Source organism: Microbacterium sp. LjRoot205 (assembly GCF_056175745.1).
Window position 1 is genome coordinate 114685 of sequence record NZ_JBGFFH010000009.1, and the last position, 57128, is coordinate 171812.

The 57128-nt window shown below is 68.5% G+C and carries 55 protein-coding genes (2 of these 55 only partly in view); 22 read left to right on the top strand and 33 right to left on the bottom strand.

Features of this window, described 5'->3' with window-relative positions:
* The 4 genes in view from AC04ME_RS16155 to AC04ME_RS16170 are tightly spaced (at most 26 nt apart) and all read right to left on the bottom strand, a layout consistent with a single transcriptional unit that may run on beyond the window.
* Positions 1–603 carry the 5' portion of a GNAT family N-acetyltransferase gene (locus AC04ME_RS16155; protein WP_042541895.1) on the bottom strand. Its footprint begins 15 nt before the window's first position, so the window shows 603 of its 618 coding nt (coding positions 1–603); its start codon is at positions 601–603; the stop codon falls past the left edge of the window.
* 4 nt (positions 604–607) lie between these two features.
* Positions 608–1318 carry a uracil-DNA glycosylase gene (locus tag AC04ME_RS16160; RefSeq protein ID WP_042541896.1) on the bottom strand — a complete coding sequence of 237 codons (711 nt, stop codon included), beginning with the start codon at positions 1316–1318 and terminating at the stop codon, positions 608–610.
* Positions 1319–1321: 3 nt separating this feature from the next.
* Complete coding sequence (locus AC04ME_RS16165; RefSeq protein WP_475435999.1) at positions 1322–2104, bottom strand: SDR family oxidoreductase; 783 nt, start codon at positions 2102–2104, stop codon at positions 1322–1324.
* A gap of 26 nt (positions 2105–2130) precedes the next feature.
* Positions 2131–3084 carry a DMT family transporter gene (locus AC04ME_RS16170; protein WP_475436001.1) on the bottom strand — a complete coding sequence of 318 codons (954 nt, stop codon included), beginning with the start codon at positions 3082–3084 and terminating at the stop codon, positions 2131–2133.
* A 33-nt stretch (positions 3085–3117) separates the two neighbouring features.
* Here AC04ME_RS16170 and AC04ME_RS16175 point away from each other — a divergent pair, with 33 nt between their 5' ends.
* The 4 genes from AC04ME_RS16175 to metX all read left to right on the top strand — a co-directional run bounded on the left by AC04ME_RS16175 (position 3118) and on the right by metX (position 7523).
* Positions 3118–3708, top strand: coding sequence for a TetR/AcrR family transcriptional regulator (locus AC04ME_RS16175; protein ID WP_475436003.1), 591 nt, complete (start codon positions 3118–3120; stop codon positions 3706–3708).
* Positions 3709–3850: 142 nt separating this feature from the next.
* On the top strand, positions 3851–5173 hold the full coding sequence (locus tag AC04ME_RS16180; RefSeq protein WP_042541900.1) for a bifunctional o-acetylhomoserine/o-acetylserine sulfhydrylase: 1323 nt from the start codon (positions 3851–3853) through the stop codon (positions 5171–5173).
* 94 nt (positions 5174–5267) lie between these two features.
* Complete coding sequence (locus tag AC04ME_RS16185) at positions 5268–6230, top strand: endonuclease/exonuclease/phosphatase family protein (RefSeq protein WP_475436005.1); 963 nt, start codon at positions 5268–5270, stop codon at positions 6228–6230.
* A gap of 84 nt (positions 6231–6314) precedes the next feature.
* A complete protein-coding gene (gene metX / locus AC04ME_RS16190; protein ID WP_042541901.1) occupies positions 6315–7523 on the top strand; it encodes a homoserine O-acetyltransferase MetX in 1209 nt (402 codons plus the stop codon).
* Here the strand turns inward: metX and AC04ME_RS16195 are convergent.
* The 5 genes from AC04ME_RS16195 to AC04ME_RS16215 are packed head-to-tail and all read right to left on the bottom strand — an operon-like array spanning position 7520 to position 11795.
* Positions 7520–8128: an NUDIX hydrolase gene (locus AC04ME_RS16195; RefSeq protein ID WP_042541902.1), complete on the bottom strand. Its 609-nt coding sequence runs from the start codon at positions 8126–8128 to the stop codon at positions 7520–7522. The genes metX and AC04ME_RS16195 overlap by 4 nt on opposite strands.
* Before the next feature lie 28 nt (positions 8129–8156).
* On the bottom strand, positions 8157–9377 hold the full coding sequence (locus tag AC04ME_RS16200) for an MFS transporter (protein ID WP_042541903.1): 1221 nt from the start codon (positions 9375–9377) through the stop codon (positions 8157–8159).
* 9 nt (positions 9378–9386) lie between these two features.
* Positions 9387–9719 (bottom strand): thiamine-binding protein, encoded by a 333-nt coding sequence (locus tag AC04ME_RS16205; RefSeq protein ID WP_042541904.1) that lies wholly within the window; start codon positions 9717–9719, stop codon positions 9387–9389.
* 4 nt (positions 9720–9723) lie between these two features.
* Complete coding sequence (locus tag AC04ME_RS16210; protein ID WP_228385682.1) at positions 9724–10962, bottom strand: hypothetical protein; 1239 nt, start codon at positions 10960–10962, stop codon at positions 9724–9726.
* Positions 10959–11795, bottom strand: a complete 837-nt coding sequence (locus tag AC04ME_RS16215) for an NAD(P)H-hydrate dehydratase (RefSeq protein WP_475436009.1) — start codon at positions 11793–11795, stop codon at positions 10959–10961. Before AC04ME_RS16215 ends, AC04ME_RS16210 begins: the two co-directional genes overlap by 4 nt.
* Positions 11796–11851: 56 nt before the next feature.
* Between AC04ME_RS16215 and AC04ME_RS16220 the strand changes: the two genes are divergently transcribed.
* Positions 11852–12919 carry an NADH:flavin oxidoreductase/NADH oxidase gene (locus AC04ME_RS16220; protein ID WP_367820943.1) on the top strand — a complete coding sequence of 356 codons (1068 nt, stop codon included), beginning with the start codon at positions 11852–11854 and terminating at the stop codon, positions 12917–12919.
* A gap of 63 nt (positions 12920–12982) precedes the next feature.
* Here the strand turns inward: AC04ME_RS16220 and AC04ME_RS16225 are convergent, their stop codons facing one another.
* From AC04ME_RS16225 to guaB1, 3 genes are all read right to left on the bottom strand, one after another.
* Positions 12983–14044, bottom strand: coding sequence for a hemolysin family protein (locus tag AC04ME_RS16225; protein ID WP_042541907.1), 1062 nt, complete (start codon positions 14042–14044; stop codon positions 12983–12985).
* Positions 14041–15357, bottom strand: a complete 1317-nt coding sequence (locus AC04ME_RS16230; RefSeq protein WP_475436011.1) for a hemolysin family protein — start codon at positions 15355–15357, stop codon at positions 14041–14043. The genes AC04ME_RS16225 and AC04ME_RS16230 overlap by 4 nt, the downstream gene beginning before the upstream one ends.
* Before the next feature lie 114 nt (positions 15358–15471).
* Positions 15472–16926: a GMP reductase gene (guaB1, locus tag AC04ME_RS16235; protein WP_475436013.1), complete on the bottom strand. Its 1455-nt coding sequence runs from the start codon at positions 16924–16926 to the stop codon at positions 15472–15474.
* A 159-nt stretch (positions 16927–17085) separates the two neighbouring features.
* Here guaB1 and AC04ME_RS16240 point away from each other — a divergent pair, with 159 nt between their 5' ends.
* Positions 17086–20769 (top strand): multifunctional oxoglutarate decarboxylase/oxoglutarate dehydrogenase thiamine pyrophosphate-binding subunit/dihydrolipoyllysine-residue succinyltransferase subunit, encoded by a 3684-nt coding sequence (locus AC04ME_RS16240; RefSeq protein WP_079112599.1) that lies wholly within the window; start codon positions 17086–17088, stop codon positions 20767–20769.
* A gap of 27 nt (positions 20770–20796) precedes the next feature.
* Here the strand turns inward: AC04ME_RS16240 and AC04ME_RS16245 are convergent, their stop codons facing one another.
* The 3 genes from AC04ME_RS16245 to AC04ME_RS16255 are packed head-to-tail and all read right to left on the bottom strand — an operon-like array spanning position 20797 to position 23013.
* On the bottom strand, positions 20797–22068 hold the full coding sequence (locus AC04ME_RS16245) for a GNAT family N-acetyltransferase (protein ID WP_475436015.1): 1272 nt from the start codon (positions 22066–22068) through the stop codon (positions 20797–20799).
* A gap of 40 nt (positions 22069–22108) precedes the next feature.
* A complete protein-coding gene (locus AC04ME_RS16250; RefSeq protein WP_042541911.1) occupies positions 22109–22354 on the bottom strand; it encodes a zf-HC2 domain-containing protein in 246 nt (81 codons plus the stop codon).
* Entirely contained in the window at positions 22351–23013 is a 663-nt protein-coding gene (locus AC04ME_RS16255; RefSeq protein ID WP_042541912.1) for a sigma-70 family RNA polymerase sigma factor, read from the bottom strand. Before AC04ME_RS16255 ends, AC04ME_RS16250 begins: the two co-directional genes overlap by 4 nt.
* A 69-nt stretch (positions 23014–23082) precedes the next feature.
* Between AC04ME_RS16255 and aroA the strand changes: the two genes are divergently transcribed.
* From aroA to bcp, 3 genes are read left to right on the top strand one after another with little or no spacing between them, the layout of a single operon-like run.
* The gene (gene aroA, locus AC04ME_RS16260) at positions 23083–24408 is read left to right on the top strand and encodes a 3-phosphoshikimate 1-carboxyvinyltransferase (protein WP_475436018.1); all 1326 of its coding nucleotides are present in this window, start codon (positions 23083–23085) and stop codon (positions 24406–24408) included.
* Complete coding sequence (gene rsgA, locus AC04ME_RS16265) at positions 24405–25478, top strand: ribosome small subunit-dependent GTPase A (RefSeq protein WP_042541914.1); 1074 nt, start codon at positions 24405–24407, stop codon at positions 25476–25478. Before aroA ends, rsgA begins: the two co-directional genes overlap by 4 nt.
* 9 nt (positions 25479–25487) lie before the next feature.
* Positions 25488–25961 (top strand): thioredoxin-dependent thiol peroxidase, encoded by a 474-nt coding sequence (bcp, locus tag AC04ME_RS16270; protein WP_475436020.1) that lies wholly within the window; start codon positions 25488–25490, stop codon positions 25959–25961.
* A 3-nt stretch (positions 25962–25964) separates the two neighbouring features.
* On the opposite strand, the gene AC04ME_RS16275 is transcribed toward bcp, so the two are convergent.
* Complete coding sequence (locus AC04ME_RS16275; protein ID WP_042541916.1) at positions 25965–26348, bottom strand: hypothetical protein; 384 nt, start codon at positions 26346–26348, stop codon at positions 25965–25967.
* Between the two features lie 235 nt (positions 26349–26583).
* Here AC04ME_RS16275 and AC04ME_RS16280 point away from each other — a divergent pair, with 235 nt between their 5' ends.
* Positions 26584–26832, top strand: coding sequence for a WhiB family transcriptional regulator (locus AC04ME_RS16280; protein ID WP_028503730.1), 249 nt, complete (start codon positions 26584–26586; stop codon positions 26830–26832).
* Between the two features lie 75 nt (positions 26833–26907).
* Here the strand turns inward: AC04ME_RS16280 and AC04ME_RS16285 are convergent, their stop codons facing one another.
* Both AC04ME_RS16285 and AC04ME_RS16290 read right to left on the bottom strand, forming a co-directional pair.
* Positions 26908–28392, bottom strand: coding sequence for a sensor histidine kinase (locus AC04ME_RS16285; protein WP_042541917.1), 1485 nt, complete (start codon positions 28390–28392; stop codon positions 26908–26910).
* A 24-nt stretch (positions 28393–28416) separates the two neighbouring features.
* Entirely contained in the window at positions 28417–28803 is a 387-nt protein-coding gene (locus tag AC04ME_RS16290; protein WP_181164351.1) for an Rv3235 family protein, read from the bottom strand.
* A 127-nt stretch (positions 28804–28930) separates the two neighbouring features.
* On the opposite strand from AC04ME_RS16290, the gene AC04ME_RS16295 reads away from it, so the two are divergent.
* Positions 28931–29542: a hypothetical protein gene (locus tag AC04ME_RS16295; RefSeq protein ID WP_475436024.1), complete on the top strand. Its 612-nt coding sequence runs from the start codon at positions 28931–28933 to the stop codon at positions 29540–29542.
* Here AC04ME_RS16295 and AC04ME_RS16300 read toward each other — a convergent pair.
* Positions 29530–29808 (bottom strand): helix-turn-helix domain-containing protein, encoded by a 279-nt coding sequence (locus tag AC04ME_RS16300; protein ID WP_042541919.1) that lies wholly within the window; start codon positions 29806–29808, stop codon positions 29530–29532. The two genes, AC04ME_RS16295 and AC04ME_RS16300, sit on opposite strands and share 13 nt — an antisense overlap.
* A gap of 97 nt (positions 29809–29905) precedes the next feature.
* On the opposite strand from AC04ME_RS16300, the gene AC04ME_RS16305 reads away from it, so the two are divergent.
* Positions 29906–30526, top strand: a complete 621-nt coding sequence (locus tag AC04ME_RS16305; protein WP_475436026.1) for an SAF domain-containing protein — start codon at positions 29906–29908, stop codon at positions 30524–30526.
* On the top strand, positions 30523–31764 hold the full coding sequence (locus tag AC04ME_RS16310) for a CpaE/TadZ family protein (protein WP_475436028.1): 1242 nt from the start codon (positions 30523–30525) through the stop codon (positions 31762–31764). Before AC04ME_RS16305 ends, AC04ME_RS16310 begins: the two co-directional genes overlap by 4 nt.
* Here the strand turns inward: AC04ME_RS16310 and AC04ME_RS16315 are convergent.
* Positions 31688–32914 (bottom strand): pyridoxal phosphate-dependent aminotransferase, encoded by a 1227-nt coding sequence (locus AC04ME_RS16315; RefSeq protein ID WP_475436030.1) that lies wholly within the window; start codon positions 32912–32914, stop codon positions 31688–31690. The two genes, AC04ME_RS16310 and AC04ME_RS16315, sit on opposite strands and share 77 nt — an antisense overlap.
* Positions 32915–32982: 68 nt before the next feature.
* Positions 32983–35790 (bottom strand): preprotein translocase subunit SecA, encoded by a 2808-nt coding sequence (gene secA, locus AC04ME_RS16320; protein WP_475436031.1) that lies wholly within the window; start codon positions 35788–35790, stop codon positions 32983–32985.
* Between the two features lie 164 nt (positions 35791–35954).
* Between secA and AC04ME_RS16325 the strand changes: the two genes are divergently transcribed.
* Positions 35955–36557 carry a PadR family transcriptional regulator gene (locus AC04ME_RS16325; protein WP_079112593.1) on the top strand — a complete coding sequence of 201 codons (603 nt, stop codon included), beginning with the start codon at positions 35955–35957 and terminating at the stop codon, positions 36555–36557.
* A gap of 63 nt (positions 36558–36620) precedes the next feature.
* A complete protein-coding gene (locus AC04ME_RS16330; RefSeq protein WP_079112592.1) occupies positions 36621–37958 on the top strand; it encodes a coiled-coil domain-containing protein in 1338 nt (445 codons plus the stop codon).
* 65 nt (positions 37959–38023) lie between these two features.
* On the opposite strand, the gene hpf is transcribed toward AC04ME_RS16330, so the two are convergent.
* The 5 genes from hpf to mtrA form a co-directional block, all read right to left on the bottom strand.
* Positions 38024–38680, bottom strand: a complete 657-nt coding sequence (gene hpf, locus AC04ME_RS16335; protein WP_042541925.1) for a ribosome hibernation-promoting factor, HPF/YfiA family — start codon at positions 38678–38680, stop codon at positions 38024–38026.
* Positions 38681–38774: 94 nt separating this feature from the next.
* Positions 38775–39467: a ComF family protein gene (locus AC04ME_RS16340; protein ID WP_475436034.1), complete on the bottom strand. Its 693-nt coding sequence runs from the start codon at positions 39465–39467 to the stop codon at positions 38775–38777.
* Positions 39468–39576: 109 nt separating this feature from the next.
* Complete coding sequence (locus tag AC04ME_RS16345; protein WP_042541927.1) at positions 39577–41295, bottom strand: LpqB family beta-propeller domain-containing protein; 1719 nt, start codon at positions 41293–41295, stop codon at positions 39577–39579.
* Positions 41292–42968, bottom strand: a complete 1677-nt coding sequence (gene mtrB, locus AC04ME_RS16350) for an MtrAB system histidine kinase MtrB (RefSeq protein WP_042541928.1) — start codon at positions 42966–42968, stop codon at positions 41292–41294. Before mtrB ends, AC04ME_RS16345 begins: the two co-directional genes overlap by 4 nt.
* Positions 42969–42975: 7 nt before the next feature.
* Positions 42976–43656, bottom strand: a complete 681-nt coding sequence (gene mtrA / locus AC04ME_RS16355; RefSeq protein WP_042541929.1) for an MtrAB system response regulator MtrA — start codon at positions 43654–43656, stop codon at positions 42976–42978.
* Between the two features lie 95 nt (positions 43657–43751).
* Between mtrA and AC04ME_RS16360 the strand changes: the two genes are divergently transcribed.
* The 5 genes from AC04ME_RS16360 (at position 43752) to AC04ME_RS16380 (ending at position 49410) form a co-directional block, all read left to right on the top strand.
* A complete protein-coding gene (locus AC04ME_RS16360; RefSeq protein ID WP_475436037.1) occupies positions 43752–45251 on the top strand; it encodes a DUF7847 domain-containing protein in 1500 nt (499 codons plus the stop codon).
* Positions 45248–45889: a DUF4129 domain-containing protein gene (locus tag AC04ME_RS16365; RefSeq protein WP_475436039.1), complete on the top strand. Its 642-nt coding sequence runs from the start codon at positions 45248–45250 to the stop codon at positions 45887–45889. The genes AC04ME_RS16360 and AC04ME_RS16365 overlap by 4 nt, the downstream gene beginning before the upstream one ends.
* Entirely contained in the window at positions 45886–47079 is a 1194-nt protein-coding gene (locus AC04ME_RS16370) for a DUF4350 domain-containing protein (RefSeq protein WP_475436040.1), read from the top strand. The genes AC04ME_RS16365 and AC04ME_RS16370 overlap by 4 nt, the downstream gene beginning before the upstream one ends.
* Positions 47080–47178: 99 nt before the next feature.
* Positions 47179–48102, top strand: coding sequence for an AAA family ATPase (locus AC04ME_RS16375; RefSeq protein WP_042542171.1), 924 nt, complete (start codon positions 47179–47181; stop codon positions 48100–48102).
* Positions 48103–49410, top strand: a complete 1308-nt coding sequence (locus AC04ME_RS16380; RefSeq protein ID WP_475436041.1) for a DUF58 domain-containing protein — start codon at positions 48103–48105, stop codon at positions 49408–49410.
* Between the two features lie 12 nt (positions 49411–49422).
* Here AC04ME_RS16380 and AC04ME_RS16385 read toward each other — a convergent pair whose 3' ends face one another.
* Complete coding sequence (locus tag AC04ME_RS16385) at positions 49423–50415, bottom strand: stage II sporulation protein M (RefSeq protein ID WP_475436154.1); 993 nt, start codon at positions 50413–50415, stop codon at positions 49423–49425.
* Positions 50416–50431: 16 nt separating this feature from the next.
* On the opposite strand from AC04ME_RS16385, the gene AC04ME_RS16390 reads away from it, so the two are divergent.
* On the top strand, positions 50432–51241 hold the full coding sequence (locus AC04ME_RS16390; protein ID WP_042541933.1) for an RDD family protein: 810 nt from the start codon (positions 50432–50434) through the stop codon (positions 51239–51241).
* Positions 51242–51274: 33 nt separating this feature from the next.
* Here AC04ME_RS16390 and AC04ME_RS16395 read toward each other — a convergent pair whose 3' ends face one another.
* From AC04ME_RS16395 to AC04ME_RS16410, 4 genes are all read right to left on the bottom strand, one after another.
* Positions 51275–52489, bottom strand: coding sequence for an ABC transporter permease (locus tag AC04ME_RS16395; protein ID WP_475436042.1), 1215 nt, complete (start codon positions 52487–52489; stop codon positions 51275–51277).
* Positions 52486–53304, bottom strand: coding sequence for an ABC transporter ATP-binding protein (locus AC04ME_RS16400; RefSeq protein ID WP_475436044.1), 819 nt, complete (start codon positions 53302–53304; stop codon positions 52486–52488). The genes AC04ME_RS16395 and AC04ME_RS16400 overlap by 4 nt, the downstream gene beginning before the upstream one ends.
* Positions 53301–54260 carry an efflux RND transporter periplasmic adaptor subunit gene (locus AC04ME_RS16405; protein ID WP_475436046.1) on the bottom strand — a complete coding sequence of 320 codons (960 nt, stop codon included), beginning with the start codon at positions 54258–54260 and terminating at the stop codon, positions 53301–53303. The genes AC04ME_RS16400 and AC04ME_RS16405 overlap by 4 nt, the downstream gene beginning before the upstream one ends.
* A gap of 76 nt (positions 54261–54336) precedes the next feature.
* The gene (locus tag AC04ME_RS16410; RefSeq protein WP_042541935.1) at positions 54337–54543 is read right to left on the bottom strand and encodes a DUF3499 family protein; all 207 of its coding nucleotides are present in this window, start codon (positions 54541–54543) and stop codon (positions 54337–54339) included.
* Between the two features lie 165 nt (positions 54544–54708).
* Between AC04ME_RS16410 and AC04ME_RS16415 the strand changes: the two genes are divergently transcribed.
* Positions 54709–55050 carry a metallopeptidase family protein gene (locus AC04ME_RS16415; RefSeq protein WP_042541936.1) on the top strand — a complete coding sequence of 114 codons (342 nt, stop codon included), beginning with the start codon at positions 54709–54711 and terminating at the stop codon, positions 55048–55050.
* A gap of 31 nt (positions 55051–55081) precedes the next feature.
* Here AC04ME_RS16415 and AC04ME_RS16420 read toward each other — a convergent pair whose 3' ends face one another.
* Both AC04ME_RS16420 and AC04ME_RS16425 read right to left on the bottom strand, forming a co-directional pair.
* Positions 55082–56464 carry a DUF5719 family protein gene (locus AC04ME_RS16420; protein ID WP_475436048.1) on the bottom strand — a complete coding sequence of 461 codons (1383 nt, stop codon included), beginning with the start codon at positions 56462–56464 and terminating at the stop codon, positions 55082–55084.
* A protein-coding gene (locus tag AC04ME_RS16425; protein ID WP_475436050.1) for a glycosyltransferase crosses the window boundary here: on the bottom strand, positions 56461–57128 show its final stretch. It continues 2425 nt past the right edge of the window; the window shows 668 of its 3093 coding nt (coding positions 2426–3093); its start codon lies beyond the right edge, outside the window — the gene reads right to left on this strand; it ends in the stop codon at positions 56461–56463. Before AC04ME_RS16425 ends, AC04ME_RS16420 begins: the two co-directional genes overlap by 4 nt.

Here is a 57128-nt window from a genome sequence, read left to right on the forward strand (position 1 = left end):
CAAGCTGAAGAACTTCCGTCGACGGCTCGGGCGCAGGGCGCGTCGCATGTAGACGGTGCCGAGGTCGCGGCCGAACTTGTGTCCGACTCGACCCATGCGCCCGGCTTCGACGAATCCGAGCTTCGCGTGCAGACGTATCGATGCGTCTGCCTTGGTGTCGCTGATCACGGCCACCATCTCGCGGATGCCGAGCTGCTCGCATGCGTCGATGAGCGCCTGCAGCAGTGCGACCCCGAGTCCTTTGCCGCCGGCCCCCGGTCCGAGGTAGATCGAGTCCTCGACGGTGTACCGATAGGCGTTCTTGCCCGCCCACGGCTGCGCCAGCGCGTATCCGATCACGACTCCCGCCGGCGAGACCGCCACCAGGAAGGGCAGGCCCAGCTTGCTCAGCAGCGCGAACTTCTCCCGCCAATAGGGGATGCTGCTGCGCCGTTCATCGAGGGTGACGACCGAGTTGCTGACGAAATGGTTGTAGATCTCGCGCACGTACGGCAGATCGCCCGACCGTGCGGGGCGGATCGAGTACGAGAACACCTCGGGTTCCGGCTGCGGGCGCAGATGGCGCGGCAGCACACGGCGGCGATCACCGGGCTCGAACTGCATGCGATCAGCTTAGAGGGGGCTCGCCGCCGATGCGCCAGTCGACCGGGCTCGCACCGAGCCCTTCGAGCAGCGCGTTCGCGCGGGAGAACGGGCGGGAGCCGAAGAACCCCCGACGGGCGGACAGCGGCGACGGGTGCGCTGACACGATCACAGGGGTGTCGCCGAGCAGCGGCTGGAGGTTCGCGGCGTCCTTTCCCCAGAGGATCGCGACGAGCGGCCGGTCACGGGCGACGAGAGCGCGGATCGCGAGCTCGGTGACCTGCTCCCACCCCCAGCGGCGATGGGATCCGGCCTCGCCAGGACGCACCGTCAGCACGCGGTTCAGCAACAGCACCCCCTGGTCGCTCCACGCGGTCAGGTCCCCGTGCGGCGCCGGAGGGATGCCGAGGTCGCTCTCGAGCTCGGCGTAGATGTTGCCGAGACTGCGTGGCAGGGGGCGCACGTCTCGGTCGACCGCGAAAGACAGGCCGATCGGATGCCCGGGAGTCGGATAGGGGTCCTGACCGGTGATGAGCACCTTGACGTCCGAGAGCGGGCGTTCGAACGCACGGAGCACATGATCCCCCGCGGGAAGATAGCCCCGCCCCGCAGCCTGCTCGTCGCGCAGTCGCTCGCCGAGAGCGGTGATCGTCTGCTGAGCCGGCGCGAGTGCGTCGGCCCACCCCGGATCGATGAGACCGTCGTCGGCGAGCTCGGCAAGAGTTCGCGCAGTCATCGTTCAGTCGATCGGTCGCACGCGCAGCGGTCCGCGGGCGAGCAGATGATTCGCGGACTGCGCGACGGGTCGCATCGTGATGAGGTCGAGGTTCACGTGGCCGGGAGCATCCAGCGCGTAGGCGATCACGTCGGCGACGTCTTCCGCCTGCAGCGGCGCCTCGACGCCCGAGTACACGGCCTCCGCGGCGACCGAGTCGCCGCCCAGCCGGTTGAGCGTGAACTCCTCGGTGTGCACCATGCCGGGGGCGATCTCGGCGACTCGGATCGGCTCGCCGTTCAGCTCGAGTCGAAGCGCGTGCACCAGCATCGCCTGCGCAGCCTTGGCCGCGTTGTAGCCGCCTCCGCCGGGGTAGGCCACCTGTGCGGCCGTCGACGTCACGAACACCGTGTCGGCGTGCCCGTCCGCCGCGGCCGCCCGCCTCAGCAGGGGCAGGAGACCGGCGACCAGTCGCTGGCTCGAGAGCACGTTGGCGTCGTACATCCACTGCCAGTCGTCGATCGAGGCGTTCTCGACGCGGTCCGTCCCCCGTGCTCCGCCGGCGACCTGCACGAGCGCATGCACGGGCCCCGAGGCCTCGAGCTCCGTGACCAGCGCTGCCACGGCTTCCGGGTCGGTCAGGTCGCACGCGATCGTCGAGGCACCCGTCTCCGCCGAGAGCGCCGCCAACCGGGACGCACGTCGTGCGACTCCGACGACTCCCCAGCCACGCGCGCGCAGCGCACGCACCGTGGCCTGTCCGATACCCGAGCTCGCACCTGTCACGACTGCACGCCTGTTCACCATGCCTCCACCGTACGATGTTCCGGCCACTATCTCGCCTCACGCACCGCCACGTCGCGCTTTCGGGCCGACGATGCGGTCGTCTCGGGCGATCTCGCCTCGCTTGTGAGCACCACCGCGACACCGATCCCGCACAGGATGAACCCTCCGACCGTGACGACCGTCATCGGCTCTCCCAGCAGGATGCTGCCGGCGAGTGACGTCGCCGGGGCGATCAGGAAGAGCAGAGCCTGCAACGCCGTGATCCCCACCCGCCGCAGCAACCACCAGTACAGGCCGTAGGCGGCGAGTGTCGGGAACAGCGCGGTGAGCGCGACAGCGAGCCAGAACGAGGCCGACGCCGGCGGGAGCAGGGTTCCGGTCACCCCCGCGATGACGAGCAGCAGCACCGCGGTCACCGTCACATGGATGGTCAGGGTGAGGAGCACGCCGCTCTTCACCGCCGACTTCCGCTGCAGCAGGGTGCCGATGATGAGGCAGACCATCGCCACGGCCGGCAGCAGATACGCCATCGCAGGCGCCTCGGAGGACCCGAACTGAGAACGCACCACGAGGAGCACGCCGACCGCTCCGATCACGAGCCCTGCCCATTGCGCACCTCGCACTCGCAGACCGAGCACGGGTCCGACGAGGACGGCCACGACGAGTGGCTGCACCGCGTCGATCAGCGCCACCGTGCCTGTGGCGATGCCGGCCGCCACGGCGCCGTAGACCGCGACACAGTATCCGAACTGCGCGAAGAGTCCGATCGTGGCCTGCGTGCGCACGTCGCGAATGTTCAGCCCCTTCGCTCCGCCCGAGAGACGGAGCACGGCGAGGAGAAGGACGGCCAGCGGCACGAACCGCCACACGAGGAGCGTGAGCGGCGACACGTCCACCGTGGCGTACGCAGGAATGATGAATCCCGAACTCCAGGTCACGATGAAGGCCACGGCGGCGGCGACAGTGACCACCGAACGAAGTAGACCGATCTGTTTACTCATGTGTTGACTATACAGACTGGTATAGTCAAATACATGACGCAGCCCGTTCCCGAGCTCGCCCCGCTCACCCCCGGAGGGCAGCGCGTTCTCGACGCCGCCTCGCGGCTGTTCTACGAACGCGGCATCCATGCGGTCGGAGTGGACACGATCGCCGAGGCGGCCGGAGTCACGAAGAAGACGCTCTACGACCGCTTCGGATCGAAGGAGGCGCTCGTCGTCTCCTACCTCCAGCACCGCGACGCTCGGTGGCGCGACCACGTGGCCGCCCACCTCTCCCGCGTTCCCGAGCCCGGCCCTGATCGTGTGCTCGCGATCTTCGACGCCGCCATCACCTGGTCCGACGAGAACAGCCCGAAGGGATGCAGCGCGATCAACGCGCGCGCGGAGATCGGAGACGGCGACGACGACCACCCTGTGTTCCCCGAGGTGTCACGTCAGAAGGCCTGGCTGCTCGACGTGTTCGAGGAGCTCTGCGCCGACGCGGGAATGGCCGATCCCCGTGCGATGGCGCAGGCGATGATGCTGCTGTACGAGGGTGCGATCGTGACGGTCGGGATGACGACGTTCGCCGAACCGTTCGTGATCGCGCGCACGTGGGCGGGGCGACTGCTCGGTCAGGCCTGATCCCCCGGCTCGTCGGCCCGCGGGTTCGGCCCGACTTCATTACGTCACATTTCCCACCCGCTGTTGACAGCCTCCGACATTCCGTACTGTCGCATCAACGACATCAGTCGAACCGACCTTCCAACAGTTCCAGGGGGAACACATGTCCGCACCCGAGACCTGGCGTTTCGAGACGAAGCAGATCCACTCCGGAGCTGCTCCCGACCCGGTGACCAAGGCCCGCGCAACGCCCATCTACCAGACCACGTCCTACGTGTTCGACAGTGCCGACCACGCGGCGAACCTGTTCGCTCTGGCCGAGTTCGGCAACATCTACACCCGCATCCAGAACCCGACCCAGGACGTCCTGGAGCAGCGCCTCGCGGCACTCGAGGGGGGCACCGGCGCCCTCGTCCTCGCCAGCGGTCAGGCTGCATCGACGTTCGCCGTGCTCAACATCGCCGAGGCCGGCGACCACATCGTGTCATCGAGCTCGATCTACGGCGGCACCTACAACCTGTTCAAGTACACGCTCGCGAAGCTCGGCATCGAGGTCACGTTCGTCGAGAACCAGGACGACCCCGAGGAGTGGCGCCGCGCCATCCGCCCGAACACCAAGCTGTTCTTCGCGGAGACCATCGGCAACCCGCAGATCAACATCCTCGACATCCGCACCGTCGCAGACGTGGCGCACGAGGGCGGCGTGCCGCTGATCGTGGACAACACGATCGCGACCCCGTACCTGATCCGCCCGTTCGAGCACGGCGCCGACATCGTCGTGCACTCCGTGACGAAGTTCCTCGGCGGCCACGGCACCACCATCGGCGGCGCGATCATCGACGGCGGCACCTTCGAGTGGTCGAAGAACGTCGAGAAGTTCCCCGGGCTCACCGTGCCCGACCCCTCGTACCACGGCGCCAGCTACACCGCTGCCGTCGGCGACCCGCTCGCCTACATCATCAAGGCCCGCGTGCAGCTGCTCCGCGACCTCGGCTCGGCCATCGCACCGCAGAGCGCCTGGAACCTCATCCAGGGCATCGAGACCCTCTCGCTGCGCATCGAGCGCCACGTGCAGAACGCCCAGGAGATCGCCGAGTGGCTCGACGGCCGCGACGATGTCGCGTCGGTCAACTACTCGGGCCTGCCCTCCTCCCCCTGGTACGCCAAGGCGAACCACTACGCCCCCAAGGGCGTCGGAGCGGTGCTGTCCTTCGAGCTCAAGGGCGGCGTCGAGGCCGGTCGCGAGTTCGTGAACAGCCTGTCGCTCTTCAGCCACCTCGCGAACATCGGCGACGTGCGCTCGCTCGTGATCCACCCGGCGTCGACCACGCACGCACAGCTCACTCCCGAGCAGCAGCTCACCGCCGGCGTCACGCCCGGCCTGGTGCGCCTGTCGGTCGGCATCGAGAACATCGACGACCTCAAGGCCGACCTCGACGAGGCGCTCGGCGCGGCTCGCCGTGTGTCGGAGGCCGCTCGCGCCTGACCCTCCGTCGACACTGCAGGTGCCCTGGGCTTCGGCTCGGGGCATCTGCTCGTTCGGGGCACGCACGGCCCGTGCACAGACAGCTCCGTCGACAATGGGAAGCCTGCCCGAGGAGCCCACGATCACCGCCACGACGAATTCGCCGACACACCGACGCTCGAACGCGCGCGCGGGGCGCATCATCGCCGTCACAGGTCTCGTGGTGCTGATCATGGTCGTGGGCGTCTGGATCCCCGGAGTCGTGGGAACCGCGGCCGCCGCGCTCCTTCCCTGGTGCGGCCTCGCGCTCGGAGTCCTGTCGGCGATCGCACTGATCCGCGCCCGCCGCGTCGTCCTGGTGCTGCTCGTGCCCATCCTCGTCTGGGTGCTGGCGATCGCGCCCTCCACCCCTGGTTTCGCATCGGGTGCCCCCGACGGGACGTCCACCGTCGAGATCGTCAGCCAGAACGTGCGCGCGCACTCCGGCGGCGCAGCGGAATCCGCAGCGGACCTCGCCGCCTCCGGTGCCGACGTCATCGCGCTGACGGAGCTCGATGCCGACAGCCTCGCCGCCGCCCGTGACACGCTCGCCGCCGACTACCCGCACTCCTACGCGATCGGCACGGTCGCGGTCTGGAGCCGCCTCCCCATCGCCGACGCTCAGGCGCTGTCGCTCGGTCTCGACTGGAAGCGCGCGCTGCGCGTGGTGGTGAGCGCGCCGGATGCGGACGTCGCCGTGTACGTCATGCATGCGGCCTCCGTGCGGCCAGGAGTGCAGGACGACCGAGACGCGATGCTGTCCGGCATCGCCGATGCCGTCGCTGCAGACAGCGCCGAGTCGATCGTCGTCGTGGGCGACTTCAACGCCGCCTCCTCCGACCCGGCCCTGGCTGCCGCGCGGTCGCAGCTCGACTGGGTCCGACCGACCGACGGCACCCTCGGGTTCACCTGGCCTGCCGCTCTGCCGCTCGCCAGGATCGACCACGTCTTCGTGCGCGGCCTGGCCGTGCTCGGCTCCACGACGATGCGGGCCGGCAGCAGCGACCACCTGGCGACCGTGACGACGCTCGGCTTCTGAGGCCGCGCACGGCGGATCCGCCGGCGGCACACCCGGGTCCGTAACGTGCGTCCGACGAGTCGCGTGCCAGGCGAGAATGGGAGCATGGACTGGCAGACGACCTCTGAAGACACGGTGCCCTCGGCGCCCGTGACGGAGGCCGACGTGCGTCTGCTTCGCGCACGACCACCGGCGACCGGCGCGTGGCGCGACGGAGACCCGGCGGGCGGACGCAGCTTCGCCTCGTTCGGCGCCTTCGCGACCGAGAGCGGCGCAGAGCTCCCCGGCATCCGTCTCGCGTTCGAGACGTGGGGCGAGCTGAACGACGCGCGCGACAACGCGATCCTGGTGCTCCACGCGCTCACCGGCGACAGCCACGTGCGCGGCGGCGCCGGAGCGGGGCACCCGACCGCAGGCTGGTGGGAGGACGTGACCGGGCCCGGAGGTCCGCTCGACACCGACCGGTGGTTCGTCATCGCGCCGAACATGCTCGGCGGCTGCCAGGGCTCCACGGGACCCGCCAGCATCGCGCCCTCCGGATACGAGTGGGCCTCCCGCTTCCCCTATCTGACCATCCGCGACCAGGTCGCAGCCCAGGTGCGCCTCGCAGATTCCCTCGGGATCGACACCTGGGCCGCCGTGATCGGCGGATCCATGGGCGGGATGCACGCCCTCGAATGGGCCGTCACGCACCCTGATCGCGTCGCCCGCCTCGCAGTGCTCTCCTCCCCGCCCGTCACCACTGCCGATCAGATCGCCCTGAACACGGTGCAGCTCGAGACCATCCGCATGGACCCGAGGTTCCAGGGCGGCGAGTACTACGACCTGGCCGACGGCGACGGTCCGCACCGCGGCCTGGCGCTCGCCCGACGCATGGCGCTGCTGAACTACCGCAGCCCGATCGAGCTCAACCAGCGGTTCCAGCGTTCGTGGCAGTCCGGGGTGTCTCCTCTCGGTCACGGCGGTCGCTTCGCCGTCGAGTCGTACCTCGACTTCCACGGCAACAAGTTCACCCGCCGTTTCGACGCGAACAGCTACATCACCCTCGTCGAGGCCATGAACTCGCACGACGTCGGCCGTGACCGCGGTGGCGTCGAAGAGGCGCTGCGCGCCGTGACCGCCACGACACTCGTGCTGGGGATCGACAGCGACCGGCTCTTCCCCGTCGATGGCCAGCACCGCATCGCCCGCAGCATCCCGAACACCCTCGACGGCCCCGAAGCGGTGGTGCTGACCAGCGACTTCGGTCACGATGGATTTCTCATCGAGACAGAGTCGGTCGGCAGCAATCTCCGACGGCTGCTCGCGAGCTAGCTCTCGTCGATCGTCCACGGCAGCGAACCGGTGCGCAGCCGCACACCGTCCCACTCGAAGTCCCTGCCCTGCGGCGTCTCGACCACGCGGGTCGAGAAATGCTGCGCCACCCCTCCGGAAGCGAGCACAGCATCGACCGAGGAGAATCGGCCGAGCTGGTGCAGGGTGACCCAGGTCGGAGGGAAGAGCGTCCACTCCCCCGTCGCGTGTCGCGACAGGGCTTCTGCCGGGCTCAGCCACACCACGTCGACGACTTCGTCGACCGAGAACCGCGGTTCGTCGTCAGGCGCTGAGGCCAGGAAGAACCAGGTCCGGATGCGAATGGGCGCCTCGACCGGCGGATGCCAGCGCGACAGCAGCACGGGATCGCTGATGATCAGGCCGACCTCCTCGGCTGTCTCGCGAACCGCCGCCCTGCGCGCATCGTCACTCTCATCCGCCCCCTCTCGGCGGTCGGACGGCTCCACCTTGCCGCCGGGGAACACCCAGGCCCCCGCGAATGAGCCGCGATCGGGCCGACGCATCAGCAGCACGGCGAAGCCCTCGGGCGTCGGACGCAGCAGCACGGCTGTCCCGGCGACGGGCAGATCGTCGAGGTCGGTCACAGCCTCACTCTACGAGGCGGAGCACCGCTCACGCCGCCGTGAGCACCGGTCTGCGCGCCTCTGAGCGATACGACAGCAGGGCGATCAGGAGGCCGGCGACCGCGAGCGCCGCACCCGTCCAGGACGGCGCGACGAAGCCCCATCCGGCGGCGATCACCACGCCGCCGAGGAATGCGCCGAGGCTGTTGCCGATGTTCAGCGCAGAGTGGTTCATCGCGGCGGCGATCGACTGGTTGTCTCCGGCGACATCCATCAGCCGGGTCTGGATCGTCGGGCTCAGCACCGAAGACACGAAGCCGACCACGAACACGAGCAGCGCGAGGGTGACGATCCAGAATGCGAGCACGGCGAGGAGGGCGAAGACCACAGCCATCGCGGCAAGTCCGAAGAGCAGCGTGCGTCGCAGGTCGATGTCCGCGAGATGTCCGCCGACGAGGTTGCCCGCTGTCATCCCGAGCCCCATCAGCACCAACACGATCGGCACCGCCCACTCGGGCGAGCCGGCCACCTCGGTCACCAGCGGCGCGATGTAGCTGTAGACCGCGAAGAAGCCGCCGAAGCCGATCGCGCCGACACCGAGGGTGAACCAGACCTGGGGAATGCGGAAGACGCCGAGCTCCTCGCGCATGGTCCGCCCGGGCGAGCCGGGATGTGCGGGCACGAAGAACGCGATGCACACCGTCGCCAGGGCGAAGACGAGCGTCACGACCGCGAAGGCCGCCCGCCATCCCCAGAGCTGACCGAGGAAGGTTCCCAGCGGCACTCCCACCACGTTCGCCACGGTCAGACCTGTGAGGATGAAGGCGACGCCCTTGGCGCGGTTGCCCGGCCCCATGACGTCCGCCGCGACCAGGGCGCCGATGCCGAAGTAGGCACCGTGCGGCAGACCGGCGAGGAACCGAGACGCACCCACGAGTTCGAAGGTCGGCAGGAACACCGTGAGCGCGTTGAACACGGTCAGCGCCAGCGCCAGGCCGATCATGACCCGGTGCCGGGGGTAGCGGGCGACGAACCCGGCGATCGTCGGAGCACCGACGACCACGCCGAGCGCGTAGAGCGAGATCAGCCACCCTGCCTGGCTCAGCGCGTCTTCAGGGCTGGAGGCCCACAGCGTGGGCAGCAGCTCGTCGGCGATGTTGGGCAGCAGGCCCATGACGACGAATTCGGTCATGCCGATGCCGAAGCTGCCTATGGCGAGGGAGAGGAGCGCCCACTTCGCCGCACCCCTCGATTCAGTCGAGGGATTCACCCGTCGAGTCTACGGGGTGTCCGCGTCGTCGATCGCCGCCTCGAGCCGCTCGATCTTCGCGTCGAGCTCTCCGGTGTAGCCGGGGCGGATATCGGCCTTGAGCACGAGCGACACCCGCGAGCCGAAGGGCATCACGGCTTCGGTGGCGCGCTTGACGACATCCATCACCGAGTCCCAGTCCGGGCCCTCGATCTCGGTGAACATGCTGGTCGTGCGGTGCGGCAGGCCCGACTCCCGAACGACGCGGACGGCGGCGGCGACCGCATCGTGGACCGACGCGTCGGAGCGCTCGGCGCCGTCGGAGGGGACGCCGCTCGGTGCGACGGAGAAGGCGATCAGCATGGTTTCACTCCCGGGTGGTGGACGAACGATGGGCGGGCACGCGGACGAGGGCGCGGATGCCGACGGCGAGGAGCACGACGAGCACGATGTTGCGCAGAGTCAGGATGGCGACGGGCAGCGTCTCTGCACGCAGCAGCGCGTCGTAGCTCAGCGGATAGATCAGGCAGGTGAGCGCGCACAGCGCGAGCACGAGCAGCGCAGGCGCGGCCGCTCGCGTGCGGTCGAGAACGAGCCAGAGGACGGCCGGAGCGATCAGCCACGTCTGGAACTGCGGAGAGCCGACCTTGTTCGCGACGATCAGGGTCGTCACGAGACTCAACGCGAGCGGAGGGAACAGCCGTGCGAAGGATGCCCCGCGTGATGCCTTCAGCGCGCCGATGACGGTGATCAGGACGACGAAGACAGCCATCAGGGGTGTGAGCACAGCACTCACGGCATCCGCGCCCTGCGCGCTGATTTGGAAGGTCAGGATGTCGAAGCTGTACTCGATGCGGGCGGCCCCGGCGATCGCGAGCCACAGGAACGGGGTCGCGGCCACTGCCTCGATCTGCAGACCGCGGCCGGTCTGCTCTGTCAGGAATCCGAAGATCTCGGCATCGGCTCCGAAGGCGACCAGAACGACGACGACGGCTGCCGATACGGCTGCGGCGGTGAGCAGAACGCGCATCCGGCTTCGGGCTGCCACGACGGCTGCGACCAGCAGCGCGCCCGGCCAGATCTTGATCCAGGCGCCGATCGCCAGCAGCGCTGCCGCGGCAGCGGGGCGGCGAACCAGCCAGAGTCCGCCGATCACCGCGAGCGGCACCGTGATCGCGTCGATGCGGTACATCGCGATCGGTCCCAGCAGAAGCAGGGCGGTGATCCAGAACCAGGCGGCCATCCGCCGAGGCTGCGACGGCGAACGCCCGACGAGCACCGCGAAGGCGATCGCATCGAGCACCGTGACGAGCACCGCCCACGCGATCAGATACGCCCCGGAGGCCCCCATCACCGCGATGAGCGGTGTCGACAGGATCTTCGCGAGCAGCATGGGCACGAGCGCGAGCTGCGGATAGACCCACGTCTCGGTGACTCCGACGATGGCCCCGCCCGACAGCGCCGCCGACGACCACGGTTCGTACACGAGCACCACGTCGCCCATCGGCTGGCTCGGATACAGCCAGCCGGCGACCGCCGTGAAGAGGTGCACGAGTCCGAACGCGCTCCACAGCGTGACGAGACGCATCGAGACGGTGCGACTCACGCGACGACGTCCGAGAATGCGCGAGGCAGCGCCTCTGCGACATCGAGCGCCACGATCGGATGTCCCGTCGCGCGGCCATCCGCGCCCGTACCAGCCGCGAGGACACCGGCATGACCATGCAACCACGCGGCCGCGGCTGCGACCTCAGCCAGCGGTGCGTCGGCGTTCGCGGCGAGGAGCGCCCCGAGCACGCCGCCCAGGACATCACCGGTGCCCGCAGTCGCGAGCCAGCCGGTGCCCGCCTCCACCCGGATCAGCAGTCCGTCCGGATCCGCGATCAGCGTCTGTGCGCCCTTGAGCAGCACGACGGCGCCGAGGTCGTGCGCCACCCGGGCGACGGCGTCGGCGCGGTCGTCACGGGTGCCGTATCCGAGCTGATCCTGCAGGCGCTCGAACTCACGGCCGTGCGGCGTCAGCACGCGCGGGGCACGACTCCCTCGCGCCAGGTCGAGCGCCCCCGCGTCGACGACCACCGGCACCTGCCCGTCGAGCAGGTCGCGCAGCTCGCGCTCCGTCTCGGGGCTCCTGCTCGCGGCATCCGTCCCTGATCCGATCACCCAGGCGCCGACGCGTGCACCCGCGATGCTCGGGCTGACCACGGTCTCGGGGCGTCGTGCGATCACGGCATCCGCGGCTCGGCCGTCGCCGACGTAGCGCACGAAGCCCGCACCGGCGCGCCACGCCGCCTCGACGCCGAGCACCGCGGCACCCGGATAGGCGGACGATCCGGTGCGCAGGCCGACGACGCCCCGGGAGTACTTGTCGTCATCCGCGCCTGGCACGCGCAGGAAGCGTGCGGTGTCTTCGCGGGACCAGTCACGTGCGTCGGGCATGACTCCACGTTAGTGCGGCGGCCCGCACCGCCCCACCCGGCCGGTAGCGTCGAGGGGTGAGCATTCTCTTCTCCCCGCTGAGCATCCGTTCCGTCACGTTCCGCAACCGGCTCTGGGTGTCTCCCATGTGCATGTACAGCGCGATCGACGGCGTCGTCCAGGAATGGCACCACACCCACCTCGCCCAGTTCGCCTCCGGCGGAGCCGGTCTGATCGTCGCCGAGGCGACAGCCGTCGTCCCCGAGGGCCGCATCTCGCCACGGGATGCCGGCCTCTGGAACGACGAGCAGCGCGACGCGTGGGTGCCGGTCGTCGAGGCGATCCATTCACGTGGCGCGGTCGCGGGCATCCAGCTCGCGCACGCCGGCCGCAAGGCGTCGACCTGGTGGCCCTGGGCCGACGCGCGCGGATCGGTACCGGCGGCGGACGGCGGATGGACGACCACCGCGCCCTCCGACATCGCCTTCGATGGCTTCGCGGAGCCTGCGGCGCTCGACCAGGACGGCATCGACGCCGTCGTCGAAGGGTTCGCGAGCGCGACCCGCCGTGCCCTCGACGCCGGCTTCGACGTGCTGGAGGTGCACGGTGCGCACGGATACCTGCTGCACCAGTTCCTCTCTCCGCTCTCGAATCTGCGAGACGACGAGTACGGCGGCTCTCTCGAGAACCGCGCTCGACTGCTCCTCCGGGTGGTGGGCGCGATCCGCGAGGTCGCCGGAGACGGGGTGCCCGTCTTCGTGCGCATCTCGGCGACCGATCATGCCGAGGGCGGATTCACCCCCGACGAGGCGGCGATCGTGAGCGGCTGGGCGACCGAGCACGGAGCCGACCTCATCGATGTCTCCAGCGGCGGGCTCGTGGCGCACCAGCAGATCAGCGTGTTCCCCGGATACCAGGTGCCGCTGGCCGAGAACGTGCGCCAGGGCGGACGCATCCCCGTGTCGGCGGTCGGACTGATCACCGCCGCCGAACAGGCCGAGCAGGTGCTCGCCGACGGTGCGGCCGATGCGATCTTCGCGGGTCGCGAGTGGCTGCGCGACCCGCACTTCGCGCTCAGGGCCGCCCATGAGCTCGGCGCCGAGATCACCTGGCCGCCGCAGTACGAGCGGGCGCGCTGGCGCTGATCGCCACCCCGCACAGAAGCCCCCGGGTCCGCATGGACTCGGGGGCTTCTCGGTGATCGCGGGTCAGTGACCGCGGATGCGACGGGTCGCGTCCTGCACCTCTCCCACGAGCTCCTCGAGGATGTCCTCGAGGAAGAGCACGGCAGTCGTGCGCCCCTGGGAGTCCCGCACCTTCGCCAGGTGACGCCCTGCTCGGCGCATCACGGCGAGAGCGTCCTCCAGATCGGTGTCCTCCTGCACCGGGACCATGTGGTTGATCCGCTTCGAGGGCAGCGGCTCGACCAGCTTCTCGGCAGCACCGGGTCCGTCGGACGCCCGCAGGATGTCCTTGAGGTGGACGTATCCGACAGGGGTTCCCTCGTCGTCGACGATCACGTAGCGGGAGAACCCGTAGCGGGCGACGGCCTTCTCGACGTCATCCGGAGTCGCCGACTGCGGAAGCGTCACGAGATCGCTGAGCGGAACAGCCACATCGCGAGCCTTCTTGTCGGTGAACTCCACGGCTGCCGCCACAGTGCCCGCCGTGTCGGTGAGCACGCCCTCTCGCCGGGACTGATCGACGATCGTCGCGACCTCGTCGAGCGTGAACGTCGACGCGGCCTCGTTCTTCGGCTCGACCCGGAACAGCCGGAGCACGCCGTTGGCCGCCGCATTCAGCAGCCAGATCACCGGCATGAAGATCTTCGACACCATCACGAGGGGCGGCGCGAGGATGAGCACCGCGCGCTCCGGAACCGAGAACGCGAGGTTCTTCGGCACCATCTCGCCGAACACCACGTGCAGGAACGACACGATCAGCAGAGCGATCGCGAACGACACGGCATCGACGACGCCGTCCGACCAGCCGAGCGCGTGCAGCGGCACGGCGAGCAGGTGATGGATCGCGGGTTCGGAGACGTTCAGGATCAGCAGCGAGCAGATCGTGATGCCCAGCTGCGAGGTCGCGAGCATGAGCGTCGCGTGCTCCATCGCGAAGAGCGCGGTCTTGGCGGCGCGCGACCCGCGGTCGGCCTTGGGCTCGATCTGCGACCGGCGCGCGGAGATCACCGCGAACTCGGCGCCGACGAAGAACGCGTTCGCCACGAGCAGCACGACCAGCCAGGCCAGTCCTCCCCAGTCGTTCATCGTCCGACCACCTCTGCGGGAAGATCCTGATTCGGGACGTAGCGGATGCGGTCGACACGACGACCGTCCATGCGGACCACCTGGAGCTTGCCCGTGTCGAGGTCGACCTCGTCACCCACCGACGGCACGCGCTCGAGGACGCTCATGACGTAGCCGGCCACGGTGTCGTACACGTCACCCTCCGGAACCTCCACCCCCGCTCTGCGTCGCAACTCGTCCGGCCGCAGCTCTCCCGGGAAGGTGATGCCGTCTCGCCCGCGGACGACTCCGGCGCGCGTGCGGTCGTGCTCGTCCGAGACCTCGCCCACGAGCTCCTCCACCAGGTCCTCCAGCGTGACGAGACCGGCGGTGCCGCCGTACTCGTCGACCACGACGGCCAGCTGGTATCCGCGGGCTCTGAGCTCGGAGATGAGCGCGTCGACGTGCACCGTCTCCGGGACACGGAGCGGATCGGTCGAGAGCGCGCCGACCGGCACCTCGCCTCGTCGATCACGCGGGACGGAGATCGCGGCCTTCAGGTGCACGACACCCGTGATGTCGTCGAGGTCGTCGTCGTACACGGGGAAGCGGCTGTGTCCCGTGCGACGGGCGAGCTGGATGACGTCGTCGGCCGAGTCGCCGACCGCGAGGGCGTGCATGCTCGGACGAGCCGTCATCACGTCGGCGGCCGTCAGGCGGGAGAACGTCAGCGTCCGATCGAGCAGGCTCGCGGTGTCGGCTTCGAGTAGTCCGGCACTCGCCGAGCGACGCACGAGAGAAGAGAGCTCCTCGGCGCTGCGCGCACCGGACAGCTCTTCCTTCGGCTCGATGCCCATGCTCCGCAGGACCCCGTTCGCACTGCCGTTGAGCACCACGACCGCCGGCTTGAAGACGGTCGTGAACGCGACCTGGAACGGCATGACGAGCTTCGCGGTCGCGAGCGGCAGCGCCAGGGCGAAGTTCTTGGGCACCAGCTCACCGAGGATCATCGACAGCACGGTGGCGACCAGCATCGCGACGATCGTCGCGATCGGACCGACGGCCGCCTCAGGGATGCTCCATTCGACGAGAGTCGGGCCGAGGAGGTTGGAGAGCGCCGGCTCCATCGTGTACCCGGTCAGGAGCGTCGTCAGGGTGATGCCCAGCTGAGCGGACGACAGATGGGTCGAGGTGTGCTTGAGGGCGCTGATGGTCAGCGACAGGCGGGATTCGCCGCGGGACTGACGGGCCTCGAGATCGGCGCGGTCGAGATTGACCAGGGCGAACTCGCTCGCGACGAACAGCCCGGTGCCCACGGTGAGCAGAAGCCCCACGCCCAAGAGGATGTAGTCCATCAGTCGTTCCTCCCGACACGGGGAGGCAGGCAATGGGGCGATGTACTACAACTGGGAGGGTCGTCCATGGTGTCCACGATTCTACGGGATCGCAGTGGGTCGGCGCGCAGACGACTACCAGCTGACCGGGAGGGCCTTGCCCTCTTCGTATCCGGCGGCGGACTGCAGCCCGACGAGCGCACGTTCGTGGAACTCGGGCACCGACGATGCCCCGGCATAGGTGAACGACGAGCGCACGCCCGATGTGATCATGTCGAGCAGGTCCTCGAGTCCTGGGCGCAGCGGGTCGAGGTAGATCTTCGAGGACGAGATCCCCTCTGCGAACAGCTCCTTGCGGGCACGCTCATACGCATCGAGACGGCCGAACCGAGCCTGAACCGCCTTGGTGGAGGCCATGCCCCAGGATTCCTTGTAGATGCGGCCCTCGGCGTCGCTCTGCAGCTCGCCCGGCGCCTCGATCGTCCCCGCGAACCAGGAGCCGACCATCACGGACGCGGCGCCCGCGGCGAGCGCGAGCGCCACGTCGCGCGGATACCGCACTCCCCCGTCCGCCCAGACGTGAGCGCCGAGCTCCCGGGCGGCCTGGGCGGTCTCGAGCACAGCGGAGAACTGCGGGCGGCCGACGGCCGTCATCATGCGCGTCGTGCACATCGCGCCCGGCCCTACGCCGACCTTGAGGATGGAGGCGCCGGCCTCGACGAGGTCCTTGACGCCGTCGGCGGTGACGATGTTGCCGGCCACGATCGGGATGCCGAGATTCAGTGCGGCGACGGCGCTCAGCGCGCGCAGCATTCCCTCCTGGTGTCCGTGCGCCGTGTCGACCACGAGCACATCGACGCCGGCGTCGGCGAGGGCCTTCGCCTTGGACGCGACGTCTCCGTTGATGCCCACCGCCGCCGCGACGGCGAGGCGGCCGTCGCCGTCCATCGCCGGGCGATACAGCGTCGACCGCAGGGCACTGCGCGCGCTGAGCGTTCCGACGAGGTGCCCGTGGTGCGTGATCGTGACCATGTCGACGCCCGCGTCGGTGATCACGTCGAAGGCATGACGCTCTGATCCGATGTCATCCGCGTCGAGAGACGGCGTGCCGGCGTGCACCAGATCGCCCAGCTGTGCATCCGGGAGCGCAGTGGCCAGCCGCGTCGCCGGCAGGACACCGAGAATACGCTCGGCATCGTACGGAGCTCCGCCCGTGGCCACGACGATGCCGTGACCTGCGGTGGCAGGCATCAGCCGGAGTGCGTCCGACACCGATGCCTCGGGAGGCAGCACGATCGGCGTGTCCCACAGCACCGGCTGCGCCTTGACGTCGCGGATCGCCGCATCGAGACCCTGCAACGGCATGTCCTGAGGGAGCACTCCGAGTCCGCCACGCCGCGCGAGCACCGCCGCGAGCCGGGGGCCGGTCACGGAGTTCATGTTCGAGGCCACGATGGGCAGGGTGGCCGGGGTGCCGTCCTGCGGGGCCAGATCGACCTGCAGACGGCTGGTGACGGCGGATCGTCGCGGCACGAGGAACACGTCGGAATAGGTCAGATCGACTGTGGGTGACTCACCGGAGAACTCCATACCCCCACGGTACTCAGATAGCGGCGTCGAGGGCGCATGCCTTCGACGAATGCGCGAGGAAACACGTTAGGCTTGGAAGTCGAGAGTGTGCGGGCCCGGACGCATCACGCGTCCTGCTGTGCATACGTGGACTTCAGCGATGAAAGAGGGCGATCGAGCGTGTCGAACCAGGTGACCGGCGTCGGGGGCGACGGGGGGTTCGGAGCCAATTCCTGGCTCGTGGAAGAGCTCTACGAGCAGTACAAGGTGAACCGCGACTCCGTCGACAAGGAGTGGTGGCCCATCCTCGAGAAGTACCAGTCGGATGCCGCGACCGGCACCGCGGCTCCCGCACCCGCTGCCGAGCAGCCCGCGCATCCGGTGACAGCCCCCATCCCCGTCATCGGCGCACAGCCCGTGGCGCGGACCACGACCAAGCCTGCCGCCGCGGCGCCGATTCCGGCGCAGGCCCCGAAGCCCGCGGCGAAGGCCGAGGCACCGGAGTCGGCAGATCCCGTCGAGGAAGACAAGGTCACGCCGCTCCGCGGTCTGCCCAAGACCCTCGCCGCGAACATGGACGAGTCCCTGACCGTCCCCACCGCGACCAGCGTCCGCACGGTGCCCGCGAAGCTGATGATCGACAACCGCATCGTCATCAACAACCACATGGCGCGCACCCGCGGCGGCAAGATCAGCTTCACCCACCTCATCGGCTGGGCGCTCATCCGCACGCTCGACGAGTTCCGCAGCCAGAACGTCTTCTACGCCGAGATCGACGGCAAGCCCTCGGTCGTGGCACCGGCGCACGTCAACCTCGGCATCGCGATCGACCTGCCGAAGCCCGACGGCACGCGCGCACTCATGGTCCCCAGCATCAAGCGCGCCGACACGTTGACGTTCAGCGAGTACCTCGTCGCATACGAGGACCTCGTCACGCGCGCCCGCAACAACAAGCTGACGGCCGCAGACTTCCAGGGCACGACCGTGTCGCTGACCAACCCCGGCGGCATCGGCACCGTGCACTCCGTCCCCCGCCTCATGAAGGGGCAGGGATGCATCATCGGCGCCGGTGCGCTCGAGTACCCGGCGGAGTTCCAGGGAGCGAGCGAGAAGACGCTCAACGAGCTCGCGATCGGCAAGACCATCACGCTGACGAGCACGTACGACCACCGCGTCATCCAGGGCGCCGGCTCCGGCGAGTTCCTCAAGAAGGTGCACGAGCTGCTGATCGGCCAGCGCGGCTTCTACGACGACATCTTCGCTGCTCTCCGCATCCCGTACTCGCCGATCCGCTGGAACCCCGACATCGCGGTCGACCTCGCCGAGCGCGTCGACAAGCAGTCCCGCGTGCAGGAGCTCATCAACTCGTTCCGGGTGCGCGGACACCTGATGGCCGACATCGACCCGCTCGAGTACGTCCAGCGCTCGCACCCCGACCTCGAGATCGAGAGCCACGGCCTCACCTTCTGGGACCTCGACCGCGAGTTCGTCACCGGCGGGTTCGGCGGCCGACGGGTCGCGAAGCTCCGTGACATCCTCGGCGTCCTGCGCGACTCGTACTGCCGCACGCTCGGCATCGAGTACATGCACATCCAGGACCCGGAGCAGCGTCGCTGGTTCCAGGAGAAGGTCGAGGTCAAGTACCAGAAGCCCGGCCACGACGAGCAGCTGCGGGTCCTCCGCAAGCTCAACGAGGCCGAGGCCTTCGAGACCTTCCTGCAGACCAAGTTCGTCGGTCAGAAGCGATTCTCGCTCGAGGGCGGCGAATCGCTCGTCCCGCTGCTCGACGAGATCCTCCAGGGTGCGGCCACCTCCGGCCTCGAGGGCGCCGCGATCGGCATGGCGCACCGCGGCCGTCTGAACGTGCTGACCAACATCGCGGGCAAGACCTACGGCCACGTGTTCCAGGAGTTCGAGGGCACGCAGACCCCCGGCAACCAGCGCGGCTCCGGCGATGTGAAGTACCACCTCGGCACCGAGGGCACCTTCGTCGCCGACGACGGATCCGAGCTCCCGGTCTACCTCGCCGCGAACCCGTCTCACCTCGAGACCGTCGACGGCGTCCTCGAGGGAATCGTCCGCGCCAAGCAGGACCGCAAGCCGATCGGCACGTTCGCCTGGCTGCCGATCCTGGTGCACGGCGACGCGGCGTTCGCCGGGCAAGGTGTGGTCGTCGAGACTCTGCAGATGTCTCAGCTGCGCGGATACCGCACCGGCGGCACGATCCACGTCGTCGTCAACAACCAGGTCGGCTTCACCACCCTCCCCAACGATTCGCGCAGCTCGGTGTATTCGACGGATGTCGCGAAGACGATCCAGGCGCCGGTGTTCCATGTGAACGGCGACGACCCCGAAGCCGTCATCCACGTCGCGCAGCTCGCTTTCGAGTACCGCGAGCGGTTCCACCGCGACGTCGTCATCGACCTCGTCTGCTACCGACGCCGCGGGCACAACGAGGGAGACGACCCCTCGATGACGCAGCCGCTGATGACCGACCTGATCCAGGCGAAGCGATCGGTGCGCAAGCTCTACACCGAGTCGCTCGTCGGTCGCGGCGACATCACCGAAGAGGAGTACGACGAGGCCAAGGCGGACTTCCAGAACCGTCTGGAGATCGCGTTCGCCGAGACCCACGCTGCAGAGACCGGCGCCAACCCGGTCGCTCAGGACCTGCCTCCGGCTGACGAGCAGGTCGGCGCCCCGGAGATCACCGGAGTCTCGAACGAGGTCATCCAGCTCATCGGCGACGCGTTCGTGAACAAGCCCGAGGGCTTCACCGTTCACCCGAAGCTCCAGCAGCAGCTCGAGAAGCGTCTCGACATGAGCCGCAACGGCAACATCGACTGGGGCTTCGGCGAGCTGCTCGCCTTCGGTTCGCTCCTCGTCGAGGGCACGCCCGTGCGGCTCGCGGGGCAGGACTCGCGGCGCGGCACGTTCGTGCAGCGTCACGCGACACTGCACGACCGCGCGAACGGCCAGGAGTGGCTGCCGCTGTCGAACCTGTCAGAGTCGCAGGGGCGCTTCTTCGTCTACGACTCGCTCCTGAGCGAGTACGCCGCGCTCGGCTTCGAGTACGGCTACTCGGTCGAGGCTCCAGAGGCACTCGTGCTGTGGGAAGCCCAGTTCGGCGACTTCGTGAACGGCGCCCAGTCGGTCATCGACGAGTACATCTCGGCGGCCGAGCAGAAGTGGGGACAGCAGTCCAGCGTCACCCTGCTCCTCCCCCACGGCTACGAGGGCCAGGGACCGGACCACTCGTCGTCGCGCATCGAGCGCTTCCTGCAGATGTGCGCGCAGGACAACATGATCGTCTCGCGCCCCTCGACGCCCGCGTCGTACTTCCACCTGCTGCGCCGTCAGGCCTACGCCCGTCCGCGCAAGCCGCTCATCGTCTTCACCCCGAAGGCCATGCTGCGCCTGCGGGGTGCGACGAGCCCTGTCGAGGCCTTCACCCAGGGCCGCTTCGAGCCCGTGCTCGACGACAACCGCGGTCTCGACCGCAACGCGGTGAAGCGCGTGCTCGTGCACTCGGGCAAGGTCCACTGGGATCTCAAGGCCGAGCTCGACAAGAACCCGAACCCCGAGATCGCGCTGGTCAGGCTCGAGCAGCTGTACCCGACGCCGATCGACGGTCTGAAGGCCATCACCGACTCGTACCCGAACGCCGAGCTGGTGTGGGTGCAGGAAGAGCCGGAGAACCAGGGGGCATGGCCGTTCCTTGCTCTCGCATTCGCCGATGTGCCCGGTGACCGCAGCTTCCGCCCGGTGTCGCGTCCCGCGTCGGCATCGCCGGCGACCGGCTCGTCGAAGGTGCACGCGGCCGAACAGGCGAAGCTCCTGCGAGACGCCCTCACCATCAGCTGACGGCTGTCGGAGAAAACGGAGAGGGGCTCACGGCGATGACGTGAGCCCCACTCTCGCTGCCGCCGTCTCCGTCGATGCGTGCAGACGGCCGGCCGCGCGGAGCCTAACAGCGCTGACCCCGCCCGCGTAGATCGACGAGAGAGCCCCCACGCCGAGAATGACGTCGGCCTCTGCGCCGTCGTCGACCCGTGTGACATCCGCCGTACCGTCGGCACCCGAGGTCAGTCGCCACGAGCCTTCGGCGAAACCGAGAGGGTCTTCGACTCGGAACACGACATCGAGGGGCGCTCGATACGTGCGGGCGCTGAGCGCAGCGGGCACGTCGAGGAGGCGCAGCCACCCGTGATCGTGAGGGGTGAGGTCCACGCCTCGCTGGTCGGTGACGAGCCAGGTGATCGGATCGTCGATCGGGCGCAGGTCGACCACCACCTTCGACACCAGGTCGTGCTGCAGAGCGAATCTCCAGAGCGCGGCCAAGGCATCCGTCGTGGTCGAGGTCAGGTGGTGGATCTCCATGTCCGCGCGAAAACTCCCCGCGACCTCCTTGAGCGTGTACGCCATCGCACCCCGGACTGCTCCGTCGGCGTCGACGTAACGCACGCCTCGAACGGCTCGTGGCGCGGTGTGTCCCACCGACAGCCCGGCGATCCGCTCCCAGCGCGCGTCCCACCCGGCGATCTGCCCCGAACGCTGGGTTCGCGCCTGCTCATGCAGAGCGGACAGGTCCTTCTGAAGCGTCTCGCGCTCGACGTACTCGACGCGGCCATCGGTCGCCGGGCCGTTCCATCCCGCCCTCGGCGCGTCGATCGACACCTTGGCTGCGGGGATCGCGGAAGCGAACCCGTACCGCTCGTAGATCGTCGCCTCAGAGACGGTGAGGCCGGCGACAGCGACACCCGCGCCTGCGGCGGCACGCAGCTCGCCTTCGAGCAGGTTCCGCGCGATGCCGCGGCGACGATGAGTGCCCGAGACCGTGACAGCGCTGATCGCCCACATCCCCACCTCGCCGCCGGGCACGGTCAGCGGAGTCACCCACGAGTTGACCGTGGCGACGGGGAAGGCGCCGTCAGGGGCATTCTCCTCGAACACGCCGACGTTGCGCCGCGTCGCGAGAAGTGCGCGGTCTGCGGCGATCTGCTCCGGCGTGGGATCGGCATCGAGGAACCCCCGCGCCTCTGCCCGCAGGAAGGCCTCGGTGTCAGCATCCGAGCCGTTGTCGACGAGTCGGTAGACGAGATTCTTCGCGGCCAGGCGCCCAGCGGACACGGGATCAACGGGGACGGTAAGCGCGTCGGTCATTCCTCCACCCTATGGGAGGCGCGACGGACCGGGTCCCGCCTCAGTGCTGTGCGGCCTGCACCTCACGCAGTCGAGCGAACACCTGGTCACGCAGCTCTTCGGGTGCCGTCTCCTTGCACGCGCGCGCCACGACCTCGGTGAGGGTCGTCGCCACCAGCGCCTCATCCCGGCAGGACGGGCAGTTCTCGAGATGCTCGCGGATCTCGGTGTGCTCGGTGTTGCACACCTCGTTGCGGAGGTACTCCTCGAGGTCCTTGCGGGCCTTGTCGCAGCCGCAGTCGGTCATTTCTTGCTCCTCGGGTCGGCCGTGGAGATTCCCCGCTCCGCGGCGTACTCAGCCAGCAGCTCCCGCAGCATGCGCCTGCCTCGGTGCAGGCGGCTCATCACGGTGCCGATGGGGGTCTTCATGATGTCCGCGATCTCCTGATACGCGAAGCCCTCGACATCAGCGAGGTACACCGCCAACCTGAAGTCCTCGGGAACGGCCTGCAACGCGTCCTTGACGACCGATGCGGGCATGTGGTCGATGGCTTCCGCCTCGGCCGAACGGCTGTGCGACGCGGTGGTCGACTCGGCACCGCCCATCTGCCAGTCCTCGAGCTCGTCGATCGTGCCCTGGAACGGCTCGCGCTGCTTCTTGCGGTAGATGTTGATGTACGTGTTGGTGAGGATGCGGTACAGCCACGCCTTCAGGTTCGTGCCCTGCGAGAACGTCGCCCAGGACCCGTATGCCTTGACGAAGGTCTCCTGCACGAGGTCAGCAGCGTCCGCCGGGTTGCGCGTCATGCGCATCGCCGCGGCATAGAGCTGATCCATGAACGGGATCGCCTGTTCCTCGAATTCGCGCCGAGGGTCGCTGACCGTCTCTGCGGTTGCCGTGTCATCCATCACCGGCCAGTCTAGGCGGGTGAGGTCCACCGACTCGCGTTCCAGCGTTGCGAGCATGCTCTCTCCTTGTCGGCGTGCGCCCATATTCGATCGTTCGGACACTCGCGTTTACTAAGGTGGGAACCGATGAGCGCCAACAGGTATTCCCCCTCCCCTGTCCAGGGCGTCTATGTCGCGCCGATCAGCACCGGAGCCGTTCATGCGACCGTGACGATCCCCGGCTCGAAATCGCTCACCAATCGCGAGCTCATCATCGCCGCGATCGCGGACGGACCCGGCAGACTCATCGCTCCTCTGCACTCCGACGACTCCCGCCGCATGATCGAGGCCCTGCGTGCCCTGGGCGTCGGCATCGAGGAGATCGACGGCAACGGAGAGTTCGGGCCCGACCTCGCGATCACGCCGGCCAAGCTCATGGGCGGCACGACGATCGACTGCGGCCAGGCCGGCACGGTGATGCGCTTCATCGCGCCGCTGGCCGGGCTCGCCCAGCGCGACGTGCACCTCACTGCCCACGAGACGGCCCTGCACCGACCGATGGGTGGTCTCATCAGCGCGCTGCGCGACCTCGGAGTCGACATCGACGATGAGGGCACGTGGGCCCTGCCGTTCACCGTCCGCGGCCACGGTCGCATCCGAGGAGGGCGCGTCGAGATCGACGCCTCGGCGTCCAGTCAGTTCGTCTCGGGACTCCTGCTCGCCGCCCCGCGCTTCGACGTGGGCCTGCACCTCGTGCACACCGGCGATCATCTGCCGAGCCTGCCTCACATCGACATGACGATCGAGGCGCTGAGCCGTCGCGGCATCCGGATCGAGCGACCAGCCACAGGTGAGTGGCTCGTAGAGGCGGGCGTGCCACGCGCCAAGGAGATCGCGATCGAGCCCGATCTCTCGAACGCGGCGCCGTTCCTCGCCGCTGCACTGGTCACGGGGGGCGCGGTGTCGGTGCCCGGGTGGCCCGTGCACTCCACCCAGCCCGGCGCTCTGCTTCCCGAGATCCTGCAGGCCATGGGCGCGCACGTCGGCCGTCACAGCGGAACGCTGACGGTCCGGGCCGGGTCCGAGATCCGCGGGCTCGACATGGACCTCTCGGCTGCGAGCGAGCTGACCCCGACGCTCGTCGGACTGGCGGCGTTCGCGTCCGGCCCCACCACGATCCGCGGTATCGGTCACATCCGACTCCACGAGACCGATCGCATCGCGGCGCTCGTCGGCAACATCCGCGCCCTCGGCGGCGAGGCGGAAGAGCTCTCCGACGGCCTGCGCATCATTCCCCGACAGCTGCACGGTGGCCGATGGGCGGCGCACCACGACCATCGGATGGCGACGACGGGCGCCCTGATCGGTCTGCGCGTGCCCGGGGTCGAGATCGATGACATCGGCACCACCTCCAAGACGCTTCCGGAGTTCACTCTCCTCTGGGAGCGAATGCTGCGAGGCGCATCCTCGTGAGCTGGCTCGACGACTCCGACGACCTCGACGACGACTTCGAGGACTATGACGAGAGCAGCATCCGCACGCGCCCGAACCCGAAGGCCAACCGCCCTCGCACCAAGCGACGGCCTGCGCATGACGACGCTCAGATCGGCCGCGTCCTCGGGGTGGACCGTGGTCGCTACTCCGTGCTGATCGACGAGGACACGCCTGACGAGCGCATGATCACCGCCGCGCGGGCGCGTGAGCTTCGCAGGAACCCGATCGTCACCGGTGATCACGCCAAGGTCGTCGGCGACATCTCAGGCGAAGACGGCACCCTGGCGCGGATCATCGGCATCGCCGACCGCACTTCCCTGCTTCGGCGCAGCGCCGACGATACCGACCAGGTCGAGCGGGTGATCGTCGCGAACGCCGATCAGATGCTGGTCGTCGTCGCCGCCGCCGACCCCGAGCCGCGTGCCCGCCTCGTCGACCGCTACCTCGTGGCCGCGTTGGATGCCGGCGTGCGCCCGCTCCTCGTCGTCACGAAGACGGACCTGGCCGACCCCAGCGCCTTCCTGTCGCATTTCGACGGACTCGACGATCTGCGCGTCTTCACCAGTGCGCAGGACGAGATGCCCGTCGACGAGATCGGCGCTGCCCTCGTCGGGCACTCCACGGTCTTCGTCGGGCATTCGGGTGTGGGCAAGTCGACGCTCGTGAACGCTCTGGTGCCCAGCGCTCTGCGCGCGACGGGGCACGTCAACCAGGTCACCGGACGTGGCCGGCACACCTCTTCGTCGACCGTATCGCTGCGATACGTCAGCCCGGAGGGCAACGGCTGGGTGATCGACACCCCCGGCGTCCGCTCCTTCGGTCTCGGGCATGTGAACCCCGCGAACATCCTCGCCGCCTTCACCGAGCTGGCGGAGATCGCCGAGAAGTGCCCGCGCGGATGCACGCACCTCGCGGATGCTCCGGATTGCGCACTCATCGAAGCGGCCGAGAGCGGCGAGCTGAGCGAGACCGGGCGAGCGCGCCTGGACTCGCTGCAGAGGCTTCTGCAGACGTTCGCCGACAAGGCCGAGCAGACGCCCGGCCGGTAGGCTGGACGTGTGACTGTGCGCCTCGACTCCGGATCCGCTGCCCCCGACTTCGCTCTTCTCGACCAAGACGGCGCGACCGTCCGACTCGACGATCTGCGCGGCCAGAAGACGGTGCTCTATTTCTATCCGGCCGCGATGACGCCAGGGTGCACGACGCAGGCCTGCGACTTCCGCGACAGCATCTCCTCTCTCGAGGGCGCCGGGTACCGCGTGATCGGGGTCTCGCGTGACGAGCCTGCGAAGCTCGCCGAATTCCGCGAGCGCGACGGCCTCACCTTCACCCTTCTCAGCGACCCGGACCACGCCGTGCACACCGCATACGGAGCCTGGGGCGAGAAGATGAACTACGGCAAGGTCGTAGAAGGAGTCCTCCGCTCGACCTTCGTTCTCGATGAGCAGGGAACGATCACCCTCGCTCAGTACAACGTCAAGGCGACAGGGCACGTCGCCCGACTGCGCAAGCTGCTCGGCATCGACGCCTGAGAGTCACTCCGCCGGGCGCTCGTTCTCGGCGCGCGTGCTCGCGATCAGCAGCGCGAAGCACAGCAGCGCCGGCAGCCCGACGCCGATGGTGAACGCCCAGGCGATCGGCTGCAGCGTCAGCGAGGCGAGCGCGAGCGCCACGGCGAGCACCTGGAAGACGACCCCACCCGAGCGTGCCCACGAATGGCCCGTCCTGGTTCCGATGGCGAATGCGATGAGAGCGACAGCGCCGATGAGCGTCAGCACGATGAGGGCGAGCGCCGTCGGCAGCGACGCGGCATCACCTGCGCCGAGACCGACGAGCTCGATGAGGGCGAACACGATCAATGCGGCGCCCTCTGCCGCGAGAACCGCGGAAGCCGCCAGAGCGAGGCCGGGTGAGCGCACAGTTGTCTCCTGAGAATCGAATGAGAACGGCGGAAACCCTTGATTTCGCCGGTTTCATGTAACAGAATAGACAGCGTCATGTGCTCCCACAGCGGCGTGGGGCGGGCTTCGCGCTCGCATCACAGAAAGCGGGCATCCGTCCGTATCTCATACAGGGTAGCTGAACCCGATCTGCACCCGAAATCCGAGTCGTCGCAATGCGACGATTTCTGAAACACCACACCGAGGAGCCCCCATGGACTGGCGCGATAAGGCCGCCTGCCTGACTGTCGACCCCGAGCTGTTCTTCCCTGTCGGGAACACCGGTCCGGCCGTCGACCAGATCGAGAAGGCGAAGACCGTCTGCGCCACCTGCACGGTGACCGAGATCTGCCTGCAGTACGCCCTCGAGTCCAGCCAGGACTCGGGCGTGTGGGGAGGCCTCTCCGAAGACGAGCGCCGTGCGCTCAAGCGCCGCGCCGCTCGCGCCCGCCGCGCCTCCTGAACATCGAGAAGCGGCCCGAGACGATGTCGCGGGCCGCTTCTGTGTCTCCGCTCGACGCTGCGGCCGATCCTCCGCCTATTTCGTGAGCCAGCGAAGCGGGATGTCGATGACGACCTCGGTGCCCTCGCCTTCGCTCCCCCGCCATTCGATCGAGCCGCTGAGCTCGCCCTGGATGAGGGTGCGGATGATCTGCGTTCCCAGCCCCTGACCGATCCGCCCCTCCGGCAGGCCCTTGCCGGTGTCATGCACCGTGACGCGCAGATTCTCCTCGGTGCGCGCCGCGTCGATCGTGACCATGCCCTCTTGCCCTGCGAGACCGTGCTCCACGGCATTCGTGACGACCTCGGTGAGAGCGAGAGCCAGCGGCGTGGCATACTCGCTCGGCAGGACGCCGAAGCGACCGGTCGAGCGTGTGCGCGCGCGGGTGTTCGGTGCCGATGCGACCTCGGCCACGAGCTTGAGGACGCGATGGAACACCTCGTCGAAGTCGACCTTCTGGGTCAGGCCCTGGGCGAGCGTGTCGTGCACGACGGCGATCGAGTCGACGCGTCTCATCGCCTGGGTCAGCGCATCGCGCGCCTCGTCGGAGTGCGTGCGTCGTGCCTGGATCCGAAGCAGCGACGCGACAGTCTGCAGATTGTTCTTGACTCGGTGGTGGATCTCGCGGATCGTCGCGTCCTTGGTGATCAGCTCCTGCTCCTGGTGGCGCAGCTCCGAGACATCCCGGCACAGCAGGATGGCGCCGATGCGGGTTCCGTGATCCTTGAGCGGGATCGCGCGCAGCGACACGGTGACACCGCGCGCTTCGATGTCGGTCCGCCACGGTGCGCGTCCGGTCACGACGACGGGCAGGGACTCGTCGACCTGTCGGGACGGCGGCACGAGCCTCGTGGTGACCTCTGCGAGGGATTCGCCCTCGAGCTCGTCATCGAACCCCATGCGATTGAACGCCGAGAGTGCGTTCGGGCTTGCGAACGTCGTGATCCCGTCGACGTCGATGCGGATCAGGCCGTCGGACGCGCGCGGCGCGCCGCGGCGAGGGGAGGTCGGAGCCGCCGGATCCGGGAAGCTTCCGTCGGCGATCATGCGGAAGAGGTCGTTGGCGCACTCGTCGAACGTGATCTGCTGCCGAGACGGGGTCCGGGCCTCGCCGAGGTTCGTGTGCCGGGTGACGACGCCGATGACCACGGCCTGGTGCTCTCCGCCGCGACGTTCGTTGACGATCGGCACAGCTCGAACACGCGTCGGGGTCTCTTCGAACCAGTCCGGCGACGACGAGTCGACGATCTCCGCGGATTCGAACGCCCCCTGCACCTGCGTACGCCACTGAGGGCGCACCCGCTCGCCGACGATGTCCCGATAGAAAAGGGTGGCTGCTCCACTCGGACGCGCGTGCGCGACGGCGACGAACGATCCGTCGTCGGTCTCGATCCAGACCACGATGTCCGCCGAAGCGAGGTCCGCGAGGAGCTGACCGTCACCGGCGAGTCGGTGCAGCCACTCGACATCGTTGTCGGCAAGACGGCCCTGGGCATTGGCGAGGTCGCTGAGCGTTGACACCCCACCAGCCTAGAGCGCGCAGCCTCAGAGAACGGCCAGCGACGTCGCACGCCAGCGACGGTCGAGTCCTTCGAGACGGATCGCCACCGCCCGGGTGCGGCCCGGCCCCGCGACGACGACGACTGCTTCGACCTTGCCGTCGACGGGTTCTGTCACGCGGATCGAGAGGATCTCGAAAGTCGGGCGCGCAGGCGAGACCCCCCTCGCGCTGCGCGCCCTCGCCGAGAGGTTCGCCCGCGTCACCAGGCTCCGGTAAGCGTCTTCATTGAACCAGCGGGCGAGCTGATCGACTTCTCTGACTCCCGCGAGCACCTCGAGCACGCCCTGTGTGAGGCTCCGCAGCAGCGGATGCGGATCCGGCAGCTCGGCGCGAGGCGTCGGCTGCGGTGCGAAGTACTCGTGAAGCATCATCTGAGGCACTCTCCATCGGGAAGACTGCGCCAAGTAGAGCATGCGTCCAGTCGCCGTTCGGGTCGCGTTCGGGATCTATGTGGATAACTCGTACATGCCTTCCCGGACATCGCTTACGGTGGGGCGCGTGCACTGGGATCGACTGTTCGAAGACCTCGAAGGCCAGCTCGCCTCGGAGTGGGAGAGCGAGCGCGCGGCGCTGGATGCCGAATCCGAACGATTGCGCATCTCGCGACTCGAGCTTCGCAGCCGTCTCAGGGTTCTCTGCTCCGCAGCAGCTCCGACGACCATCGACCTGCCCGGCGGAACTCGTGTGCGGGCCCGGCTCGACGCGCTCGGCTCGGATTGGATCGCCGCGACGATCGCGCAGGCCGAGGAATCGACCACGACGCGGTCGACCCTGATCGTTCCTTTGCACGCGGTGCGCGGGCTGACCGTCGATCATGGCCTGCTGCTGTCCAGTCTGGACGAGCATGACGGCTTCGCGCCTGTGCTCCGCGAGCGCATGTCGCTCGGCTTCGTTCTGCGTGATCTCGCCAGGCGGCGGGTGCCGGTGCGAATAGTCAGCGTCGACGACTCCGACATGCACGGAACGATCGACAGGGCGGGAGCGGATCATCTGGACCTCGCTCTGCATGATCCTGGCGAGGCGCGGATCGCCTCGGCCGTCCGCAGCTTTCAGATCATCCCGTTCGCCGCGGTGTCCTCGGTGCAGACCGTCGGAGATCAGATGCCGTGACGGCGGGATGTACCCCAGACCTCCGGGAAGCTCGCCTCGTTGGCCTGACGCCACAGGGCCATCCGTCTGGCCTCTTCCGACTGCTCGTCGAGATACTCCGAAAGGCTCGACTCCTCGATGCGCCATCTGGCCGGTGCGCCGAGCTTGGACCCGCGCAGACGCCCCTCGTAGACGAGCTCGATGACTTCGTCGACCTCGATGCTCAGCAGCTCCGCCACCTGGGCCGGCGCGAGGAAGCCCTGCGCGGGCTGAGAGGAATGAGGCATGCTCCCATTGTCCTCCTGCCGTGCCGGAGCACCAGCGCCGATCCGATGCTGTGGATAAGTCTCGAGCGGGCTCATCGATTTCTGTGACCATGTCGACATGAGCAAGTTCGTCCGTTCCCGCCGCACCATCTGGGGTGACGCCCGTTTTCTGATCGGCATCGCGGTCGTCGCGTTGTCGATCGGCGGCGTGTGGGCCGTCGTCTCCTCCTCCGGCACCACGACGCCGGTGCTTCAGGCGACGCGCACGATCGCCCTCGGTGAAGCGCTCGTCTCAGAAGACTTCCAAGTGGTCGAAGTCGGACTCGGCACGGTGACGGACCGCTACCTGGCACCGCAAGAGCTGCACGCCGGCCAGGTCGCGTCCCGCACGGTCTTCGCAGGAGAGCTCCTGGCCACCTCTGCCGCTGAGAGCGCCGATGCCAACAGGACGACCACGATCGTCGTCGAGAGCAGCACGGGGATCCCGGCCGATGTCGCCGCCGGGAGCGTCATCGAGCTCTGGCATTCGCCACCGGTCGACGACGGTGGCAGTCAGGGTCCGCCTCGTATCCTCGTGGCCGACGCCATCGTCACATCGGTCACGAAGGCGGAGGGGATGCTCTCGGCCGACGGCACGACCGCCGAGGTCGTGATCGACCGAGCGGATGTCGCCGAGGTGCTGGCCGCGATCACCGGCGGCTCTGTCCTCTCGGTCGTGCCGATCGGTTCGACCTCATGACCTCGGTCATCGTCGCTGTTCCGGAAGCCCGCGCGCGAGGTCTGGCCGACGAGCTCGAGATGGAGGGGATCAATGTGGTCTCCGTCGTGCCGCCGAACAGAGTCCTTCCTCTGCCCGAAGGCGTCGATGCGGCCATCGTCGTCGCCACCCGTGCCGTTCTGACATCCGAGCTCGTCGCCGAGTGCGACAGGGCTGGCGTGCGGATCATCCCGCTCGGCGACAGCGACAGCAGGCTGCTCGGACGCTACGGACTCACCACCGCGCTTCCGGCGGATGCGAACGGCTGGGAAGTCGCGGCAGCACTCACCGCTGATATCCCGCGCATCACCGGGCATGAAGCATCACCTCCGCATCGCGTCACGGTCGTTTGGGGCCCCTCCGGCGCCCCTGGCAGGTCGACCATCGCGATCCAACTCGCCGTCGAACTCTGCCGGACGGGGCGGCGCGCCGCCCTGGTCGATGCCGACACCGTCGCTCCGTCACTTGCGCTGCTTCTGGGGCTCAGCGACGATGCGCCCGGCATCGCCGCCGCGTGCCGACGCGCAGAACTCGGCGCACTCGACTCAGCCGAGCTCACGAGGCTGGCGACGATCCTCGCGACGAGCGCAGGCGAGATCGAGGTCCTCGGCGGCATCAATCGGCCAGGGCGCTGGCCGGAACTCGGAGCGAGTCGTCTGCAGACCACTCTGCGCGCCTGCCGCAGCTGGGCGGAGGAGACCGTCGTCGACGTGGCGAGCGCCTTCGACGCGGACGACGAAGCGACCTACGACCTCGCCGGACCGCGCCGTCACGCGGCCACGGTCGCGGCGCTGCAGGAGGCGGATGCGATCATCGCGGTCGCGTCGGCCGACCCGCTCGGCATCAGTCGCTTCGTGAGGGAGCATGCCGAGCTCCGACGACTCACGGCCCCCACGCCCATCAGGGTCGTGGTGAACCGCGTCCGACCCGGCCCCCTGGGCATCGACGCGCGTGGTCAGATCCGGCGCGCTCTCGAGAGATTCGCGGGCATCACCGACATCGCGTTCCTGCCGTTCGATCAGCGCGCCGCTGACTCCGCTCTGCTGCACGCCCGCCCGATGGCAGACCTCACCCCGCGTTCGACCCTGATCGCCGGCGTGCGTCGCATCGCCGAGACGTACACCTCGGTGACGTCGCACACGTCTACTGGCGGTAGCTCGAGAGGAAGTTCCCGAGGCGCTCGACGGCTTCTGCGAGCACGCGAGGCTCGGGGAGCGTGACCAGCCTGAGGTGGTCGGGCGTCGGCCAGTTGAAGCCGGTCCCCTGCACGAGAAGGATGTGCTCGGAGACCAACAGGTCGTAGACCAGCTTCGCATCGTCCCTGATGTCGTGGACATTCGGGTCGAGACGAGGGAAGGCGTAGAGGGCACCGACCGGCTTGACGCAGGAGACACCGGGAATCGACTCGAGCCCCTCCCACGCGATGTCGCGCTGCTCGTGCAGGCGTCCGGTCGGAGCGATCAGCGCATCGATCGACTGCACTCCCCCGAGAGCCGCCTGCACCGCGTACTGCGCGGGGACGTTCGGGCAGAGGCGCGTGGACGCGAGGAGGTTGATCCCCTCGAGGAACCCCTTCGCGTGGTCCTGCGGCCCGGTGATCACAAGCCATCCGGACCGGAATCCGGCGACTCGATAGGTCTTCGAGAGCCCGTTGAACGTCAGGCACAGGAGATCAGGCGCGAGCGTGGCTGTCGGGATGTGCACCGCACCGTCGAACACGATGCGGTCGTAGATCTCATCGGACAGCAGCAGCAGCTGGTTCTCCCTCGCGATCTGAACCATCCCCTCGAGGACCTCGCGAGAGTAGACCACGCCGGTCGGGTTGTTGGGGTTGATGATCACGAGTGCTTTGGTGCGAGGAGTGATCTTCGATCGGATGTCCTCGAGGTCGGGCTGCCAGCCGTTGTCCTCGTCGCAGAGGTAATGCACGGGAGTGCCGTCAGCCAGACTCGTCATGGCAGTCCACAGCGGATAGTCGGGGGCCGGGATGAGCACCTCATCGCCCTCGTCGAGGAGCGCCTGCATCGTCATCGTGATGAGCTCGGACACGCCGTTTCCGAGGAAGACGTCCTCGGGATCGAACCGGGGGAACCCGGGGATCTCCTCATACCGGCTGACCACGGCGCGGCGTGCCGAGATGATCCCCTTGCTGTCGCTGTATCCGTGCGCGGTCGGAAGCGCCGCGAGCATGTCGTGCACGATCTGGTGGGGTGCCTCGAAGCCGAAGATGGCGGGGTTTCCCGTGTTGAGCTTGAGGATCCGGTGTCCCTCGGCCTCGAGCCGCGCCGCCTCGACGAGCGTGTTTCCACGGATCTCGTACAGGACGTTCTTGAGCTTCGACGACTGGTCGAAGTGGCGCGTTGGTGTCATTGCGCAAGCCTACAATGACGCGAAGAAGGGCCGATCCATCCGGACCGGCCCCTCATCGAACTTCCTGGCTACTTCTTCTTCTTGCTCTGCGCCCGGCGCTGCTCACGGTTGCCGGCAGGTGCTGCGGGGGCCTCCGTGCGCTGGCCGAACGCACCGCGCGGAGCATCCTCGGCCTCGGCCGGCTCGGCCGGCGCCTGACGCGCGGCAGCCGCCTGACGGAGCTTCTCGGTCGCAGCCTGCTGAACCTGTCCTCGGTCGTCTCGGACCTCGACCTCGCCGGCATCGTTCGCCGCTGAGTACTCGAGGCGCTGGTCTCCGCCGCCTTTGGCGAGGCCCTTGGCCTCGACCTCGGCAGTCTGCGAGTCGCCCGCCCGGCGGACCTCGACCTCGAGGTTGTAGAGGTACCCGACGGACTCCTCCTTGATCTGACCCATCATCGACTGGAACATCGCGTAGCCCTCGCGCTGGTACTCGATGAGCGGGTCGCGCTGCGCCATCGCGCGAAGACCGATGCCGTCTTTGAGATAGTCCATCTCGTAGAGGTGATCGCGCCAGCGACGGTCGAGCACCTGGAGCACGACACGACGCTCGAGCTCGCGGGTGGCCGCTTCTCCGAGCGACTCTTCGCGGGTCTCGTAGGCGATCTTCGCGTCCGAGAGCAGTTCGCGGGTCAGACCGTCCGCAGTGATACCGCCCTTGCGGCCGGCGGCCTCGGACACGACCTCGTCGATCGTCACGCTGACCGGGTAGAGCGTCTTGAGCTCCGTCCAGAGTGCGTCGAAGTCCCAGCTCTCGTTGTGCCCCTCGCCTGTGTGATCCCGCACCACGCCGCTGATCGCGTCTTCGATGAAGTGCTGCACCCGGTCGGCGATGTCGTCGCCCTGCAGGATGTGACGACGGTCGGCGTAGATCGCCTCACGCTGACGGTTCAGGACGTCGTCGTACTTGAGGACGTTCTTTCGCATCTCGGCGTTGCGGGACTCGACCTGCGACTGGGCGCTGCGGATGGCCCGCGACACGAGACCCGACTCGATCGGGACGTCGTCGGGGAAGTTGGTTCGAGCCAGGATCGCCTCGGCGGCCCCCGACTGGAAGAGACGCATCAGGTCGTCGGTGAGGCTCAGGTAGAAGCGGCTCTCACCCGGGTCGCCCTGACGACCGGAACGGCCTCGCAGCTGATTGTCGATCCGACGCGACTCGTGGCGCTCGGTGCCCAGGACGTAGAGGCCGCCGGCCTCGATGACCTTCTCGGCCTCCTCGGCCACGATCGCCTTCATCGACTCGTAGGTCTCGTCCCACGCGACCTCGTACTCCTCGGGCGTCTCGACCGGGTCGAGCCCTCTGCCCTTGAGTTCCTGCACGGCGAGGAACTCGGCGTTGCCGCCGAGCATGATGTCGGTTCCACGGCCGGCCATGTTGGTGGCGACGGTGACGGCGCCGAGGCGTCCGGCGCGTGCCACGATCTCGGCCTCGCGCGCGTGGTTCTTCGCGTTCAGGACCTCGTGCTTGACGCCCTTCTTCGCGAGGAGTCGCGACAGGTACTCGCTCTTCTCCACGCTGACGGTGCCGACCAGCACCGGCTGGCCGCTCGCGTGGCGCTCGGCGATGTCCTCGACGACCTGGGCGAACTTGGCGGTCTCGTTCTTGTAGACCAGATCCGACTGATCCTTGCGGATCATCGGCCGGTTCGTGGGGATCGGGATGACGCCGAGCTTGTAGGTCGACATGAACTCGGCCGCCTCGGTCTCGGCGGTACCGGTCATGCCGGCGAGCTTGTCGTAGAGACGGAAATAGTTCTGCAGCGTGACGGTGGCGAGAGTCTGGTTCTCGGCCTTGACCGGCACGGCCTCCTTCGCCTCGATGGCCTGATGGATGCCCTCGTTGTAGCGGCGGCCGACCAGGATGCGGCCGGTGTGCTCGTCGACGATCATGACCTCGTCGTTCATGACGACGTAGTCGGTGTCCTTCTTGAAGAGCGCGAGAGCCTTGATCGAGTTGTTGAGGAACGAGATCAGCGGGGTGTTCGCGGACTCGTAGAGGTTGTCGATGCCGAGGTAGTCCTCGACCTTCTCGATGCCGGGTTCGAGCACGCCGACGGTGCGCTTCTTCTCGTCGACCTCGTAGTCGACGCCTGCTTCGAGGGTGCGGGCGATCTTCGCGAACTCGGCGAACCAGCGGTTGGCCTCACCTGACGAGGGGCCCGAGATGATCAACGGCGTCCGAGCCTCGTCGATGAGGATCGAGTCGACCTCGTCGACGATCGCGAAGTAGTGCTCACGCTGGACGAGGTCTTCCTTGCGCCACGCCATGTTGTCGCGAAGGTAATCGAAGCCGAACTCGTTGTTCGTCCCGTAGGTGATGTCAGACGCGTACTGCTCGCGGCGGACAGCCGGCGTCTGACCGGAGACGATGATGCCCGTCGACATGCCGAGTGCCCGGTACACGCGGCCCATGAGCTCGGCCTGGTAGCTCGCGAGGAAGTCGTTTACCGTGATCACGTGGACGCCCTCGCCCGCGATCGCATTCAGGTAAGCCGGGAATGTGGCGACCAGGGTCTTTCCCTCACCGGTCTTCATCTCGGCGATGTTGCCGAGGTGGAGTGCGGCACCACCCATGATCTGCACGTCGTACGCACGCATGCCGAGCGTGCGCTTCGCCGCCTCACGCACCGCGGCGAACGCCTCGGGCATGAGCTGGTCGAGAGACTCGCCCTTCGCGAACCGCTCGCGCAGCTCGGCGGTCTCGTTGCGCAGTTCGTCGTCCGTGAGCTTGGAGATGTCCTCTTCCAGCGCGTTCACGGCCTTGACCACCTGGTTCAGGCGACGGATGACCCGCCCTTCTCCAGCGCGCAGCAGCTTCTCAAGAGGATTCGCCACAGATGTCATCTCCCTGTCGATGGTTCCGGCGGCGCCGCTTGTCGGGCGCGTGCCAGGCATACCTTGTCATGTTACCCGTCCGTGACCTGGACGTCGTCCGCATGGCGCGCCGCCATGACGTTTCCGAGTATGTATATATTGTTCCTCGACACCGGGAGGTCCACATGTCGGTCCGACAGAGTCTGCTCGCGATCCTCGCGCAGGGCCCCTGCTACGGCTACCAGCTCCGTCACGAGTTCGACCGACGCACCGGCTCGGTCTGGCCGCTCAACGTCGGTCAGATCTACAACACGCTCGAGCGCCTCGAGCGCGACGGACTCGTCGAGCGTGGAGCCGCCGATCTGCAGGGCCACGTGTATTGGGAGATCACCGACGCCGGGTCGTTCGAGGTCGACCGTTGGCTGGCCTCCCCCGTCGCGCGGAGCCAGGCCACCCGCGACGAGCTCGCGATCAAGCTGGCCGTCGCGGCGACGCTTCCCGGCGCGGATGCGACTCGCGTGATCGAGACCCAGCGCGCGGCGTCTGAAGAGCATCTCGGGGAGCTCACCACGGCGAGGGAGTCACGCGAGGACGACAGTCCCCAGGGGCTCGCGTGGTCGCTCGTCGTCGACTCGATGATCTTCACCGCAGAGGCAGAGCTCCGCTGGCTCGACCATGTGCAGACCCGTCTCGCACAGCATCCCCAGCACGCGCTCGCTCTGGAGCTCACGACCGAGCGACCGAAGCGCGGCCGTCCGTCGAGGACAGAGGTCGCGGCGCTCGCCTGAGCGCAGTTCGCCTCAAGCGTATGCACAGCCAGTGACGTCGCCCGGGAAACTAGGATCAGTCCTATGGCTGGAATATGGGGCAGACGCAAGCGCGAGCAGGAACAACTGGCCGCACAGGACGCCGACCTGGCTCGCCGCGCAGAGCAGGCACTCGTCTCCGCTGACGAGCGCATCAGGAGCACCTCCGACGAGTTGGCGTTCGCGGAGGCCGAGCTCGGCGAGCAGCTGACTCGGGATCTGAAGAAGGCGCTGAGCGCGGTGCGCACTCACCTGCGCGAGGCTTTTCAGCTCCACCAGCTCAACCACGACGAGATCCCCGACACTCCAGAGGAGCTCCGCACCCGCAACGCGCGGATCATGCAGCTGTGCGACTGGGCGCAGGACCTGCTCGATGAGAAGACGTCGGACCTCGCGACATCGATCTCGAAGGTGCGTCGAGCGCCCGAGGTCATCGCCCAGGTGCGAGCGGATGCCGAGACGCTGAGCGCGCGGATCCCGCAGACCAACGAGACCGTCGCCCGCCTCTCCTCGCGATACGCGGATTCGGCGATGCACCAGATCGCGGCCAGCGCCGCGGAAGCCGAGCAGCTGATCGCCTTCGCCACTCATGGCGCCGCCGTGTCGGAGCGTCGACGCGCCGCGAAGCAGAACGAGGAGGCGAACCTCGCCCTCGAGACCGCGACCGAGGCGACGCGCCGCGCCTCCGCTCTGCTGGATGCCGTCGAGGACTTCGAGATCGAGGCGCTGCGCGCGGAGTCGACCCTCGCGGAGGTCGTCGCTGACTCGCGCAGTGACCTCATCGCAGCCCGGACCGCTCCGCAGGTGCCGGCGGTCACCGCTGCGGTCTCCGCCCTCCAGGACGCACTCAGCGCACTGTCGCCCGCAGGCTCACCCGGTGACCCCTTCGCGGAATTGTCGCGGCTGCGCGAGGCGAACACCGCGCTCGACGATGCGATCGCCACCGCCCGCCACCGTGAAGCGCACCCGCTGCCCAGCATCCAGCAGGTGCAGCACGCGATCGACGACGCGGATCGTCAGCTGGGCGTCGCTCGCGGACTCATCGCAGGGCACAGGGGCTGGATCGGTGCGGATGCCCGCACTCGCCTCGCAGAGGCCGAGAGGCTGCGCGTCGATCTCTCAGACCTGCTTCCGGCGGAAGAGACCCGCGATGAAGCGCTGGCCAGCGCTCGGCGCGTCGCGCACCTCGCCTCGGAAGCCCTGCAGCTCGCGCAGCGGGACATCGATTCATCCCGTCCGCAGGACCAGGGTTGGGGTGGCGGCGACGGCTGGGGCGGAGGCGGCTGGAGCGGCGGCGGCCGACGCGGCGGGGGCAGCGACGTCGCCTCCGGGATTCTGGGCGGCCTGGTCATCGGGAGCATTCTCGACGGAATCTTCGACTGACCCGCATCCTCAGCACATGACGACGGCCCGACTCCTTCTGGAGCCGGGCCGTCGTCGTATCAGCCTCAGGAGGCGAGTGCCTCAGTGGGCGGAGCCTGCGTCTCGAGCGCGATCACACCGTAGTCCCAGCCCTTGCGGCGGTAGACGACGCTCGGGTGATCGGTGCGCACGTCGACGAACAGGAAGAAGTCGTGCCCGACCAGCTCCATCCGGTCGACGGCCTCTTCGACGGTCATCCATTCCGCTCCGAAGTTCTTGGTGCGGATGACCACCGGCGAGTAGACCTCGTCGTCGTCGTTCTGGATCGGCACAGCGCCCGTCGCGACCGCGCGAAGGACCTCCACCGATGCCGGCTGGACGTCGATGCCCTCGAGCGCACCGCTCTCCTTCTCGAAGTGCGCCCCACGCGGATGCTGGCGTCCGTCGACTCGCTTCTCCTTGGCCCGACGAAGCTGTTCGGCCATCTTGTCGACGGCCATGTCGAGTGCGACGAACTTGTCTCCGTCCGTGGCCTCGGCGCGAACGACGGGCCCCTTGCTGATGAGCGTCAGCTCGACGGTCTCATCCGGCACATGACCGTTGCGATACACCCGGTGGGTGACTTTGACATCCAGCCGCTGCGCACGGGACGCGAACGTCTGGATCTTGGCGATCTTCTCTTCGACAACGGTGCGGAATCGGTCGGTGATACCCACCCCGACGCCAACGATGCTCGTTTCCATTGCTGCCTCCTTGTCCCGGTCCTCCCGGCCAAGGGCGGACCGTGGTCGCCTTGTGACCCCCAACGGTAGTCCGCCTGACCTCCGATGTCACGGGTCATTTGCTGCGTGTCTCCGATGCGTTCGCATTCCGTTCGCCGAGACGGGGTGTCGCGGCGAGCGCGACCGCCGAGACGACCCGGGCGCCGGCCTCTCTCAGCGTGCGAGCCGCTTCGTCGAAAGTCGCTCCCGTGGTCACGACGTCGTCCACGAGCACGATCGCCCCGCCCCCGGTGGCCGGTCGTGATCGCATGCTCCCCCGCACGTTCTCCGCCCTGCTCGCCGAGTCGAGTCCGCGCTGATCCGCACGTCGCCCCCTCCGCACGAGCAGGCGATCCGGCGCCGCACCCGCCCGCCTGATCAGCAGATCGGGAACCCGGTACCCCCGTCGTCGGAACGCACTCTGCGACGTGGGGATCGGCACCAGACGCACCGGGTCATCGAGCTCGACCTGCGCATCGACGACGCCCGCGAGAACCTCACCCAACGCCGCTCCGAGCGGGCGCGCGAGCATCGTCTCGCCGTCATCCTTGAGCCTGCGGATGCACCGGGACGCGATGGACTCGAACGGCATGGCGGCCCGGACGAGCAGGCCGCTCGGCGTGCGTCGCATCAAGGGCGCTGCTCGGATGCCCTCTCGACACGCGTCGCACAGCATCGTCTCAGGGCGACCGCAGCCTGCGCAGGTCGCTGCGAGCAGCAGAGCGAGCACCTCCACACCGATGGCACGGGCGAGCGGATGCGAGAGCATCCGTCGATCCTGCCGCACCGGCCGAGGCCTCTGACCGCAGCCCCTGTGCGGAACCCGCCGGCTGTGAGTGCTCAGCCCTCACAGGCCCGCCGTGCAGAGGCAGTCGCGCTCAGTGACCTGCTCGGGTGGCGAGAAGCGAGACTCCCGTGACCGATTCGCTCCACGCCGACCCGGTTCGCGCGAACACAGCACCCTCGGCGCCGAGGACCCGCAGGCCGGTGGCGGCTCGCGCACCCGCGATCGACACCGCGCCCGTCGGGCCGACCTCGGTCTCGCCCGGCCCTCCGACCACCTGCGTGACGACCATCCGGTCGCCCGGGTCGGTCAGCAGGCCCAGGCGGTCGGCCCCCAGCCAGACCAGCCCCACGGCGCTGCCGTCGAGCTGCGCGATCGGCTCGGTCGGGCCGAGTTCGGTGGGCAGTCCTGTCTCGTCGCGGATCACCGAGGAGACGACGATCCAGCGTTCTCCTCCGATCACGACGACTGCAGCCACTCGGGCGCCATCGGCGGAGACTCGGATGGCGGAGACCGTCGACGCCTCGGGCCACGCGCCCGCGATGGTCTGCGGGGCGACGTCGCTCCCGATCGCCTGCAGAGCGGCAGGCGCATTCGAGGGCACCGACCAGGTGTAGTCGTAGGGGTCCAGCGACGGCCGCACCAGCGACGGGCGCGCATCCAGTTCATCGAAGCCGCCGTCTCCAGCGAGCCACACATGCCCGTCGATCAGCTGCACGGCCGCGCGAGAGCTGTCGACCGACACGTCGATCGCTGTGACCGGCTGACCCGCGTTGAGGATCTGATCCGTGACACCCGGGATCGGGGTGATCTCGCCACCCACCAGCATCCCGAACGTCCCGTCCTTGATCACGAGACTGCCTGCATCCGCCGTATCGGTCACGACCTCGACGACACCGGCTTCCAACGCCCGCCCGTCGACCGTGAAACGCACCTGGTCGATCTGCACCCCCGCAGCGACGAGGGTGGCCTGAAGCTGCGTGCGCATGCGTGCGAGGGTCGTGGGGTCGAGACCGAGGGCCGCTCGGTTCAGTGCGACATCGGCGATCTGATCCGGGTCGATCGGAACGGCGTCGCGGGCGAGCTGCACTTCCTGTGGGAACGCGCTCTGCACGGCGGGGTCGAGCCACGGCCGCGGTGCCCCGCCGATCAGCGACTGCGCGATGGTCGTGGCGACCGTGGCGCGTCTGGGGAACCAGCGCACGTCGGGCACGAGACGCTCCCAGGTCTGGTCGAAGTACTGCAGTGCGTAGTCGTCATAGACCCGCGCGAACCTCGACTCGTCGATCACCACACCGTCCGGAGCCTCGGCGATCCGCCACTGGCCCTTCGTGCGCTCGACCACGAAGGCGGAGTTGGAGGCGCCGAAGGCCTCGGAGTAGGCCCCGGTCGCGTCGACGCTGGCTATCTGGTCGAAGGCGACTCGCACGTCGGCGGTGTCTCCGTCCTCCGCCTCGCTGTCGTCCTCGACGTTCGAGACGAACGAACGCGTCGCGGCGCTCACGTCGATCGACACCCCGGTGTTCGGACGCCAGGTCGACGCGAGTTCCGGGGTGAGGAATCTCCGAGCGGTGTCCCAGTTGTCAGCGGGAGTGATCGCCGCTTCCATGAAGCCCTCGACGATCTCCTCCGGGCCTGCGCCGTCGACGGGATCTGAGGCGAGCGGGAGGAAGTCCTGACCCTCCGGGGACGCCCCGAGCGGATTGCCCCTCTGTACGTCTCCGGTCGTCGGGAGGCCCGTGCACGCAGACAGGAGAAGCGCAGCTGTCGCGATAGCGAGCCCGCGCAGCGTGCGTCGGGTCCTGGCCGTCATTCGATGCTCCCTCGATCGAAGAGCTCGGCCGGAACGTCGGCGAGCTGGATCGGCTGCGTGGCGTCGCCGGGTTCGCCGAGACGCTCCTGAGGCTCGATGGGGATGGGCGAAGGGCCCTCCGTCGCGTCACCCCGACGAGGCAGTGTCAGCACGAAGTTCGTGCCGACCCCGAGCTCGGACCAGACATCGAGCGATCCACCGTGCAGAGTCGCGTCGCCGAGCGCGATCGACAGTCCGAGCCCCGTGCCCCCCAGCGTGCGCTGGCGAGAGGGGTCCGCCCGCCAGAATCTGTCGAACACCCGCTCCGCATCGGCCGGATCCATGCCGAGACCGAAGTCCCGGACACCGGCGGCCACGGCGTGCTGGTTGCTGTCGACGGTGACCACGATCGGCCTGCCCTCGCCGTGCTCGATCGCGTTGCCGATCAGGTTGCGAAGCACTCGGCGCACACGTCGCGGATCCATGTCGACCGGCGAGTACCCGCCCGGTGCCACGAGCCTCAGCTCGCTGCCCCGGTCGTCGGCGAGAGGCTGCATCTGCTCGATGATGTCCTCGGCGAGATGCGCGAGACTCGTGGCCTCGAGTTCGAGCTGCACGGAGCCCGCGTCGTAGCGACTGATCTCGAGCAGGTCCGACAGCAGAGTCTCGAACCGCTGCACCTGCGTGTGGAGGAGTTCGGTGGTGCGTGCGGTCGTCGGGTCGAAGGCACCCCGCTGGTCGTTCAGCATGTCGGCCGCGAGACGGATCGTGGTGAGCGGAGTCCGCAACTCGTGCGACACATCCGACACGAAGCGCTGCTGCACGAGCGACAGCTCGCCCAGTTCTTTGATCTGGGACTCGATGCTGTCGGCCATGGCGTTGAAGGAGCGTCCGAGCGTGGCGATCTCATCTTCGCCGTGCACGTCGATGCGGACTCCGAGGTCGCCCGAGGCCAGTCGCGCGCTCGTCTCGGCGGCCTCGACGATGGGGGTCGACACCGTGCGGAGAACGATGAAGGAGATCGCGGCGACGATGGCGACGAGGCCGATGCCGGCGACCCAGAGGGTGCGCTGCACGAACAGCAGGGTGTTGTCGGCATCGGCCAGGTCGTAGGCGAAGTAGATCGCGAACGGACCGGCCTCGGGCACTCGCAGCTGCTGGCCGACGATGATCCCTGGGACTTCCCGACCGCCGACCTCGAGCGACACGGACTGCCACGACTGCCAATCGTCGAACTCGACCACCCTGTTTCTCAGCCCGGAGCTGATCAGATTGTCGCTGAGCCCTGCGGTGAAGCCGTTGAGCGGGATGTCCGGGTCGACCTCCATGCGGAATCCGGCGAGGCCCTCGGCCGTCGAATTGCGTCCCAGGTCTTCCTGCACGCTGTCCCAGAGTTCGGGGAGGGCGGCCGGATCGTCGCCGAGCGCAGTGGCGTCGAGGGTCGCCTGAGCCTGATTCACCGAGCGCGCCGCATCTTCGAGCGCTTCGTTCTTGCGCGACTCGAAGAGATCGCTCTGGATCACGAGCGCCATGGTCACGCAGGTGATCAGGATCGCCGTCGACGTCAGCAGAAGCGTGATCGTCAGCGTTCGGAACCGCAGGGAACTGCGCCACAGCGCCCGGAGGACGGTCGGCCAACCACGCCAGTCGCGGATGACAGCGACCGCGGTGGTGGTCGCTGTGGTCGCGGCCATCGTGGTCCTAGCCCGCGCCCCCGGCACGGTAGCCGACGCCCCGCACCGTCATGACGATCTTGGGGTTGTCCGGGTCGAGCTCGACCTTCGCCCGCAGGCGCTGCACGTGCACGTTCACCAGGCGCGTGTCGGCCTTGTAGTGATAGCCCCAGACCTGCTCGAGCAGCATCTCTCGCGAGAACACCTGCTGCGGCTTCGAAGCCAGCGCGACGAGCAGCTGGAACTCCAGAGGTGTCAGGGCGATGGGAGCCGTGCCACGGCGCACCTCATGGGCATCGACGTCGACGGTGAGGTCTCCCACTCGCAGCTGCTCCCCCACGTTCTGCGACGTAGGCCTCAACCGCGTACGGATGCGCGCGACGAGCTCCTTCGGGTTGAAGGGCTTGACGATGTAGTCGTCGGCTCCGACCTCGAGCCCTCGCACCACATCTGCCGTGTCGCTGCGGGCGGTGAGCATGATCACAGGGACGCCGGATTCGGCGCGGATCCGGGAGCAGATCTCGATGCCGTCCATGCCTGGAAGCATCAGGTCGAGCAGCACGAGGTCCGGGCGCTGTGCGCGCCATTCATCGACCGCCCGCGCACCGTCGGCGCAGAACACCGGCTCGAAGCCCTCGGTGCGCAGCACGATGCCGATCATCTCGGCGAGCGCGGTGTCGTCGTCGACCACAAGAATGCGTGAGGTCATAACTGTTACCTTATGGCACTCAGTACCACAGCCCCCATGTCTACGCGCCGACGGGTCTTGTGACACGATGGGAGCGCACGACGGAGGGAGTGCCGGTGAGCGGCCAGACGTGGACCCCTGCCCCGAAGAAGGGCATCATCCCCCTGCATCCGCTGACATTCGGGATGCTGCTGAGCAAGTCGTTCGTCGCGCTGCGGCACAACCCCAAGGTCCTCTTCGGCTTCGGGGTCGTGATCCAGCTGGCGGTCGTCGTGCTGAGCGCCACGGTGATGGGCTTCGTGTTCGTCACCACGTTCACGCGACTCGAGTCGCTGTCGCCCTCCTCTGCGGACTTCGAGGCCGTGTTCGCAGGCACCATCGCGATGAACATCGTCGCGGGCATCGCCGTGGGCCTCGCATCCGTCGCCTTCACCGCCCTGATGCAGGGCGTCGTCGCAGCCGAGGTCGGCTTCGCCGCGATCGGGGTGAAGGCGAGCCTCAAGACCCTCTGGCGCAAGATGATCCCGTCGTTCTGGCGGCTCGCGGCGTTCGCGTCGCTCTCTGTCATCTTCGTCTTCGGCGTGATCGTGATCCTCTTCGTCATCATCGCCGGCTTCGTCGCGAGTGGGCTCGGCGGTTCCGTCGAAGCCATCGGCGGCGTCGTCATCCTCATCGTGGTCCTGCTGCTCGCCATCGTCCCCCTCATGGTCTGGCTCACGACCAAACTGCTCCTCGTGCCGTCGATCCTCGTGCTCGAGCGAGCGAAGTTCCGCGATGCGCTCGTGCGCTCGTGGCGCCTCACCCGCGGTCGTTTCTGGATCGCCTGGGGAGTCACCTTCCTCATCGGCGCCATCATGGGTGTGGCGATGCAGCTCGTGAATCTGCCCGTCTCACTGGTGAGCTCGATGCTCGGGTCGACCATCGCTCCGACCGGCTCTGCCGACACCGCGGCGATCATGGGGTTCGTCTTCGCGCTCCTCGCCCCGCAGATCCTGCTTCTCGTGCTGCAGGCCATCACCCTCGTGGTGCAGAGCACCGCCGGGACCCTGGTGTATCTCGACAGCCGGATGCGGTACGAGGGTCTCGATCAGGCACTGATCAGTCACGTCGAGAGACGCGATCTCGGATGGACGGACGAGCAGCTCGGCGATCCGTTCGCCGTCGATCCGGCACGCGCCGTCTCGAGCGCTCCGCCGCCGAAGCAGGTCCCGGAATGGGCCACGATGACGGCCGCCGGTTATGAGATGCCGCAGTACCCGGCACAGCAATACCCCGCGCAGCAGTACTCAGGGCAGCCGCCCTACGCCCAGCAATACCCGGCGCCGCAGTACCCGGGGCCGCAGTACCCGGCGCAGCCCTACCCGGCGCAGCAGTACTCAGGGCGGCCGCCCTACGCTCAGCAGTACCCGGCGCAGCAGTACCCAGCGCAGCAGTACCCGGCGCAGCCGCCGTATCCGGGAGCGGTCGCACCTGCCTCGCCTCAGTCGCCCGCGGGCGCCTCGGCGCCGCCCGCGTACTCGCCCCCTGCTGCTCCCCCGGCTCCTGCGGCTTCGCCGGCTTCCCCCGACGAATCCACCTGGGCCGCGCCCGGAGCCGGCAGCGAAGGACCTGCATGATCCGTTCGCTCGACGACGTGTGGGTCCCCGACGGAGACGATGCGCGGCAGTGGGCCGAGCAGGAGCTCTCCGATCCGCGCTACGCCGATGCGAAGCCCACCTGGTTCGACCTCGTCGCGCGTGACATCGGACGATTCCTCGCCGACCTGTTCAGCTCCGACAACGGCGCCAGCGTGGGGCCCTCAGCCTTGATCATCGTGAGCATCGTCGTCTTCGGCGCCCTCGTGGCGGCGCTCATCATCTGGGGCCGCCCGCGCCGCGCCCAGGCTGTCCGTCGGCCCGGGTCCGGCCTCCTCGGCGCGGACGACGACCGCTCGGCCGCGCAGCTGCGAGCCGATGCCGATCGCTGTGCACGTGGAGGCGACTGGGACGAGGCGACCATCCTGCGATTCCGCGCGCTCGCCCGAGGGCTCCTCGAGCGCGACCTCATCGATCCCTCCCCGGGAGCGACCGCGCAGGCGATCGCGCGCGAGGTCTCGGTCGTGTTCCCTGCGGAGACGACACCGGTGCGCCAGGCTGCGATCTCCTTCGACGACGTGCGCTACCTCCGGCATCCCGCGACTGCTGAGCGCTACGCCGAGCTCGCGGCCACCGACGACCGTCTGAGTGCGCTGCGCCCAGAGGCGGTGCCCGCGTGAGCGTGGTCGAGCAGCGCGATGCCCCGACGTCGACGGCCGAACGCGCGCCTCGCGGCAGAAGATCGCGGTCGCTGCTCGGGTGGGCGATCGTCGTGGCGCTCGTTCTCGGCGGCGTCTTCGTGGCGATACAGGTCGGCGTGCGCATGCCCGATCAACGCGGCTCACTCGATCCGGAGAGCGTGGGCGATTCCGGAGCCATGGCCATCGCCCGGATCCTGGAGGACAACGGCGTCGAGGTCTCGGTGTTCCGCTCGCGGAACGAGGCACGAGCTGCGCTCGATGACGACACCACACTCGTGATGGCCAATCCCTATACGCTCTCCGACGACGCGATCTCCGAGCTGATCGAACCGGCCCAGCGAGTCGTGTTCCTCTCGAGCAGCACTCATCTGCTGACCCTTCTGCGCATCGGCGAGAACGCCACGCCGGACTCGACTCCGGTGCCGGCCGACTGCGACGCCCCCGAGTTCGCGGATGTCGGCACCATCCGCCCTGATCGGCTGTTCACGCCGGCAGACGGCGTGGAGGGCTGCTTCGGCGCAGGCGACGCGGCGGCCGTGCTCATCGACGAGACCGACGGCAAGACGCACGCCGTCGTCGAGGGCGCGCGTCTCTTCAGCAACGCCTACCTCGCGGAAGACGGGAACGCCGCCCTCGGACTCGCTCTGCTCGGTCAGACCGACCGGGTCGTCTGGTACGTGCCCAGCTTCGACGACACCGACATCGAAGGCGAGACCGACGACACGCTCGGCTCGCTCACGCCCGGGTGGGTGACGCCCGCCATCCTGCTGCTCATGATCGCCGGCGTCGCAGCAGCGCTGTGGCGCGGACAGCGCTTCGGACCTCTCGTCGCCGAGACTCTTCCGGTGACCGTGCGCGCCTCGGAGACGATGCACGGACGGGCGCGCTTGACAGCGAAGGCAGGCGACGCCGCGCATGCGGCCGAGGCGATCCGCGACGGCAGCAGGCGTCGGCTCGCGCGCAGGCTCGGACTCGCCGTGACCGCGGGCGCCGAGGAGGTCGCGGATGCCGCGGCCGATCGGCTGCGCATCCCCCGCGGATCTCTGCACGACCTGCTCGGGGGTGCGACGCCTGCCGATGATCCATCGCTGATCGACCTCGCGCGGCGCCTGCAAGAACTCGAGAGCGCGGTCGACGCCTCCTCCTTCACGGAGCGGAGATCCGAATGATCCGCCGAACCCACCGAACCGCCGTCCATCCATCCGAACGGAAGCCGAGGACACCACGTGACCGCTGAGACATTCAACGACGCCGAACTGCGTCAGGCCATGCACCGTGTGCGCACGGAGGTCGACAAGGCTGTCGTCGGCCAGGCCGGCACCGTGACCGGCCTGCTGGTGTCGCTGCTGGCACGAGGACACGTGCTGCTCGAAGGCGTGCCGGGGGTGGCGAAGACACTGGTCGTGCGCTCGTTCGCGCGAGCGCTGGGCCTCGACACGAAGCGCGTGCAGTTCACGCCCGACCTCATGCCCGGCGACGTCACCGGCTCGCTCGTGTACGACGCCAGGACGGGCGAGTTCGACTTCCGTGCGGGCCCGGTGTTCACGAACATCCTGCTCGCCGACGAGATCAACCGCACGCCCCCGAAGACGCAGGCCGCCCTGCTGGAGGCGATGGAGGAGCGGCAGGTGTCCGCCGACGGCGTCAGCCGCCCACTGCCCGATCCGTTCCTCGTCGCGGCGACGCAGAACCCGATCGAGCACGAGGGCACCTACTCGCTTCCGGAGGCGCAGCTCGACCGCTTCCTCATGAAGCTCGTCGTGGGAATGCCTGAGCGGGACGCCGAAGTGTCGGTGCTCCGCAAGCACGCGTCGGGCTTCTCGCCTCGCGAGCTCACCGGCGTCGAGGCCACCGTCTCGGCCGACGAGATCCGGGCGGCGCAGGATGCAGCCGGGCGCGTCGAGGTCACCGATGACGTCCTCGGCTACGTCGTCGATCTCGCCAGGGCGACGCGCCAGTCGCCCTCGGTCGAGCTCGGCGCGAGTCCTCGCGCCTCGACGGGCCTGCTGGCCGCCGCGAAGGCGTGGGCGTGGCTCAACGCATCGACCGCGGTCACCCCTGATCACGTGCAGACCATGCTCGTGCCGGTCTGGCGACACCGACTGCAGCTGCGTCCGGACGCGCAGATGGAGGGCGTGTCGGCGGATGCCGTGCTCACGTCCGTCGTGCAGCAGACCAGGGTGCCGATCTAGGTGTTCGTCACCGGCCGTCTCGCGCTTGCCGTCGCCGTCGGCATCGTCCCGCTCGTCCTCGCCGGGCTCGCGGAGTTCCCGCCGTATGCCGCGCTGGGCATCTGGGTGCTGCTGTGCCTGCTGCTGGTGGTGCTGGACGTACTGCTGGCACCGAGCCCTCGCTCCGTCGTCGTGACGAGGCGCGTGCCGGCCCGCGCCCGGATCGGAGAACTGGTTCCGGTGAGCGTCGCGCTGCAGAATCAGGGCAGCCGCACCCTGCACGCGGTGATCCGTGATGCATGGCAGCCGACGGCGGGCGCGGGCGAGGCGCGTCAGCGACTCAGCATCCCACCGGGCGAACGGCGACGCGTCTCGATGCCGCTGCTTCCCCGGCGTCGAGGGGAGCTCGCGAGCGAGTTCGTGATGATCCGGTCGCGGGGTCCGCTCGGCCTCGCCGGACGGCAGGCCCGCCACACGGTGCGGGGAACCGTCCGGGTGCTCCCCGCCTTCTCGTCGCGCAAGCACCTGCCTTCGCGGCTGGCACGGCTGCGGGAGCTGGACGGCAACACGAGCATCCAGGTGCGCGGTCAGGGGACCGAGTTCGACTCTCTGCGGGAGTATGTCCGGGGCGACGACGTACGGTCCATCGACTGGCGGGCGACCGCCCGGGCGGGAACCACGATGCTGAGGACGTGGCGACCCGAGCGCGACCGCCACGTCGTGATCATCATCGATACGGGGCGCACCGCGGCTGCGCGCGTCGGCGACGGAACGAGAGTGGACGCTGCCCTCGAGGCATCGCTTCTGCTCGCTGCCCTCGCGGCGCGAGCGGGTGACCACGTGCATCTGCTCATGTACGACCGTGTCGTGCGGGCTCGAGTCACCGGCGTCGACGGCGCCGCGCTTCTGCCCGCCCTGACGGACGCGATGGCCCCGGTGCACGCCCGCCTCGTCGACACCGACTGGCCGGGCGCGTTCGCCGCGGTTCGCACCCTCACGACCCGCCCCGCGCTGATCGTCGTGCTGACCGCACAGGATGCCGCCGAGTCGGCACGCGGATTCCTCGGTGCCTTCCCCGATGCGAGCAGGGCGACGTCCATCCTCGTCGGATCCGTCACGGACGACGGCATCGCGGATCTCGCGATGCAGCGTGGTTCGCGTGAGGAGATCTACCTCGCCGCCGCCGCTGAACGCACCATGCGCGATGCGGAGAACGTGGCCGATGCGGTGCGTCGCGCCGGAGGCGAGGCCATCGCCGCCGATCCTGAGACACTGCCGCCTCGGATCGCCGACCGATACCTCGAGCTGAAGGCCTCAGGGCGGCTGTGAACCGCTGAGACCTCAGCCGGCCAGAAGTCGCGGTGTCCCTGCCTCATACTCGACGAGGTCGCCGGTCTCGCCTCGGCGATACGCGCGACCGCCGATGACGAGCATGTAGATCAGGAACGCGGCGAGCGCGGCCACGCCGATGCCGATCTTGATCGGCCAGGGCAGAGACCACCCGGTCACGAAACCCTCGATCAGGCCCGAGACGAACAGCGCGAAGACGAGTCCGATCGCCACCGTCGCGAGCGAGCGTCCCTCGGCGGCGAGAGACTCGCCTCTCGATCGATGCCGCGGAGCGACCCACGACCAGAAGAGGTGGAGTCCGCCGGCCGCGGCGACGAAGATCGACGTCATCTCGAGAAGGCCGTGCGGGAGGATGTAGAGGATCATCACATCGACCTGATCGTGGGCGGCCATGACGGCGCCGGATACCCCGAGACCCATCGCATTCTGTACGAGCACGTTGATCGGCCAGAGGCCGGTGATGCCGAACAGAACGCACTGCAGGGCGATCCAGGCGTTGTTCCACCAGACCATGCCCATGAAGACCGCCGCGGGGTTCTCGGTGTAATAGCCGGTGAAGCTCTCGTCCGCATACTGCTCGAGCAGGTCGGGCGGGCCGAGGGTCGCCAGAAGCGCCGGGTCTGACGAGATCCATGCGGCGGTGCCGACCACGACCGCGATGAACGACACCGCGACCACGAGCGTCGTCCAGCGCAGTCGATAGAGGGCAGCCGGCAGCTGCAGGGAGAAGAAGCGGCCGGTCTGGGTGAGGATGTTGTCGGATGCGCCCGTGAGTCGCAGCCGTGCGCGCACGAGGATCGTCGAGAGATACGCGCCCTGAGGCGATTCGCCCACCGAGGTCTTCAGCTCCGCGAGGTCAGCGGATGCCGCACGGTATCGGACGATCAGCTCGTCGACGCCCGCCCCGTCGAGGCGGGCGCGGCTCAACTGGTCGAGTCGCTCCCACTCGGCGCGGCGCGCATCTGTCAACGCATCGGCATCCACCTGATTTACTGTACCCATGTCCGTCCCGCTCGATGCATCCGATGAGGTTCTCTCCGGCGAAGCCGTCGCGATCGACGTGCAGCCGATCGGATTCGTCCTGCGAGCCGCGGGGGCGATCATCGATCTCCTGGTCGGCATCGCCGTCTTCGTGCTCACCCTGTTCCTGCGAATCTGGCTGCTCGACATCGGAGTTCTCGACCAGGCGACCGACACGATCGCCTTCATCGCTTCGATCGTGATCAGCTTCGTGGTGCTGCCGATCACGATGGAGGTCGCTCTCAAGGGCCGCAGCCTCGGAAAGCTCGCGGTGGGTGGTCGCATCGTACGCCTCGACGGGGGCGCGACCGGATTCCGGCACGCCTTCATCCGGGCGCTTCTGGGCGTTCTCGAGATCTACATGACGCTGGGCAGCGTCGCGGTGCTCGCCGGGGCGTTCAGCGCCCGATCCCAGCGCCTCGGAGACATGGTCGCGGGCACCTACAGCCAGCGCGTGCGCACGCCGAAGCTGATCCCCAGCGTCCCGGTGCTGCCGCCGATGCTCGCCGGCTGGGCCCAGATCGCCGATGTGGCCCGCCTGCCCGACCGCCTCGCCCGTCGCATCTCCCAGTTCTTGCAGAGTGCTCCGCGAATGGTGCCGTCTGCACGAGCGAGGGTGGCGCAGGATCTGCTCTCCGAGGCCTCGCCGTTCGTCTCACCCCTGCCCCAGGCCGCGCCCGAGGTGGCGCTCATCGGCATCACCGTGCTCCGTCGCGAGCGGGAGCGCAGAGCGCTGCAGAACGCCGATCGCCGAGCGGAGAAGCTCACCGGTCGTCGCGTCGGCGTCTGAGCGCTCGTCCGGTCGGGAGCCGCCGGGCGCACGTCAGAATCGGATCGCGTCGATCACCTTCACCCGCAATGCGACCAGGGCCGGGATGAAGCCGGCGACGGCACCGACCAGGATCGACGCCGCGAGACCGACGAAGGCCGCTCGCATCGGGAACGGCGGGATGTCCTGGATGCCGTAGAAGAGCGACGTCACCACCCAATCGGAGCGGAGCACCGCGACCACGATCGCGATGCCGACGAGCCCGGCCACCGTGGTCGCCACAAGGCTCTCGAGGAACACCGAGAAGAAGACCCGGCCCGACGTCGCCCCGAACGCGCGACGCACGCCGATCTCACGCACCCGCTGCCGCATGGCGACCAGCTGGATGTTGATCAGGCTCAGCGCTCCGAGCGCGAGGATGACCGCCGCGATGCCGACGGTGACCATCTCGAACGTCGCCTGCGCATCCAGCGCACCGGGTTGGGCCGCCCAGTCCGAGCGGCTGACAGACACGGTCTGCCCTTCCGGAAGTCCCGCCCGAAGGTCCATCGCGAGCACGGGTGCGATCTCGTCGACCTGACCCTGGCCCAGCCAGATCTCATACTGCGGCCATGCTCCCTCCGGCAGGGCATCGACGCGAGCACGATACGCGTCGTAGAGGATGTCGACGCGCAGCTCCTCGTCGCCGAACCCCTGGCGAGGCACGACGCCCACGACCTGGTACGTGCCGCCTGCGGGCCCTGCGAGCGTCAGCGTCGGGTGCTGAGCGACGGGTGTCCGCCCGATGCGGTCCCACAGCGCCTCCGTGATCACGACGGGCGGTGAGAGCGCGTCGGAATCCGCATCGCGCATCCAGCGCCCCTCGAGCAGCTGCTCGCGGTGGATCTGCGAGTAGAGAGGGTCGATCAATCGCGAGTTCACGTCGACGATGCCGTCAGGGAGCTGCACGGGGACGACCATGCCCTGCGCGATCCGCGCGGTGTGGCTGAACTCGAATCGCTCAGCGACGCCGGTGAACCGCTCGTCGAAGGCGTCGAAGTCGACGGGTGCGCCGTCGTCGCTGCTGATCGTGACGACCAGCGTCGCTGCCCGACCACCCCAGCGGTCCGACTGCTCGGCCTGGAACTGGCGCTGATACTCGGATATGGCCACGACCCCGGTGAGTGCCGCCACCGAGACCGCGATGCCGATCAGACTGAGCAGCACCCGCAGTTTGTGAACACGGATCTCCGACCAGGCGTCCGAGAGGGCGCCGAGGATGCCGGTCACGACACTGCTCCGCGACGCGAGGAAGGCATAGCCGGCATGGCTGGCGCAGCGGCGGGCGCGGATGCCCCCGAGTCCGCCGATGCGGCGGAGGGGACGGAGGCGGCGAGCGTGGAGGCCTCGAAGGCGCGGCTGAGATCCGCCGTCTCGAGGAGTCCGGCGTCGAGCCGGTAGTGCCGCCTGGCACGGGCGGCCACATGGAGGTCGTGCGTGATCGTGACGAGTGCGGCGTCGGTCTGGGTCGCCACCTGGTCGAGCAACGACATGACGGACGCACCCGTGTCGATGTCGAGAGCTCCGGTCGGCTCGTCCGCGAGGATCAGCACGGGGCGGCGCACGAGGGCCCTCGCTATCGCGACCCGCTGCTGCTCGCCTCCGGAGAGGCGGTCGGCGACCTGCTCGATGCGGTGGCCGAGGCCGACCCGCTCGAGCATGTCGCCGGCGATCTGTCTCCTGTTCCAGAACATCCGCCCCCGTGCGTGCCCGAGCGGCATCATCACGTTGTCGAGAGCCGTGCGCCCAGGCAGCAGGTTGAACTGCTGGAAGACGAAGCCGACGTTGTCCCCGCGCAGCCTGTCCAGCCGCCCTGAGCGCATGCGCCGCACTTCGCGGTCTTCGAACGACACGGACCCGGTGGTCGGAGCGTCGAGCATCCCGAGGATGTTGAGCAGCGTCGATTTGCCCGAGCCCGACCTGCCGACGATCGACACGTGGTCACCGGCGCTCACCTCCAACGAGATGCCCCGAAGGATCTCCAGTTCCGAGTCATCGGCGAGCCGGACGCTCTTGGTCACATCGTTGAGTGCGACGAGCGTCACCAGCTGACCCCGCTGTCGCACTGCTCCACGCCGGGCTCGATCTCGTAGCAGAACTCCTCCACCGGTGCGACGAATCCGGGAACGAACTGTCTGATCGACTCGCCCTCTTCGAGACCGGAGACGACCTCGACCATGGTTCCGTCGTTCACGCCGAGCTCGACAGGCCGCTCCTCGGGTTCGGCGTCGTCGCCGGCGTCGACCCACACGTTGCCGGTGCCGGCCCCGCCCTGCACGGCCGTGACCGGCACCACCAGGGCGTCGTCGACCTGTCCGAGCGCGAGATCCATCGTCGCAGGCAGGCCCGCGAAGACGACCTGGTCGCCCGGCACCGCGCATCTGACGCTCGCGGTGCCCTCGGCGCTCACCTGCACGCGGACTCCCGTGCAAACGAACGGCGCCGGTCCGCCGGTGATGGTCACCGATGCCTCGGACGGCGCGTTCACCAGGCGATACAGCTGCACCGGTTCCACCGTCGCGAGCAGGTGGTAGCGCGCCGGCGTGAGCGTGAAGATCTCCGTGCCCGCGGACGTCGCCTGTCCCTTGACCAGAGCGATCTCCGAGACGTCGCCCGCCTCGGAAGCGACGACATCCACATCCTTCTTCGGCTCGTCCTGCCTGATCGTGAAGAGCTTCTGGCCTGCCGCGACCGTCGCCCCTTCCGGCACATGCACCGCGATGACCGTCCCGGTGACCTCTGCGCGCACGGGGAAGGCCTCGTCGCGGGCGACGTTGCCGCTCAGGGTGAGGGCATTCACGACGGAGCCTCGCTCGACCGGGATGACCGGGTCTCCGATCGACGCCTCAGGACTGACCATCGCCTCGCTGCTGTCCGGGAAGAACGCGATCTTCACGAGAGCCGCGGCGCATGCTCCGAAGACGAGCACGAGAAGAAGAGGGAAGATCCAGCGTCGCCAGACGATCACAGCTGCCTTTCCGGCGGCGCCGCCCTGGCGCATCCGCGGTCAGCGTAGCCGGGTGCTCCGAGGACTCACCGCCGCGGGGCGGCGTGTCTCATCCACCGAAGTGAAGAACTCAGGCGCGAAGCGCCTCATGACGGATCACGAGCCACCCCGCGGGCACTGACAGCCGATCCGCGTGCTGCGCGCACAGATCGTGAGCGTTCGGATGCCGCGCTATCCCCAGTGGCCCGAGCGCCGCCATCTGATCGCCGTAGTCGTACGTGAGCGTCGCCACGGCTTCACGCGCGCAGCCGACCTTCGAGCAGAGTCTTCCGTCCATTCACGCCAGGCTACGTCCAGGTTCTCCGGTCGAGCGGATGCCGCGCCGCCCCGGCCGACAGACTCGGCCTAGACTTTCGCTATGCCCCGTCGTCCCCGAACCTCCGAAGCACCCCGACGTGGGGCGAGGCACGGACGGCATGGGCGACTCGGACGCAGTGAGGTCGTGCGTCCGCCGCTGGCCCCTCTCGACGGGCGCATCGACCGATTCGATCTGACCGTCGGCACGGCGGTGGAGTTCCTTCGCGGCACCTGGCCGGAGCTGCAGGAGGTCAGGTTCGAGATCGGCGCCATGCCGGCGTTCGAGGCGACGGATGAAGTGCCGCGCTGGCACCTCGATCACGAGAAGGCTCGGATCGTGCTCTTCCGTCTTCCGATCGAGCGCCTGCTGCCGCCAGGGCACGACGACGGCGCTCACCGGCGGATGGCTATCGAGAGCGCCGTGTTCCGAGCCGCGGCGGAGTACGTCGGCCGTGAACCCTGGGACATGGGCGGTCACGACCACTGAGGTCGCGGATCGACCATCACCGCCCAGGTCGTCACGGGTAGACGGTGATGCTCTGCTGCGCCCCCGCCGCGGGCCAGATGGGCCACACCGCGAGCTCACCGGTCGCGGCCATCGTGACCGAGGCGTGCACGGGTGTCGGTGTCGAGATCGAGTAGACGGTGCGCGGCTTCACATCGACCGACACGGAGGAGCCCGCGGGCACGGTGACCGCGGTCGGCTCTCCCCCCGGTGCGGGTGCGACCTGCACCACTGCATCGGCATCCTCACGGTTGACGAGCACGAGGCGGGGATTCGGCCCGGAAGGGACAGCCATGTAGACGTCGTCTTCGAGCTCCGGGGCCGGTGTGACCCAGGCGAAGTCGTCCTGCGGGCCTGCGCCGTCCTGCTGTCTCACGCCGGCGAGCACAGGGTTGTCGGACTCGATGCTCATCGTGTAGCTGCCGGGCGAGAGCGCCGACAGCGAGAGCTCCGTCGGCAGATCAGCGGTGAGCGGCACCGTGAACTCGTCGACGACCGTCGACGATCCGACCTTGCTGACCCTCACCACGGCCTCGGAGTCGACCTCGGGCGACATCAGACGCAGAACAGCCATGTCGGCGTTGTCGCCCTGGTTCTCGAAGACCTCGATGCCCGGGAGCACCGGCTGACGCTGCGCGGCGGGAACCGCATCCTGCAGATCGATTCCCGCTGGGTCCAGCGTTCGGGTGAGCGAGGACTGCAGCACGGCACGCACCGGCGCGCCAGTCGCTGTCACCTTGACGATCGGGAAGTCGGAGCCGGCGGCGATCGATGTCAGCGGGAGCGCGACCTGCGACTCCGCGGGGACGATCACGGTGCTCGATGCCCGCACCGACCCGTAGACGCCGAGCGACACGGTCGAGGGCACGACGCCCGGATTCGTGAGGACGATGAGATCCTCGGTTCCTGTGGCGACCGTTCCCCCCACGAGCCACGACTCGATGCTCGGAGGGCGGCAGGGAGCCGCGGCGAGGCCGGACAGATCCGCCTCTGCCAGACTCGCGGACTCGGTCGCGCCGAGCAGGGGGGCTTGGCGTCCGTCGACGATGCCGACGATGCGCAGGGCGGCTCCGCCGTCGGCGAGGTCCCTCGCAAGCAGGGGGCTCGACTCCGGTCTGCCCGACGAGCCCTCGACCGTCAGTTCGGGTGTTGCCGCCGACACCATCTCGAGTGGATTCGACGGATCGCGTCCGACGGCGCGGAGATCGCCGTTGCACACGAGCACGGTGTCACCCGGAAGAGGCGTCACCTGTGCCTGAGCGGGCTCGTGCACGACCGTCGGCCACGTCGCCGTGACGCCGAACGCGACGCCGACGACGCACGCCCCTGCCACGACCGCGCCAGTCAGGACTCGAGCGCCGGTGGCCGCCACCCGGAATGCACGGTTGCCGGTCATCGTCGCTCCCTCTCGTCCTGTTCGGAGTCCGGGCCGACATGACCCTTCGTGCCCGCGTCGTGGTCGGCATCGTCGACGGCGTCGACGGGATCGGTCTCGGCGTCCTGATGCAGACTGCTCGGGGAACCGGACTCCGAGGACGCATCGGGTTCTGGTGTCTCGGAGGATCCATCGTCCGTAGTCCCGGCGACCGCGGGGACCCCGTCATGTTCGCGCGACGTGCCGGGATCTTCACGATCATCGGAGTCTTCGCGGTCCTCGGGGTGTCGCGGCAGAACGAGCGGCTCTTCCGGTGCACGTCCCACGATTCGCGACCTGGCACGCGCCGCCCGTCGCGAGGCACGCGTCGGCACCGACAGCAGCAGGGCGGCGAGAACGAGCACGAGCTGGATCGTGATCACGAGCCGGGCCGTCGCCTGCTCAGCTGACGAGAGCGGGGCACGCGGCGAGGCATCGGCCTCGAGCCGGTAGAGCACACCGCGGTCGGTGGAACCGGCCTGAACGAATCCCGCCCGCTGGTCGAGCGATGTCACGGCCGCCGTGCGCAGGGAGCGGGCACGATCGGACTCTTCGCCGGAGACCTGAGCGACGAGGACGTAGGAGATCCCGGTCATCCCCAGCTCGTCTGCGGCATCGAAATCGCGTGCCGAGAGCAGGTCGACCG

Bases quoted from the DNA above. Each gene is read 5' to 3' on its own strand.
- AC04ME_RS16160 (WP_042541896.1), bottom strand. From the start codon at position 1,318: ATGACTGCGCGAACTCTTGCCGAGCTCGCCGACGACGGTCTCATCGAT.
- AC04ME_RS16165 (WP_475435999.1), bottom strand. From the start codon at position 2,104: ATGGTGAACAGGCGTGCAGTCGTGACAGGTGCGAGCTCGGGTATCGGA.
- AC04ME_RS16170 (WP_475436001.1), bottom strand. From the start codon at position 3,084: ATGAGTAAACAGATCGGTCTACTTCGTTCGGTGGTCACTGTCGCCGCC.
- AC04ME_RS16175 (WP_475436003.1), top strand. From the start codon at position 3,118: ATGACGCAGCCCGTTCCCGAGCTCGCCCCGCTCACCCCCGGAGGGCAG.
- AC04ME_RS16180 (WP_042541900.1), top strand. From the start codon at position 3,851: ATGTCCGCACCCGAGACCTGGCGTTTCGAGACGAAGCAGATCCACTCC.
- AC04ME_RS16185 (WP_475436005.1), top strand. From the start codon at position 5,268: ATGGGAAGCCTGCCCGAGGAGCCCACGATCACCGCCACGACGAATTCG.
- metX (WP_042541901.1), top strand. From the start codon at position 6,315: ATGGACTGGCAGACGACCTCTGAAGACACGGTGCCCTCGGCGCCCGTG.
- AC04ME_RS16205 (WP_042541904.1), bottom strand. From the start codon at position 9,719: ATGCTGATCGCCTTCTCCGTCGCACCGAGCGGCGTCCCCTCCGACGGC.
- AC04ME_RS16215 (WP_475436009.1), bottom strand. From the start codon at position 11,795: ATGCCCGACGCACGTGACTGGTCCCGCGAAGACACCGCACGCTTCCTG.
- AC04ME_RS16225 (WP_042541907.1), bottom strand. From the start codon at position 14,044: ATGAACGACTGGGGAGGACTGGCCTGGCTGGTCGTGCTGCTCGTGGCG.
- AC04ME_RS16230 (WP_475436011.1), bottom strand. From the start codon at position 15,357: ATGGACTACATCCTCTTGGGCGTGGGGCTTCTGCTCACCGTGGGCACC.
- guaB1 (WP_475436013.1), bottom strand. From the start codon at position 16,926: ATGGAGTTCTCCGGTGAGTCACCCACAGTCGATCTGACCTATTCCGAC.
- AC04ME_RS16245 (WP_475436015.1), bottom strand. From the start codon at position 22,068: ATGACCGACGCGCTTACCGTCCCCGTTGATCCCGTGTCCGCTGGGCGC.
- AC04ME_RS16250 (WP_042541911.1), bottom strand. From the start codon at position 22,354: ATGACCGACTGCGGCTGCGACAAGGCCCGCAAGGACCTCGAGGAGTAC.
- AC04ME_RS16255 (WP_042541912.1), bottom strand. From the start codon at position 23,013: ATGCTCGCAACGCTGGAACGCGAGTCGGTGGACCTCACCCGCCTAGAC.
- aroA (WP_475436018.1), top strand. From the start codon at position 23,083: ATGAGCGCCAACAGGTATTCCCCCTCCCCTGTCCAGGGCGTCTATGTC.
- AC04ME_RS16280 (WP_028503730.1), top strand. From the start codon at position 26,584: ATGGACTGGCGCGATAAGGCCGCCTGCCTGACTGTCGACCCCGAGCTG.
- AC04ME_RS16290 (WP_181164351.1), bottom strand. From the start codon at position 28,803: ATGATGCTTCACGAGTACTTCGCACCGCAGCCGACGCCTCGCGCCGAG.
- AC04ME_RS16300 (WP_042541919.1), bottom strand. From the start codon at position 29,808: ATGCCTCATTCCTCTCAGCCCGCGCAGGGCTTCCTCGCGCCGGCCCAG.
- AC04ME_RS16305 (WP_475436026.1), top strand. From the start codon at position 29,906: ATGAGCAAGTTCGTCCGTTCCCGCCGCACCATCTGGGGTGACGCCCGT.
- AC04ME_RS16310 (WP_475436028.1), top strand. From the start codon at position 30,523: ATGACCTCGGTCATCGTCGCTGTTCCGGAAGCCCGCGCGCGAGGTCTG.
- AC04ME_RS16315 (WP_475436030.1), bottom strand. From the start codon at position 32,914: ATGACACCAACGCGCCACTTCGACCAGTCGTCGAAGCTCAAGAACGTC.
- AC04ME_RS16325 (WP_079112593.1), top strand. From the start codon at position 35,955: ATGTCGGTCCGACAGAGTCTGCTCGCGATCCTCGCGCAGGGCCCCTGC.
- AC04ME_RS16330 (WP_079112592.1), top strand. From the start codon at position 36,621: ATGGCTGGAATATGGGGCAGACGCAAGCGCGAGCAGGAACAACTGGCC.
- hpf (WP_042541925.1), bottom strand. From the start codon at position 38,680: ATGGAAACGAGCATCGTTGGCGTCGGGGTGGGTATCACCGACCGATTC.
- AC04ME_RS16340 (WP_475436034.1), bottom strand. From the start codon at position 39,467: ATGCTCTCGCATCCGCTCGCCCGTGCCATCGGTGTGGAGGTGCTCGCT.
- AC04ME_RS16345 (WP_042541927.1), bottom strand. From the start codon at position 41,295: ATGACGGCCAGGACCCGACGCACGCTGCGCGGGCTCGCTATCGCGACA.
- mtrB (WP_042541928.1), bottom strand. From the start codon at position 42,968: ATGGCCGCGACCACAGCGACCACCACCGCGGTCGCTGTCATCCGCGAC.
- mtrA (WP_042541929.1), bottom strand. From the start codon at position 43,656: ATGACCTCACGCATTCTTGTGGTCGACGACGACACCGCGCTCGCCGAG.
- AC04ME_RS16365 (WP_475436039.1), top strand. From the start codon at position 45,248: ATGATCCGTTCGCTCGACGACGTGTGGGTCCCCGACGGAGACGATGCG.
- AC04ME_RS16375 (WP_042542171.1), top strand. From the start codon at position 47,179: ATGCACCGTGTGCGCACGGAGGTCGACAAGGCTGTCGTCGGCCAGGCC.
- AC04ME_RS16390 (WP_042541933.1), top strand. From the start codon at position 50,432: ATGTCCGTCCCGCTCGATGCATCCGATGAGGTTCTCTCCGGCGAAGCC.
- AC04ME_RS16405 (WP_475436046.1), bottom strand. From the start codon at position 54,260: ATGCGCCAGGGCGGCGCCGCCGGAAAGGCAGCTGTGATCGTCTGGCGA.
- AC04ME_RS16410 (WP_042541935.1), bottom strand. From the start codon at position 54,543: ATGGACGGAAGACTCTGCTCGAAGGTCGGCTGCGCGCGTGAAGCCGTG.
- AC04ME_RS16420 (WP_475436048.1), bottom strand. From the start codon at position 56,464: ATGACCGGCAACCGTGCATTCCGGGTGGCGGCCACCGGCGCTCGAGTC.